Source organism: Rossellomorea sp. NPDC071047, assembly GCF_050270195.1.
In the GTDB taxonomy this organism is placed as follows: Bacteria; Bacillota; Bacilli; order Bacillales; family Bacillaceae_B; genus Rossellomorea.
In genome coordinates this window covers 115,344-173,014 of sequence record NZ_JBNNJT010000004.1, presented here as the reverse complement: position 1 = coordinate 173,014, position 57,671 = coordinate 115,344, and the positions used below count along the sequence as shown (strand labels likewise).

The window sequence follows — 57,671 nt, the reverse complement described above, 5'->3', positions numbered from 1 at the left end:
TCCATTCTCCAACACAGCTGTTCCACCGCTTTCTTTCCATACAACTCCAAGTCGATATCCATCGTGGTAATCTTTGGATTGGCTAATTGAGAGAGTTGACCGTTGTCATAACTGCATACAGAAGCATCTTGGGGGACTTTTAACCCCTGCTGCTGAAGGCATGAGCTCACGAGAAACCCCAGACCGTCGTTTACACAGAACCAAGCTGTCGGCTTATTCTTCAGGTTCTGAATATAATCGTAAATGATGCTTTCTTCTTCTACTGCATCGGTGAACATATATGGTTCAGCGGGTGTCAGCCCATGATCCCTCAATGCATGGATATATCCCTCATATCTCTCCTGGTAACTAGGGGAGTACTCGACATTTCCTACATACGCAATGTCTTTGTGTCCCAGTTTTATCAAATGGTTGACGGCAGTATAAGCACCGAATCGATTATTGGTAATGATCACATCCGACTGATTCATTGGATGGTGGTGATCAATCATCACAGTTGGTATTCCCGTAGCAATGACTTTATTGATGTACTCGTTGCTGATATGTGAAAGAATGATAATGCCGTCCACCGATTGATTCTCTATGAAAGAAGGGAGAATCAGTTGTTTCGTCGATGTTTTGTTGATCGACTGAATCTGCAAGGTCATCCCTCTCTGGACAACTTCTTTTTCAATGCTTAAGAATATCTCACCAAAGAAGCTTTTCAGAGAGAAGGCCAAGTCCGATGCGATGAGCGCTATTCTTCCTTTTTTCTTCCCATTTGATAATTGACGTGCTTTAGGGTAATCGTAACCCAGCTCGCTTGCTACATTCTTTACCAGATCCCTAGTTTCTTCACTGACCCCCGGCTTTCCTGTCAGGGCTTGTGAAACAGAGTTCTTGGATATATTTAAACGATCGGCAATGTCTTGCATCGTTACTTTCTTCTTCATAGTATTCACTCGCAATCTGCTAAACGATTAATTTCTTCTCTAGTTCTAGTGTAATATCCTTCATGATCCACATGATCCCATAACCAAATGGTCCGATGATGAAGAATAATGAAATAATTGGAATGATATATACTAGTATACCAGTTCCGGCTACCATACTAATAAGGATAAGGGTCGTTTTAATATTGAATAATGCGTACCCATAAGCAAGCTTAAACAGTCCTCCAAGTGGAACTTCTAAACGTGACAGGATGGGGTAGAGATATAATGCCGCGATCCCGTTTATAATCAGGATCAAATAACATAGTGGAGTGATGTAAGAGCCGATTTCATGGCCAGCAAGAAACAAGATATCGCCAATGACGATGGACGTTATCACCAATTGGATGGTCCACGGAAGCAGGGCTTGACGAAAGTTCGCTTTCACTGCCGAGAAATAGTCTTTTGTGACGGAAATGGTCTTCTCTCGATGCAGTTTCCCCATTATACTGAACATCGCTGTTAATGCAGGACCGACAGGCAGCAAGCTGATAAGAAGGAGACCCCAGCTGAATAGATTGGCAGGGTCCCAGAAGAGCTGCAAGACCATCCAAAAAGGAACGGTAAAAAGGAAGAAATAGATATTGGTCAATAAGAACCAATAAGTGAAATTAAGAATGCGATAAAAGATATTTTCGTTCAAGTCTTTTGAGAGATTCATACGCGTCATCTCCATTGTAATAGAATAAAAGCAGGGATAAAGAGAGCGATCCTCTTCACCCCCGGGTGGTCACCCTTTGATTCCGGTTACGGTAATCCCTTCGACAAAGTGCTTCTGCATCGAGAAGAAAATCACGATGGTCGGAAGGAGTACGAGTAAGGAAGCGGCCATTAATGGACCCCATTCTACCTTCGTCATCCCGTTAAACATGGCTAAACCAAGCTGCAGGGTAAACTTACTGGAGTCATTTAAGTACATTAATGGACCTAATAGATCGTTCCATGATCCCTGGAAAGAAAATAAACCAATCGTGATCAGAGCGGGTTTGGACAATGGCAGGAAAATTTTATAGAAAATCTGAAGCCTGTTGGCTCCGTCCATGACAGCTGATTCTTCCAGCTCTTTCGGAATGGACATGAAGAATTGACGCAGTAAAAAGATAAACACGGCTTGCCCACCAAAGAAAGAAGGGACGATAAGCGGCTTGAATGTGTTAATCCAGCCGATTTCACTAAACATGATAAAAACGGGAATCATCGTGATTTCTCCAGGTAACATAATGGTAGAAAGCAGGATCACAAACCAAAAGTTCTTTCCCGGAAAGTTAAATCGTGCGAATCCATAAGCGACGAGTGCGGATACGAATACCTCGGCGAACATTCTGAACCCAGTAATGATGACTGTGTTCTTAAAGTAAAGGAAGAAAGGGATGTCCGTTACAGCCCGCTTATAGTTCTCCCATTCAAAGGTTTCCGGAATCCATTTCGGGGGGATTTCAAAGATGATGTCTCCTGACTTCAATGAAGTAGAAATCATCCAGAACAAAGGCAGGATGGTCGCGATGGATGCAAGGATTAAGAATAGATAGACGAATAACGATTCGACTTTTTTACGTTGCTGATTCGTCATTGTTGTAGCTGACAAGTTCTTTCACCTCCTGTATCTACGATCTTTTCTTAAATAATGTGAATTTCCGTTTTTTCTTCTGGGATGGTTCGACTTCTCCTGCATAGAACACCCATAGGGATGAAGATTTAAAGACAAACAGTGTCAGGAGAAGAATAATGAGAAACAGGATCCAGGCCATGGCCGTTGCGTATCCCATTTTATAATAGCTAAAGGCATTTTCGTAAAGGTAGACCATATAGAATTGACCCTGGTTCCCGGCTCCTCCAATGATATAAGCATCGTTGAACTTTCGAAATGAGCCGACGATTCCCATGACAAGGTTGTAGAAGATGACAGGGCTTAGCATCGGAATGGTGATCTTCGTAAATTTCGTCCACCAATTTGCCCCGTCTATTTCCGCCGATTCATAGAGGCTGCGGGGGATGTCCTGAAGCCCGGCAAGGTAAGTAAGCATTCCTCCGCCTGCTCCCCAAATGGCCATCATAATATAGGAAGGGAGAACCCAATTAGGGTCACCGAGCCAGTTCGGACCGTCAATCCCTATGTAAGAGAGTAGTAGATTAATAAGACCGTATTCCGGGTCAAGGATCCAGCGCCATAACAGGGCGATTGAAACACCTGATACGACTGCCGGCATGTAGAGAGCCGTCCGGAAGAAATAGACGCCTTTAACCTTAATATTCACTATGGCCGCAATCGTCAGGGAAGACATGATACCCAAAGGAATGGCGAATAGAGCATAAATACAGGTTACTTTAAGTGAATTTAAGAAGTTGGGATCGTTAAATAAGTCTACATAGTTTTGAAGTCCGATGAACGTTGGATCCGTAAACGAGTTCCAATCGGTAAATCCGATATAGAACGCGAAGGAAATCGGGAATAAGGTGAAAATGAGAAACCCGAAAATATAGGGTGATATAAATAATAGTCCTTCATATTTCTTTAACTTATTCATGTTTATCAACACCTTTTGAAAAAGAATAAGCTGATTTGCACCAGCTTATCCTCTTGAATTATGTTATTGGCCAAGAATTTTTCGTAGAGCTTCCGCTGTTTCTTTCGCAGCATCTTCAGGAGATTTGTCTCCCAGTAAGATTGGTTCGTAAAGGTATTGCCAGATAGCTGTATCGATTTCAGCTTGTTTGCTTTGGTTATGATATCCTCTGGAGTATTCTGACGCTTTTTTCATGACATCGAGTGCGTATTCCTTTTCCGGTCGGATGTCTGCTACATTTTCTAAATCTGATTTAGTAGGAGGGAGGATCTTCCACTCGTGCATGGCATTTGTTAAATCGATTAGTGCTTCTGCCGCAACGTCTTTATTCTTTGTATTGCTCGACATAACGGTATCTGCAATCCAACTAAATGTCGCCTGCTCAGTAGCGTGAGGAACCTCGGTCATGCCAACTTCAAATGTTTCACCAATTTGCTTCTCGAAATCGTCCCCGGCGCCGCCAAAGAACATTCCGATCTTACCAGTTTTGAACATTTCAGGCCCGCCAGTGTTTTGGGACTGGGTCTTGTCTGGAGCGACCTTGTCTTTATTGATCAGCTGGTCAAACTTTTTGATGCCTTCAATGGCTTCGGGTTCATCAATTTTTACGTTTCCGTCTTTATCAATGATTTCTCCGCCATACGTCCATACCCAGGTGGAAATCGGTGGCCATCCATCAATGTTTGTTCCGTATTGATCCGTTTTGCCATCACCATCTGTATCCTTTGTGATGGCTTTCGCTGCTTTCGAGAAGTCTTCCCAAGTCCAGTCTGCTTGAGGAACTTCTACGCCTTCTTTTTCAAAAAGAGATTTATTGTAATACAACATGATCGGTTGATTGATCCAAGGAAGTCCGTACAGCTTCTCGTTCATTTGGCCAATGGCTAATGGTCCATCAAAATAATCGTCCATGTCGACTTCTTTATGATCTTTGACATATTCATCAAGTGAGGAGATCACACCCAGCTCAGCATACATTGGTATGTATTCTTGTGAAAGCCAGAAGAGATCAGGTGCTTGTTTGGCTGACGCCATCGTCTGGATTTTCTTGTAATAGTCAGCAGGAATACTTTGAATCGTTAAATTGTATTCATCTGTTTCTTCGTTCAGTTGGTCCACAATCTCCTGGAACTCTTTCAATTCTGTTGCTCCAGCCCACGTCCCGACTTTTAATTCAACCGGACCGCCTTTTTCACCGGTGCTGCCTTCCTCAGAGTTTGAACAACCTGCAACCAGTAAAGAAGACACTAATAGTCCTGCAGTAAGCTTTGAAAACCATTTTCCCTTCATCTCTTAACCCCCATTGTTAATAGTTTGGTAGCGTTATCATTTTTCTGCATTACAACAAAAGCTGAGTTGTTATAATGTAACGTTACTTCTTGACATGATTATGCCATGTTAAATTCTAGTAGTCAATTGGAATTTTATAATAGAAAAAATTTTCAAATTATATTAGTGCTAAGAAAAGTACTGTTTATATAGGATTAATAATAGTTTTTCTGTTTAAATGGTAGATATCAATCGTAAAAGGTTATTGACTAACCAGATTTTGTAATGTAAAAATGTCCTATAATGTAATTTTGTAATGTATAAATAATTAAAATTCCAAAGCAAATGGACATTAACAAATTTTTGGTGAAGCAATTAGTATTAGTCTTCTAAGAAATGTATACGCCGATCCTTACTGTTCGGCATTTTAGTAAGCGTTATCAAATGATAAAGGGGTATGGGCGGATGAAATTACATAAAGGAAAAGTGAAAACGTGCCAGGAACTAGTGAACGAGTTTCAACATAAAAAAGGGCCGGAACATGCAGAGAAATTGGTCTTTAAAGGAGTTGAGGGTCATGATGTTTATAATATCACCGCCCCATTTCTTGACAGCGGGGAATATGTTATTGCAGGACGCGTTGAAAGAAGGGACACCGAACACTCTGAAGTCGTTTTCTTCGTGGAGAGGGATGGTGTCTGGGTTCCAAGAGAAGATGCACCCGTATTTGAACTTCAAGATCCTTTCTACACGATCATTCGTGAGGAACTCCTGATTGGAGGGGTTCAAATCTTCCCTCACCCGACTATAGAGAATGCATTAGGGTGGAGAACGGTTTTTTACAAAGGAAATTCAATTGCCGAGTTAACGGAATTTACAAAAGGACCGGATGGGATGAAAGATATTCGGTTGGTTGAGCTGAAGGATGGCTCGATCGGTGTATTGACAAGACCTCAAGGAGATAAGGGAGGACGGGGCAAAATTGGGTTTATGAAGATTGCTTCCTTAGAAGAATTAACGACTGAGGTAATAGAAAGCGCTCCACTATTAGAAGGTCAATTTATCGAAGAAGAATGGGGAGGCGCAAATGAGGCCCATCTTCTTTTGAATGGACTGGTCGGCGTTCTCGGTCATATTGCTTCTTTTGATGGAGAAGGAAACCGTCATTATTATCCGATGGTCTTTATCTTGAACCCTGATACTGGTGAATATTCAGATATTCAATTGATCGGAACCCGTTCGGATTTCCTTGAAGGAGAAGCGAAACGTCCGGATTTAGTGGACGTCGTATTTAGTGGTGGGTTAGTCAGAAAGAGTGATGGAACCGCTCATTTCTATGCAGGAATCAGCGATGCAGAAGCCCAAAAGATCGTGATGGAAGATCCATTTTTACAATTTGAGAAGTGAGGAGCAAAGCAGATGAATGTATACAGATATGAAGAAAATCCATTAATTACCCCCATGGATGTTAAACCTTTTCATGAAGGATTTGAAGTGATCGGTGCTTTCAATGCGGGAGTGACTACATTTAATGGTGAAACGATTCTGCTTCTTCGTGTGGCAGAAAGACCTCTATCAGAAAATAATACAATAGTGAAGGCTCCCATTTTAAATGATCAGACAGGGGAGTTGGACATTCTTGAATTGGATGTCAACGACCCGGCCTATGATTTTTCTGATCCAAGAGTCATTCGATATAGTGGAAGTAGCAAATTTGCTTATTTAACCTCCTTATCCTATTTTCGAATTGCGAGAAGCAAAGATGGAAGGTCCTTTTCCATCGATGATAAACCATTTATCTATCCATCTACCAAACTGGAAACGTTCGGAATCGAGGACCCTCGTATTACGAAAATAGAAGACACCTATTATATTTATTATAGCGCTGTATCCCCGGTGGGAGTCGGTGAATCCATGGTTTCAACAAAGGATTTCCAAGAGGTTACGTATCATGGGATGATCTTTGCTCCGGAGAACAAAGACGTCCTGATCTTTCCTGAGAAGATCAATGGCAAGTATTATGCTCTTCATCGCCCTGTTCCCAACAGTAACGGCCATCCTGAAATCTGGATTGCTGAATCAGATAACTTATTGTACTGGGGGAACCACAAACATCTAATCGGTTTGAGAGAGGGCATGTGGGATAACGGACGAATCGGTGGAGGTGCAGTACCAATTAAGACAGATAAAGGCTGGCTTGAGCTGTATCACGGGGCATCTGATGATCATCGTTATTGTATGGGCGGGGTATTACTTGATTTGAAAGATCCTTCAAAGGTGATTGCTCGCTCAGAAACCCCTTTAGTAGAGCCTGAAGCTGACTATGAGGTGAACGGCTTCTTTGGAAATGTTGTCTTTTCGTGCGGTGTCATTGTCGAGGGAGATGTCGTGAAAATGTATTATGGGGTAGCGGATACTTCCATGGCATGTGCTGAGTTAAGCTTGAAGGAGATTCTTGAATCCCTTACGTATGTTGAATAATCTACTGCCAAAATCGTTTGTCGATTTTGGCCTTTTTTATTAGGTCAGATACATTCTATTGAAATTGAATGATAGTATAATATGAGAAATCTTTCTGGGTTATTGAAGGGATGGGTAGATATGAACATTGGAGCAATTGAAGCAGGTGGAACAAAGTTTGTATGTGGAATCGGTAATGAAAAGGGAGCAATCCTGGAGCGAATGACGATTCCTACGACCACTCCAAGTGAGACATTAAAACGGGTAGTGGAGTTTTTCGAGGGCAAGAATATAGAAAGAATGGGAGTGGGTTCTTTTGGTCCCATAGACCTTGATCCCCAAAGCATGACATATGGATCGATCACAAGGACTCCAAAACCTTATTGGAGTCATTTCAATCTTATCGGTGAGTTGAAGAAACATTTTTCAATTCCAGTTGCATTTGATACAGATGTCAACGCTGCGGCCTTAGGTGAAAGCGTTTGGGGAGCGGCTAAGGGATTGGACAGCTGTCTCTATATCACGGTCGGAACAGGGATTGGTGTAGGATCTCTAACGGAAGGGAAACTCGTTCATGGTCTGACTCACCCTGAAATGGGTCACATCATGGTTCGCCGACACCCTGAAGACACATACACTGGTCATTGTCCTTACCATGGTGATTGTTTAGAAGGATTGGCATCCGGCCCTGCGATTGAGGCAAGGTGGGGAAAGAAAGCCGTTGAATTGGTAGACAAGGCTCAGGTATGGGAAATGGAAGCCTACTATCTCGCTCAGGCGATTGCTAATTACATTCTTATTTTATCACCGAAGAAAGTCATTCTTGGTGGCGGGGTGATGAACCAAAAACAATTATTTCCGCTCATAAGAGAACAGGTCGTTAACCTATTGGGTGGTTATGTCCATCATAAGCAAATCCTTGAAGAAATCGACTCTTACATTGTGCCGCCTGGATTAGGAGATAATGCGGGACTGGTGGGGGCACTTGGGTTAGCTTTAAAAGAATGAATGAAGGGAGGAGAGAGATTGCTTAGAATCGCTTATTACATCTCTGATTATGGGTTTGGGCATGCGACGAGAAGTTCCGCTATCATTCAAGGTCTCATAGAAACATTACCCAGGGTTGAAATTGTAGTTTGTAACTCTTTTGCTATGCCTTTTCTGGAACAATACTTTCTTGATGAGCGGGTCAAGTTCCGTCACGTTTCCACAGATTTAGGTTATTTTCTTAAAGAGGATTCTTTAGAGCCGGATGTTGATCGCTTAAATAGAGAATTTGATAGTTATATTGAAAAATGGGACAAGAAGGTAGGGGAAGAGGTCCGATTTATTCAAAATGAGAAAGTTGATATGATCATATCGGATATCGTTCCAACTGCCTTTGAAGCTGGAAAACTGGCAGGTGTTCATTCAATCGGGATTTCGAACTTTACATGGTATACGGCTTATGAAGGACTGATAAGTGAAGAAAAGCTTGCACCATTAAAGAAAGCATATGACGAGATGGATACCTTCTTAGCTTTAGCTGGTGAGAATGAACCACTTTGGGGTGGTGAAAAATATTGTTTTGATTTCTTTTCTCGTGAAATAAACGATCAGGAAGTCAAAAGAATTCGTGAGATGCTTAATCCTGATGGTGAGAAAACACTCATTTACTTTGGGTTGGGGATGAAAATTACTCACGATGATCTTGATCAGTTTGCGTTTTGGGATGATCGGGAGGTACTCTTTATTGTATCTTCAAATACACATATCGAAAAAGAGAATGTGTATCGAATCCCACCTGACTACCTTGACACCCATCACTTCATCGCCGCAGCTGATCTAGCCATTTCAAAGGCTGGATGGGGTTCAGTAAGTGAGGCGGTAATCGGAAATACCCCTTTGTTGATTATAGACCGTCAATCAATGAAAGAAGACCGAAATACCATTTCCTTCTTGAAAGAACGTAACTTATGTAAGACAATCAGTTGGGAAGAGTTAAAGGGCTTAAGGGTTGAAGAAATGTTTATCAATGAGATAAAACATCAATTATGTGGAGTTCAAAAGAATCAACTGAATGAAATCATTGATAAGATAAATGAACTCGTACAACTACATACTATAGCGAACATTAGGAGGCAACCATGAACCAACCACTATTTCTACAACCCGTATTCCAGGAAAGAATCTGGGGAGGTACGGCGTTAAAAGAGCAATTCAATTACGACATTCCATCCGACATCACAGGAGAATGCTGGGCAATCTCGGGCCATCCGAATGGACAGAGCAAAGTAGTCAACGGTGAATTTGCCGGAAAGACGATTGGCGGACTTTGGAATGATCATCGTGAGCTATTCGGTCAGCATACTTCTCCTGTGTTTCCGTTACTGACGAAAATATTAGACGCAAATGCGGACCTTTCTGTACAGGTGCACCCGAATGATGCCTATGCTAAAGAACATGAAAACGGTGAACTGGGTAAAACCGAATGCTGGTACATCATTGACTGTGACAAAGATGCCGAAATGATTTTTGGACATACGGCTCAAACGAAAGAAGAGTTCGTCTCCATGATTGAAAAAGGGGAGTGGAATGAACTGCTACGCCGCATCCCGGTTAAGCCTGGTGACTTCTTCTATGTCCCAAGTGGCACGATCCATGCTCTTTGTAAAGGAACATTGGTGTTAGAAACGCAGCAAAGTTCGGATACGACGTATCGTGTGTATGATTATGACCGTAAGGACGCAGAAGGGAATACCCGTGAGCTGCATATCGACAAGTCGATCGAGGTGACGACGATTCCACACAAGGCTGAGTCAGTTGAACCGGTTGTGGAAAAGCGTGATGGAGTAGAGTCCACGAAGTTTGTGGAAGCAGAGTATTTCACGGTATACAAATGGAAAGTTGATGGACATGCCGCTTTTGTGCAAGACCAGCCATTCCAGCTGGCAAGTGTATTAGACGGAAGTGGGGTATTGAAGGTTCAAGGAGAAGAGTACACTCTTACAAAAGGAGATCATTTCATACTACCAGCGGATGTTGAGACATTTGAGATTGAGGGACAGGTTGAGTTGATTGTTTCTCATGTATAAAAAGGTTTAATAAAAGCGCTAAGCTCCCTAATGAAAGGTAGCTTAGCGCTTTTTATTTCGTGGCATTTAAACAAACGTTTAATTAGTCATTCTAAACCCCGCAGGCAAAGGGAGTATCGAGTTAAACACTTGTTTAATCATCACTTCATCACTTTCTTCAAATAAAACTCAAAAATCAAATCAATCAAGATCACCATCGTAGAACGTGGAGTCAAATCATACCCCGCAAACTGTACTTTTTGTACATCGGCGCTGATGGCGTTCCGAGTGAGTTTGGCCAGCGTGCTGTCTGCTGAATTGGTGATCGCCAGAGAGTCAGCGTTCTTATAACGAATCTTCTCAGCTGCCCCTACAATGGTTTTCGTCTCTCCACTGGATGAGATGAATACGATGAGGTCGTCCTGTTGCACCATATTTGGGAGCAGGTCGATGATATGTGATTCATACACGTATGACGTTGGCTTGTTCACCTGCATAAACAGTTTGCTGAAGTACTCTCCCGCCATCTTCGTTAACCCCACAGCTACAATCATCACTCGATTAGCCTGCAAAAGCTGTTGGCTGATTCTTTCTAACTCTTCCACTCGTAAAGACTCCAGTGTTCGATTCGTATCCTGGCGATAGCGATCGAGCATGTTTTCAGCGGGCCCCACGTTTTCATCGATGCTCTTTAGGTTAAACTTAAATTCAGAGAAGCCACCGAGTCCGAGCTTATGGCACATACGAACGATGGTAGTGGTGCTGACGCTATTGCTTTCAGCCATGGCGGTTAGCGACTGATTCTTCGCTGTCTCCAAATTCTCCTCCACATAATAAAGGACATGTTTTTCTGAGTATGTAAGCTCCCCGATATGGGAAGAAAATCGATCCAATACTTTCCCCATAGAATACTCCTTTGTAAACCGTTTCATTGTTTATCATTCATTATATCACTAATTGTTATACTCTTTTACCTCCTCTCACGAATGATAAGGCTTTCATTCTGTACAATTGTACGCTGGATGTACAAAAGACCTGATGGTTTCTGTGTTATAACTACATTGTAAGGGATTTCACAGGAAATGATATTTACTAATAGAGAGGTGAACCTCATGGAATTAAGAAAAATGACAGATGAACAATTGGTCATATTTGATATTGAATCAAACTCTAAACAAGAGATTCTTGAGACGCTTGTAGATGCGTTATATAAACAGGATGTTTTAACGTCTAAAGAAGATTTTTTACAAGCTGTACTGGAGAGGGAGAAGATCTCTCCCACAGGGTTAGAAGCGGGGCTTGCGATCCCCCACGGGAAAAGCTCAGCTGTAAAGAAAGCGAAATTTGCCGTCGCCAGACTTCGAAACGGCATCGATACATGGGAAAGCATTGATCCGACGAACAAAGTCAAGCTTGTATTCCTACTTGCCATACCGGATGCGGAAGCCGGATCAACCCACTTAAGTGTCCTTTCTGAACTGAGTACACGACTGATGGACAAGGGCTATATCAATAACTTGATGAACGCTTCTTCACCTTCAGAGTTTCTATCATTATTAGATCAGAAGGAAGAGGTAGTCGAGGCTCCTCAAGAATATACCAAAACGGTACTGGCCATCACTGCCTGTGCAGCGGGTATCGCCCACACGTATATGTCTGCAGAGGCATTGGAGAAAGCAGGACGTGAGATGGGTGTCCGTGTTCTTACAGAGAAACAGGGTGCGAACGGGATTGAAGATGAGCACCGGGGGGCGATTTTGAAAGAAGCGGATGCCGTTGTTTTTGCTACCGATATTGCTCCTAAGAATAAGGAACGTTTCGCTGGGAAGCCATACGTTCAAACACGTGTAGCAGAACCGTTGAAGCATGCCAAGGAGATCATTAACCGGGCGTTGACGAACCCGGATGGAACCGTTTCAGGGGACAGTGGTGAAGAAGAGGTTTCCACTGGAGGTAATAAGCAGGGCCTTCTGTCTGAGATCACCCAGGCGGTCATGACCGGGATTTCTTATATGATTCCTGTCCTTGTCGCAGCCGGTCTGATGATGGGGATTGCGAAGCTCTCTGCCATGCCGATGGGTCTCGTAGATCAAATTCATGATATTAAGTATGCGACTCACTCAAATGAACTATTGGTGATCCTTCATCACCTTGATAAATTCGGCGGCATGATCTTTAAGTTCATGTATCCAATCTTCGGGGCTTTCGTGGCTTATTCAATTGCCGACAGAGTTGGACTCGTTTCCGGGTTTATTGGAGGGGTATTTGCAGCAGGACTTCACTATACGTTCTGGGGAATCGAAGGTGGAATTCCATCAGGTTTCCTAGGGGCACTGATCCTTGGATTAACGGCTGGATATGTCTCTAAATTCTTAAATGAAAGAATTAAGCTAAATAAAAATTTAATCGCAATGAAACCGATGTTAATCATTCCTGCGATTTCTGTATTAACGATTTTCTTCCTTAATTTCTACATTGTTGATCCCGTTTTCGGTGGACTTAATGCACTTCTAAGTGAGTGGATCACAGCGGCTCAAGGGGCAGGGAATGTAGTGCTCGCAAGTATCATCGCTGCTGCCACTGCCTTTGACTTAGGTGGACCGATCAACAAAGCAGCCGGAGCTATTGCCATCGGACTTGCAGCTGATCAGATCTATCCGTTGACAGCACGTGTATTGGCAATCGTTATCCCGCCGATCGGTTTGGGACTTGCGACGGTTATCGATAAGTATGTAGTAGGTCGCCGTGTGTTCGATGCGAACCTGCGAGTGGCAGGGAATACGTCTTTATTACTTGGATTTATCGCCATCAGTGAGGGAGCGATTCCATTCATGCTCCGTAACCCGCTGATCACGATACCGATCAATATCATCGGGGCTATTTTAGGATCCGTAACGGCAGTCGTACTTGGGGCCGTTCAGTGGTATCCACTTCCGGCTGTCTGGGGATGGCCGCTCGTTGAAAATATTTGGGCTTACCTCATTGGACTTCTGGTAGGGGTATTGTTCATCGCTTTCGCAAACATTTTCATCCGCTTTGCAATCTTGAAAAAGAACGAAAAATAATCACAAAAAGGGGGCTGGGTCTTTATGGACCCGGAACCCTTTACCTATTATTTGGAGGGAACATCCATGAAAAAGCGCGTTTATGTCGTACCTCATTCCCACTGGGATCGTGAATGGTATTTTACAATAGAAGATTCGAATGTATTACTTGCAGAAAACCTGGACCATCTCTTAGATGTTCTTGAAACAAATCAAGACTATACGGGCTATGTATTCGATGCCCAGGCAAGCATTGTGGAGGAGTATTTGAAGGTCCGTCCTGAAAACAGGGACCGATTGAAGCAGCTTGTGGAAATGAAGCAGCTGTTTATCGGACCTTGGTATACGCAGACCGATTCCCTGCTTGTGAATAAAGAATCCATCATCCGTAACCTGTTATACGGAACCAAGATATCGAAGAGTTTCGGTCACAGTATGAATTGTGGTTACCTGCCTGATATTTTTGGACAGAATCAGTATCTTCCTTCAATCTTCAAAGGATTCGGTATCGATAACAGCGTCCTTCAGCGGGGAATTTACACCGATCAATTGAAAGGTGATTTGAATTTCAAGTGGAAATCTCCTGACGGTGAAACCGTGCATGCCAACAACATTTATTTCGGATATGGACCGGGGAAATTCCTTGAAGCTACAGAGGAGTATAAGGAAGAACGACTGTTTCCGATTCTGGAGAAACTGGCTGATATGAATCAGAATAGTGACCATCTCCTTCTCCCGGCAGGCGGGGATCAGGTGCTTGTGCGTGAGCATTTCCCTGAGACCATTAAGCAGCTGAATGAAAGCTCAGGGGACTATGAGTTTGTCCTTTCCGACTATGAGACCTTTATGAAGGATGCATGGGAGAACGAGGCGGATTTTACAAATGTGATTGAAGGCGAATTGACGGCGACCCAGAAGTCCCGTATTCATAACACAATCCGTTCCCAGCGCTATGATATTAAGAAAGCAAATTATGAAGTCGAACATAAGATTTTGAATGTATTGGAGCCATTGGCGGTCATCGGTCAATCCTTGGGCCTTCGTTATCCCCAGGCATGGCTGGACGGAATGTGGAAGGAACTCTTCGATGTCCATGCCCACGACAGTATCGGCGGGTGTAACTCCGATGATACCAATCGTGATATCGTGCAGCGCCTGGAAAAGGTGAACCGTATTGCAGAAGGGCTCCTGAATATCTTGAAGAAACAAATGACTGAAGCGATCAGCAAGAAGCTCGGTGATGACTCTATTTTTGTATTCTTCAATACGAATGCGTCTGTATTTTCCGGAACGGTTGAGGCTGTCCTGTTTACAAAGTCTGATCAATTCAACGTAAAGGACCTTAATGGAGAACTTGTTGATATGGAAGCCATTGACCAGGAATATATAAGCGGCGGTAAGAAAATCGTCGTGACAGCTGAAGGCGAAAAGCAGGTAGAGGTTCCGGGTTATTATCGCACCGTCGTAATGGTAGATTTGAAAGATGTTGCCGGGTTAGGGTACGAGACATATATGGTTGAAGAACTCAGCGAAGGAATGAAAAAGCTTGAAGACAGCGAAATTCAGGCGATTGAAAATGAACATGTAAAAGTGGAATTCGTGGAAGGTAATCTGACCCTGACTGAGAAAGGTAAGGGAAAAGTGATTACCAACCTGGTTCGATTTGAAAATGTCGGTGATGCAGGAGACTCCTATGATTTCTCACCCATGGAAGATGATCAGCCTCTTTGGTTAGAAAATGGAGAGCTTCTTTCTGTAGAAACAGGTGAGCTTTCACAGAAAATCATGGTGAAACATGAGGCCCTTGTACCAGGGAATCTGGAGGACCGCCAGGCGGAAATCAACAGAGAACCATTGGTGGTCATCTCGACTCTTGAGCTTCGAAAAAATGAAAAGTTCGTCCGGGTTCAGCATACAATCGAGAATGCTGTTGAGGATCACCGTGTACGCGTTCTATTGAATACAGGGACAAACAAACCTCAGACTTCCTTTGCCGATCAAGGCTTTGGGCTGATTGAGCGAAGTGTGGACAATCCGTATATGAAGGATTGGAAAGAGAATGGTTTTGCGGAAGCACCGGTACCGATTTATTCCCTTGAAAACTTTGCAGGGGTATCGACTGATTCCCATACTTTTGCGGCCGTAACAAGAGGGATCAAGGAATATCAAGTGCTTGAAAACTCAGGTGAACTCGCTCTTACTCTATTTAGAAGCGTCGGGTTGTTAGGGAAAGATGATCTCATGTGGCGTCCGGGAAGAGCATCGGGCATTAACAATAAAGTCGTTTATACCCCTGATGCGCAGATGAAGCAGAAGATGGTGTTTGAGTACGGGATTTATGTAGGGGATGCAGAGCTTGTGGAGATGTTCGGGCTGACGAATCATTATGTTGCTCGACATGCTTCTTATCAGAAACAAAGCTTGAATACGTTTGAAGAGCGGTTGGAGCGTTTTGAGATTCCTTATCCGGTTAAGGAGATGGATGACAAGGTTTCATTGTTGGAAATGGACAATCCTTCTGTTGTGATGAGCAGCTGCAAGCGTGCCTATGATGACAAGTCGATTGTTGTTCGCTTGTTCAACCCGACTGAATCCGTTCAGACCGTGAAAGTAGACCATGAATTCAGCAACGTTTCCATCACAAATCTGGCGGAGGAATTCCAGGAAGAGGCTGGTACGGCGATCACAGTCAATCCGAAGAGCCACCTCACATTAAAACTATCTTAAGAAGGTGAAATCATGACAAAGCAAGAACTAGTACGGAATGTGGAAGAGAGATTAAAGACGATTTACGGGGAAGATTTCAAAGAGGAGTTCCTGACTTCTTTTACAGGGCTAGTGGATAAATGGAGTCGTCATTCCTGGGAAAGCGCAGCACCTGTGTCTGAAGAAAACGTTTATCTGATCACGTATGGTGACAGCATTTACGAAGAGGGCAAGCCCACACTTGCTTCTCTTCGCACCTTCTTAAATGAAAAGGTGAAGGGTTCGATTACGGACGTTCACTTGCTCCCGATGTTTCCTTATACATCCGATGATGGTTTCTCAGTCGTGGACTACCGTCAAGTGGACCCGAAACTCGGGGATTGGACGAACATTGAAGAACTGGCTCAGGATTATCGCTTGATGTTTGATTTTGTTGCCAATCATATTTCGAAATCCAGTGCGTGGTTTCAAGGTTATATCAATGGTGAAGAGAGATACAAGGAATATTTCGTTCCGAAGGATCCTTCTTTTGATCCAAGTGTCGTCGTTCGTCCCCGCACATCGCCTTTGTATCATGAATACGAAGGACGTGACGGCGTGAAAACGGCTTGGACGACCTTTAGTGAAGACCAGGTTGATTTGAACTTCCGCCATTTTCCGGTATTAAAGGAAACGACGGATATTTTACTTGAGTATGCAAGCAAGGGCGGAACAAGCATCCGATTGGATGCCATCGGGTTCATTTGGAAGGAATCAGGCACAACCTCCATCCATCTGCCCCAGGCACATGAAATCATCAAGCTGTGGAGAGAGGTCATGGACTTCTTTAAGCCGAATACCCAGATCATTACGGAAACGAATGTACCGCATAAAGAAAACATCAGCTATTTCGGTGATGGGACCGATGAAGCCAATATGGTCTATCAATTCTCCCTGCCTCCATTGGTGCTGTTTTCACTGACGACTCACAATGGTGAAAAGCTGACGGAATGGGCGAAAACGATTGATACCGTTTCGGATACTGCGACCTATTTCAACTTCCTTGCGAGTCATGACGGAATTGGGATGCGTCCGACTGAAGGGATCTTGACCGAGGACGAGAAACAACTGCTTGTGAATAAAGTGAAAGAAAACGGCGGTCGTGTTTCATATAAAGCAAATAGTGACGGCAGTCAGTCTGTTTATGAGTTGAACATCAACTATTCAGCAGCGTTGGTCAACCAAGGTGAGGATACGACAGAAGAACTGGAAGTGAAAAAGATGTTGGCCGCACATTCCATCCTGTTATCGTTTGTGGGAGTTCCGGCCATTTATTATCATTCCTTACTGGGCTCTCATAACGATGAAGCGGGTGTAGAGTCTTCAGGCATCAACCGCAGGATCAATCGTGAGAAGCTGGAGCTTTCAAGTATCCTTGGAGAATTAGAGACAAGCTCCCGTCGCAAAGGGATTTTCGAAGGCTTACAGGAAATGATTTCGATCCGACAAAAGGAATCTGCTTTTTCTCCGTATGCAGGGCAGGAAGTGCTGGAACTGGGTGCCAATCTATTCGGACTGAAGCGTTTCAACCAGGAAACAGGAGAGAGCATCACGTTTGTCGTCAACCTGGATGCTGCTCCAGCAGCTGTAACGCTTCCTCATTCAGGCTTCGATTTACAGAGTGGAAAAGAAGTAAGTGGAGAAGTTAAATTAAACTCGTATGAATTCATGTGGGTAAAACAATAGATCAATATAGGTGCCAGTGGCTTTTACAGGCTTCTGGCACCTTTTCATAGGAGCGTGTGTGATATGAATTTTTTAATAGCTTCTGATTCCTATAAGGATTCATTATCAGCTTTTGAAGTGGGAGAAGCGGCTCGTAAAGGGATCCTTTCTGTTATTCCATCAGCTCATGTTGAGAACTCTCCCATGGCGGATGGTGGAGAGGGGACCCTGGATGCCCTGCTCACGTGCCTGGATGGAGAAGAGAAGGAAATACGGGTCAATGATCCGTTAATGAACCCTGTTCTTGCGAGTTATGTTGTTTTTAATGGAGATACTGCCTTTATTGAGAGTGCACGCAGCAGCGGACTTCCCCTTGTACCGTTTGAGAAGCGGGATCCGATGAAGGCGAATACGTATGGCTTGGGTGAACAGATAAAGGATGCCGTCCTGAATGGATTTCGCAACATCGTCATTTCCCTTGGCGGGAGTGCTACGAACGACGGGGGAGTCGGGATGCTGCAGGCGTTGGGATGGACGTTTTATGATGAGGACGGAGTAGAGGTTGAAGTGAAAGGGAATCCATTGCTTAAGGCAGCTTCGTTTTCTGATCATGAGCGGATACCCCAACTGGAGCAATGCTCGTTCACGATTGCGAGCGATGTCACGAACCCTTTTTATGGAGAGAAAGGTGCTGCCCATATTTTTGGCAGACAGAAGGGTGCCACTTCTGCAGGGATCCTGGAACTTGATGCCGGTTTGGTGAAGCTCTCTTCCCTATTTAGTGAAGTGTATGAGATCGACGTCCAAGATGTCCCTGGATCAGGTGCTGCCGGAGGGCTTGGTGGAAGTATCGTTGCCGCTTTGAACGGGGTTCTTCAATCGGGGGTGGATACGATTATTGAACTTACCAAGTTAGAAGAGAAAGTGATGAAAGCAGACATTATCTTCACCGGAGAAGGAAGCTTGGATAAGCAATCACTGATGGGGAAAGTGCCGGTTGGGGTTGCAAAGCTTGCGAAGAAGCACGGTAAGAAAGTCATTGGGATCGCGGGTCGGATTGATACGGATTTGGCAGAGGTGAATCAGTACCTTGATGCTGTGTTTTCGATACAGACGGAGTGCCGGTCGCTGGAGGAAGCATTGAGGAGTGAGGTGACTGAACAGCAGATCCGGGTGACGGTGGATCAGGTTGTTCGATTGTTACAGGTATAAGCGGATGGGGGCAGTCGCCTTTTGTCCTTTCACCTATCTGTTGGGAAAGAGAATAAAGATGTCCAGCCCGAAGTTCCGGGTCAAATTAAAAGGTCCGTCCCTCATCGCTTTAAAGCGATGAGGGACGGACCTTTATCTAAAGTGAGTTATTACTCTTCAGTTGATAGATGGTATAGGTACAGGTTAGTTCTTTATCCGTAAACAGTTTGATTCCGGTTGATTTGTTCATTGGGAAGACCCTAGTTGTAAAGACTACCTCCCCGTCATTTATAAAAATCTCGGCGATGCTCCGATCAACGAAGGCGTGTACTTTAACGGTGTCCCCTATGCTGAGTTCAGCACTTCGTACAAATCCATGTTCATCTCCAAATAAGGCAGGGAAATTCTCGCGATTCAACGTAACGGTTTGGGTGGAACGATCAAATTCTAAGACAAGACCCTCTGTTTCCGATGAGAAGAGTTCCAGCCCGAAAGAGTCTGATTCACGGGATTCAATGGACGTTTCCAGCTCAAATGAATGGTAACCTGAATGGAGATCGGTGGAGCCTTTATCCAGCGTCAGGACCCCTGATTGGGACTTGCTTCGAAGCTGCTTCAATTCAATAGCCGGCTTTTGAACAAGAAGGCCGTTCACGATATCAAGCTCCCTGGGAAGTGTCAGACAGTGTGCCCAATCCTCCTGGTCGGTGGGGTATTCAACTTCAGCCATACCGGCCCAGCCAAACATTAACCGTTCTTTGTTTCTTCCTTCGAATGTTTGGGGAGCATAGAAGTCAAAGCCCTTGTCCAATTCCTGATAATCCGTCACGTCAAATGTCAGGTTCTCCATGTCCAGTTTACCCAGTGCATATATCACATTGTAAAGATTTTGATAGTGGTGTTGTTTCGCTTCCAGCCCTTGAGGGGAGATCACAAGAACCTCTTGTCCCTTGATTTCAAAATAATCAGGGCACTCAAGCATATAGCAGGATTCCGGTAAATCCAGGTTCAATCTCAATTCTCCCTTAAAAGACCAGTCCAGGGCATCCTTCGATTCATATACAATGATCTCCCCGGTTTTATCTTCGCGTTGAGCACCGAGAAGCATGTAATACATGCTTCCTTTTCTAAACACTTTGGGATCACGGACATGACCGGTATATCCAGTCGGGACACCCTCGATGATCGGATTCTTATCATACTTCAGGACTTCGCCATCCTTTCCCATAATGGCAAGACATTGGTTGGCGGACCGTTCTTCTGCGCTGAATTTTATATTACCGGTATAGTAAAGGTACAACTTCCCGTCCACTTCCATAGAAGCTCCGGAATAGGCACCGTGTGACTCATAATCCTCAGTCGGTACCAGGGCAGTGGGCAGCCGTTCCCAATCCACCAGGTTATTGGACTTCACATGGGCCCAGTGTTTCATCCCGTGAAATGCTCCGAACGGAAACCATTGGTAGAAGACGTGAAACTCACCATTGAAGTAGGCAAGGCCATTGGGATCATTTAAGAGACCGTGCTCGGGATGGACATGGAAAGCTGGCTTCCACATGGATGCTGCAACTTTTTCTTTAAGGACTTCCAACTCGTTTCCTTCTGCTTCGTGGATAGATCTATATTTCGGTTCGGTATATTTTGTCATAATGGAATAAATCCTTTCGTATAAGATTCTAGACGTATTGAAGAAAAGCAGGTAACCTCCACCTGCTTTTCTTCCTGTCGGATTATTTTCCGGAGTCAAGATTTTTCTTATCCGAATAACCGAACATCCAGGTAAGGGTGAAGGCTACTCCGATTGCAACAACGTTGATGAAAAGGTATTGAAGAATTTGTCCATTTAAATATAGCAACATACCAGGGATAACGGTAATGGCCATCCCTGTTGCTTTCAACCCCATGAGGGAAGCAAGGAATCCTCCGGCAGCACCGCCTACGAGCCCCATGATGAACGGTTTTCCATATCGGAGGTTCACCCCGAAAATAGCTGGCTCCGTGATCCCTAAGAATGCAGAGAGGGAAGAAGGAAGAGCCAATGCCTTCAGTTTTTTGGACTTGGTCTTTAATCCAACCGCCAAGGCGGCACCGCCCTGTGCTGCAATCGAGCAGGTGATGATCGCGTTATACGGGTTGTTTCCATATTTGGACAAGAGCTGGATTTCCAGGAGATTAAAGATGTGATGGATTCCCGTTACAACGATAATTTGGTTGATACCACCGATAATAAGTCCGCTTATGCCAAAAGGCCATTCCAGAACAGTAACTGTTCCATCCAGAATAACTTTCTCAAGACTATGGAATATAGGTCCGATCACGAATAATGCTAGAGTGATCATAATCAACAAGGTAAGAAACGGGGTAATAATCAAATCCAGTGCTTCCGGGGTCCGCTTCCGTATCTGCCTCTCAAGCTTTGCTCCAAGAATACCGGCAATGAAAGCTGGCAGTACGGAACCCTGATATCCTACTACAGGAATGAACCCGAGAAACTCTAGTGGCTGTACATCCCCACCGGCAACACCCCAGGCATTTGGAAGCGCTGGACTCACAAGCATCAGGCCAAGGACCATCCCGACAATCGGTGTCCCGCCAAAAACTCTGAAGGTCGACCACGCGACCAGGGCAGGCAAGAAGATAAATGCTGTGTCCGTAAGGATCTGGGTGAATAAAATGAAATTCTGTGATATATCATCTGGTGTCATGCCAAAGAATGCTAAAATCTGTTCTTGTAGTACGAGTCCCCGTAATCCCATGAACAGACCGGTTGCGACAAGGACGGGAATAATCGGTACAAACACATCTCCGAATGTACGAATGGCACGTTGGAAACCGTTTCCGCTTTTTACGGCTTCTTTCGATTGTTCAGCCTTTGTGGATCCTGTTACTCCTAATTGCCTCACTTCTTCATAAATGCGATTAACGGTTCCGGTTCCTAATATAATCTGATATTGACCGGAGTTGAAAAATGCCCCCTTTACTTTTTCCGTATTTTCAATGGCAGCTTGGTCGATTTTCTCTTTATCTTTTACCATGATTCGTAAACGGGTGGCGCAATGGGCAACGGAAAGGATGTTTTCTTCACCGCCGACACCTGATAGAATGTCTTCTGCTATCTTTCTGTTATCAGACATTATTTCTCCTCCTTTTTAATGTGTAATCGATTACATATTTCAGAAAAATAGTAGTATCAGCTGATTTTATGCCGATACCACGAAAATGAATGAACATGTTGTGTAATCGATTACACACGCGAAAAAACGTTGTGTAATCGATTACATAAAATTATACACTATCCTTTTTTACTAGTCTATAGTCTAGTACCATTTTATCGTTCGGTATGTCCTCCTGATTGATCTGAGCCAGAATCATATTTGCTGCTTCCTGTCCGGCTTTATGGTAGTGGAAATCAACGGTGGTGAGAGAGGGAGTAACATATTGAGAGAGCTCGGAAGCTCCTACTCCAGCCAATGCAATGTCCTCAGGTATCCGCAAACCCGCCTGTTTTATGTAGTTCATGGCGCCGATGGCAAGACGGTCCGTCACGGCAAATACCGCTGTTGGAGGGTGTACGGAATTTTCCATAATGTTCTTCATCGCCTGATAACCGGACTCCACATCGAAAACAGCCGTTTGAATCCAATGATCCTCAATCCGCAGTCCATGCTCTGCCATTGCTGACAGATAGCCTTGTTTTCTTAACAATCCTACAGCCCTGTCCGATTCGCTAACTCCGATAAAAGCAATTTTCTCATGATTCTTTTCGATGAAGTAATCAATCATGTCCTTCGAAGCCATCATCTCATTAAATGCAACGGAAGGCGTATCGGGAAGGTCCTGACCAACGACCACTACGGGAATATTCAACCTTTGAACTTCATCCATCAATGGTCCACTCGTATTCGTAGCCGAAAGGATGATGCCTTCAACATCCCTGCTTTTTAGCAGTCTGATAAACTCAATCTCCTTTGTAGCATTTAGATTTGTGTTGGCGAGTAAAATCTGGTAACCCTTCTCGGCAAGGATCTGGTCCAGTCCATTCACCATCCGGCTCGTCGTTTCTGAACCGAGCTTCGGCAGGATGACACCAATCACCTTCGTTTTTTTCGTCCGAAGCGATTTCGCATTCTCACTTGGAACATATCCTGTTTCTTCTATAACTTTCAGAATTCGATCTCGTGCCTCTTCACTTACATACCCGGAATTGTTCAACATTCTGGATACTGTTGCACTGGATACTTGAGCTCTCCTGGCCACTTCCTTGATTGTGATCAATCAAAATCCTCCTTGTTCGTTCTTGATCATGTCATTATTTTACCTTATGGAAGGTGATTTTAGAAGGTTCTTGGTGAGGTCCGTCCCTGGTTTACATTTCAATATGCAAAAAGTATCATAAAATAGACAAATGGCCAGTTGTTTCTAACATAAAGAAGGTGAAATCATGAATGAGAGACAAAACGAAATCTTGCGGATGCTTATAGGTCAATCCAATCATTACATACTAGTGAGGAACATTACCGATCAAGTACAGTGCTCTGAAAAGACGGTACGAAACGATTTGAAAGCGATCCAACATTATTTAGAAGGTATTTCTTCTGCTGAACTCATTCGAAAACCTGGGCTGGGTGTCTGTTTGGAAGTGAATGAAGAGGATGAAAAAAAGCTGTTTGGTCTCCTTCACTCCACTGATGCGACATCGAGTGACCAGGAGGATGAAAGAAGGGTTATTCAAATAGCCTATCATCTACTGATGGATACTACCCCGGTCACATCCCAGGACTTTATGAGCCGATTTTACGTGAGTAAGGCTATTATAAAAAGAGATATAGAAAAAATTGAAACATGGTTAAAGCGCTTTGATATTACATTAGGTACCAGGCAAAAGGTAGGCTTAACATTAGAGGGCACAGAAAAGAATAAGCGCTCAGCACTTTCCCGTTTATCGGAAATGGTCAATCATCCAGCGCTTATTCATGATTTCATGAAGGATCAATTTTCATCTGCAGAATTCAATGTTGTAAATACGGAGCTAAAAGAAGTGCAACGGAAATATGCACTGCGTTTTACCGACGAAAGCTTTGAACGGATTGTCCTTCATACTCTTCTGATGATCAAGAGGACCAAACTGGGACAAATCATTTCTATATCAGAGGAAGAGCGTCTTTTTCTACTAAAGAAAACCGAGTATCGTTGGGCTGTTGATTTCTCAGAGAAGCTTGAACCTTTCTTCTCCATTCGTTTTCCAGATAAAGAAAAGGCATACCTGACCCTTCATTTCCTTGGAGGGAAATATCGATCTCAGAAGGACACCTTAAACCAAAGCTTTCAAGATGACAATCCTATTCTTTTGAAGGTGATGAGTATGCTAGTGGATCGGGTATCCCAATCTACGAACATCGATTTTAAGAAAGACCTGGAATTATGGGAAGGACTAAACGTTCATTTGCATTCTACACTTAATCGTTTGGAACATGGACTGCCTGTCTCGAATGTCATGTTACACGAAATCAAGAAAATGTATCCTTATATGTTCGATCAAATGATGCTTTCGTTAGGGGATATTAATCAATCATTAGCCCTGGATATTCCTGAAGAAGAAGCAGCTTATTTAACCTTACACTTTCAATCTTCACTGGAAAGAATCAAAAATCAACATATAGCCACAACAAAAGTTGTACTCGTATGTCATATGGGTATCGGTATGTCTCAATTATTACGTACGAAAATGGAACGGAAATTCTATTCTGTGCACATTTTAGGAAGTATTGCTAAGTCTGAATTACATGATTTCCTTTGTATGCAAGAAGTGGACTTGGTGGTCAGCACCATTTCGTTGCCGGAAATCAAAGTCCCTCACATCGTCGTTTCGCCTTTATTGGAAAATAGTGATGAAGAACGTCTGGAGCAGTGGCTAAAGCAGGATAAACGCTCCCTAAAACGATCACCTGAGGAATCTATCTTATTGAAATATACCAATCCATTTGTGGTGCTTCTTCAACAAGGTGAAACGAACAAATATGAGGTCATAAAGAAGCTCGCTGCCTCTCTCTACTCTAAAGGGTATGTGGAGAAGGGATATATCGAGAGCACTATGATAAGGGAGAGAATGTCAGCTACCGCCATTGGTGCAGGGATTGCGATACCCCACGGACACCCGGACTTGATTAAGCAATCGGCGATTGGGATTGCGACCTTAAAGGAACCTATTGAATGGGGAGTGGAAAAAGTATCATTAGTCTTTCTATTGGCAGTGAAAAATGAAGAGCAGAAAGAAGTGAAACAGCTATTTAGCGAAATTTCATCTTTGAGTGAAGATCCCAAGATGATTCAAACGCTGATTGCACAGCAGGATATCATGAATTTTCTATCTGTGTTCAAGAATGAATGAAGTAAAGCGAATCGGCTTTACTTCTTATTTTTATGCTTTTTACCGGAGCTCCGGTAAAAGACTGGCCATTTCGTCCGGGCTTTTCATTGTATAGTGATTGTAAGCGATTACGAAAAAGGAGAATGAGAGATGAAACTACTAGCCATTACATCTTGTCCTAATGGTATTGCCCATACTTATATGGCTGCTGAAAATCTGGAAAAAGCAGCGAAACAGTTAGGGGTCCAGTTAAAAGTAGAGACACAGGGTTCTATCGGGGTAGAAAATGAGTTCACTGAAAAAGATATACAAGAAGCGGACGGTATTATCATTGCTGCTGATAAAACCGTCAACAAAGAGCGGTTCAATGGAAAGAAGGTATTAGTAGCAGGAGTACAGGATGGCATTCGTAAACCGGAGCAATTGCTTAAGAAAGTAATAAGTGGCGATGTTTCTGTCTATCACTCTACTTCCGGAGAAAAGAAACAGGCGGAAAAGAAAGAAAACCCGATCTACCGCCACTTAATGAATGGCGTATCGTATATGATCCCGTTCATTGTGATTGGTGGATTATTGATTGCCGTTGCCTTGACGATGGGTGGTGTGAAAACGCCGGGTGGTCTTGTCGTACCGGAAGATTCATTCTGGAAAAGCATCGAAGCGATCGGCGGAGCATCATTCACGTTCATGGTCCCTATCCTGGCAGGGTTCATCGCGTATAGTATTGCAGACAGGCCAGGACTTGCACCAGGTATCGTCGGTGGATACATTGCAGCGAATGGGAGTTTCTATGGAAGTGAAGCCGGTGCAGGGTTCATCGGTGGTATCATAGCTGGTTTCCTGGCGGGGTACGTTGCCCTTTATATTAAAAAGATTAAAGTTCCTAAAGCCATTCAACCAATCATGCCGATTATCATTATACCGGTGTTGGCATCCTTAATTGTCGGATTGGCATTTGTATTTATAATTGGTGCACCAGTTGCTCAAACATTTGAAGTACTAACAGGCTGGCTGGCAGGTATGCAAGGGACAAGTTCTATCTTACTTGCCCTCATACTGGGTGCCATGATCTCCTTCGATATGGGAGGTCCGGTGAACAAAGTTGCCTTCCTCTTCGGTTCTGCCATGATTGCAGAAGGAAACTATGAAATTATGGGACCGATAGCCGTTGCCATCTGTATTCCGCCAATCGGAATGGGACTGGCCACTTTCATCGGCAAAGAGAAATTCCAGGCATCTGAAAGAGAAACAGGAAAAGCAGCCTTTACAATGGGCTTGTTCGGTATTACAGAAGGGGCAATCCCATTTGCGGCACAAGATCCACTCCGAGTCATTCCTAGTATCATGGTGGGTTCCATGACAGGATCCGTCATCGCGATGCTTGGTCATGTAGGAGACCGGGTGGCTCATGGAGGTCCGATTGTTGCCGTTCTTGGTGCTGTGGATAACGTATTGATGTTCTTTGTTGCTGTTATTGCTGGTGCAGTTGTCACTGCGTTAGTGGTCAACCTTTTAAAGAGGGATGTTGTGACGTATGAAGAGGCATTAGCAGAGGGTGAAATGACGAACTCAGCAGAAATTGCTGAAGAGCAACCTCAAATGGAGTCAATTGAAATCAACAAGCTAACGGATATAACCAATTTAGAGATGATTGATGTTGACTTGCAAGGTTCTACACGTGACGATGTCATTGATGAAATGATTCAAAAATTAGATAGAGCGGGAACGATCACTTCACCCACCGATTTCAAACAAGCTATCATAGACCGGGAAGAAGAAAGTACCACGGGTATCGGTATGAATATTGCCATTCCTCATGGGAAGTCCACTTCCGTTATAAAACCAAGTGTTGTGTTTGGAATCAAGAAAGACGGTGTGGATTGGAACAGTTTGGACGGATCAGATGCTAAGTTGATATTTATGATTGCCGTTCCTAAAGAAAGTGAAGGGAATGAGCATTTGAAGATATTACAACTGTTATCCCGTCAGCTGATGGATGAGGAGTATCGGAATCAGTTGTTGAATGCAAAGACTAGGGAAGAAGCTTATGAGTTATTAGAGGAGATAGAGTAATTTTTAGGACGAGGAGGTTTAATAGGCCAACTCGTCCTTATTTTTTGTGGTTAAAATTTGTGCGTTTTTGATTGATTGTAAGAATTGTAAGAAATGAATCTTTCATTCTTTGATTTGGAGCAATACTCCACCAAAAAAATAAAAAATGGAGAACATATTCACAAAAGCGCTTTCATATGCTAGGATAGAAACTAATAGGGGAACCTATTCACGGAAAGGGGGAGACTACGCTCGTTGAATTCCAGATTGAAAGAATGCGTGATGACGAGTCATTATTTACGGAGAGATCAACTTTACTACACCTATGAATACAAGAGGGGTCAAAGCAATGTAGTAGATTTATTGTTTGTTCAGGATGGGATGGACTATGTAGAAATTGGACATATCGAGCTAGCTCTGGGATCAATTCTAGAAAACTCGGAACCCATTCATCTATTCATGGTTCTTGTGCCGCCGCCAAGCTCTGAAGAACGCTATCATCTTTATCATCCACAGGGAGAGCGGCTCGAGTCGTACATTCGATTTTTCCAGGATGAGCTTCTGATGACTGTTCGACGCCGTTTTGAAAATGAATATAAGGAGATTCGTAAAGTTGGTTTGTTAGGAGATTCTCTTGGAGCTGCCGTTAGTGTGAGTATTGCTTCTGAATTTCCGGAATCATGGTCTCACTTACTTTTGCAATCCGGTGCTTTTACGGCTAATCACGTCGTTAAAATTCAAAATCTTCAAAAAGTTGATTGGCAAGTGTACCAGGTTGTCGGTCTGCAAGAAGAAGCGGTTACCTATCCACTAACAGGAGAAAACCTTCAAATCCTATCTTACAACCGAAGTCTTCACAAACAACTTCAATCCATCACAGATATCATTACATACTACGAAGAAGACGAGCACCATCTCTGGGATTTTTGGCGCAGGGACTTACCACGTGCGATCAGCTTTTTTGTTGAAACAAATATAAAAGGGGAAAGGGATGAACGCAATGTTTAAAAATGGAAAGTTTTTATTAACGCTTATGTTGATGTTTGCTATGCTATTTACAGCTGCTTGTAACAGCAGCAGCTCAAGCTCTTCTAAAGGACAGAAAGAGGGAACGGAAGAGGAACCAGTGGAAATTGAATTCTGGACCATGCAGTTATCTCCAACATTTGATGATTATTTAAATGGGGTCATCGCCGATTTTGAAAAGGAAAACCCAAATGTGAAAGTGAAATGGGTCGACATTCCTTGGGGGGATATGGAAACAAAGATTCTTTCAGCGGTCGCTTCCAAGACGGCTCCTGATGTAGCGAACCTGAATCCTCAATTCGCTGCGAAATTAGCAGAGCTTGATGCGTTAGTGAACATGGATGAAATGGTTCCAGAAGATGTGAAGAATGAATACTTCGAGAACATCTGGGCTTCCAACACGTTTGACGGAAAAACATTCGGTATCCCTTGGTACCTTTCTTCTCAAGTAACGATGTACAACTCAGAGATCTTCAAGGAAGCAGGATTGGATCCCGAGAAAGCTCCAGCCACTTTTGAAGAGCTGAAAGAAGTATCTAAAACAATCAAAGACAAAACGGGTAAATACGCATTCTTCCCGGCCCTTGATGGAAGTCATCTTCTAGAAACAATGGTCATGATGGGTGTAGACTTAACAAATGAAGATATGACGAAAGCAACGTTCAACACAGCTGAAGGAAAAGAGTCTTTCAATTTCTTTGTGGACCTTTATAAGGATGGTTTAATTCCTCGTGAAGTCTTGACAGAAGGTCACTCAAAAGCCGTTGACTTATACCAAGCGGGTGAAATCGCGATCTTGGCATCCGGTCCGCAATTCCTGACGATTGTAGAAGAAAATGCCCCTGATATTTTAAAAGCAACGAAAACAGCCCCGATCATCACTGGTGAAACGAATAAGAAAAACGTGGCAGCGATGAACGTGGTTGTCCCGAAACAATCCGAGCATCAAAAAGCAGCAGTAGACTTCTCGATTTTCTTAACAAATGCTGAAAACCAAGTGGAGTTCGATAAACAAACGGCGATTCTTCCATCCATTGAAACAGCTTTAGATGATCCTTACTTTAGTGAAGAGCCGGCAGATGCTACTCCAATTGATAAAGCACGTATCGTATCAGCTGGTCAATTGAAGGACAGTGAAGTGTTAATTCCGCCAATGAGCAATTTCGAAGAGCTACGCACAGCTATGAACGAAGCCCTGCATGCTGCGATGCTTGGAGATATGACAGTGGATGAAGCTTTAGAGCAAGCAGAGATGAAATGGAACGAAACACTATCTAAATAAGGGAAATGAAGGAAAGGGAGTTTATCTCCCTTTCTCTCATTTCAATGAAAGCACGGTGATGAAAAAAATGATCAGTAAGGAAATCGTATTCAATCAACTGAAAGGGAAGCTCGTGGTTTCCTGCCAGGCACTACAGGATGAACCATTGCACGGCTCGGATGTAATGGGGAAAATGGCAAAAGCAGCTTACGTTGGAGGCGCGTCCGGGATAAGAGCAAACAGTGCAGTCGACATTGAAGCCATCAAGGGCTATGTGGACCTACCCATTATTGGCTTGGTGAAGAGAGACTACCCACAAAGTGATGTCTACATAACAGCCACCAGAAAAGAAGTTGATGAACTGATTGGAGCAGGGGTGGATATCATTGCCATTGATGCAACTGACAGACCTCGTCCAAACGGTGAGTCCTTGGAAAGTTTGATCGCTTATTTAAAGGCCAAAGGACAAACCATTATGGCGGACGTTTCTACATTTGATGAGGCGTTGAAGGCTGTGAAGCTTGGTGTGGATTGTGTCAGCACGACGATGTCGGGATACACCCCATACTCTCCTCAACAATGCTGTCCGGATTTTATTTTATTAAAGAGATTGGTTGATACCCTGCAAATTCCTGTATTTGCTGAAGGAAGAATCTCTACGCCGGAGGATGTGAAGCGGGCGATGGATATAGGAGCTCACGCAGTTGTAGTGGGATCAGCAATTACAAGACCTCAGGAAATCACGAAGAAGTTTGTTCAATCAATTCAGAGTAGAGGAGAGAAACAAGATGAACACACAAACGGCGTCCAAGAGCAAGTTAGGCGGATTAATTAATAGTTACTTTCCTTCGTTAACGAAATCAGAGCAAAAAGTGGCTGCAGTCGTGCTGGAACAGATGGAAAAGGCCCTTTATTATTCCGTCACCGACCTTGCCGATGTGGCGGAAGTGGGAGAGACGACGGTTTTACGGTTTTGCCGGAAGATCGGAATGAAAGGGTATCAGGAATTCAAGTTGGCGATTGCCAAGGATTTATCCTCCCTTTCACAAGAAGAGGAAGCGGATCCCAGCAAGCCTTCAGGTTTCATTCAATCGATTGCTTCCTACACAAAGAATGCCATTGATGAAACCGTTAATAAACTGGATGATGAAACATTAGATCGAGCGATTCAGCTATTATCAGGCGCAAAGTCCATCCACTTCTTTGGAGTTGGAACATCTGGACTGACGGCACTAGATGCGAAGAATCGTTTTTTACGGATCGGCTACCGGTCCGATGCAGTGATCGACCCTCACATTCAGTCGATGACGGCTGCCACAGTTGGGGCGGGGGATGTTGTCATTGGATTGAGTATTTCAGGGAGTACAAAGGACACCATTGATTCTCTGACGTTAGCGAAAGAAAATGGAGCAAATGTGATTGCAATTACGTATTACGCCAGGTCCCCGATTACCAAGCTTGCCGATGCTGTCCTCTTAAGCGGAGGGAAAGAATCACCTCTTGAAGGCGGATCCATGATTGCGAAGATCTCACAGCTGTTTGTCATTGATATGCTATGTACAGGCCTTGCCCTTCATAATAAAGAGTACTCTCTTGGAATGAAAGAAAAAACAGCAAGAGCCGTAGTGGAGAAAATCTACTAATCTCTTAATAGAGAAAGCGGGTGATGGGATGAAGGTCATCGGAATAGATGTTGGGGGAACGGGAGTCAAAGGCTCCGTTGTGAATGAAGATGGGGACATTTTATTTGAAGAAAAGATTCCAACCGATATTTCAAAAGGAAGAGATGGAATACTGGAATCAATTCACACTGTGATTGATTCTTTAATGAGGAAAGACAGTGCCATCTTGGGAATCGGCATTGGCACGGCAGGTCGGGTGAATGTTCATAGTGGTGAAATCGTCTTCGCTACAGCGAATTTACCATCCTGGCAGGGAACCAATGTGAAAGAAGAAATCGAATCGAGGTACAGCTTACTTTGCGTTGTTGAAAATGATGCCAACACTGCTCTCATAGGAGAGCTATGGAAGTCACAGAGAAAACCTCAATCGGCGGTCATGATCACACTCGGTACCGGGGTTGGAGGAGCAAATGCTATAAATGGCGAGGTCTTAAATGGCTATCATCATCAAAGTGGAGAATGGGGACATATGGTTCTCGTTCCAAATGGAAAGCTATGCAATTGCGGGAAGAAAGGGTGCATCGAGCAATACCTTTCGGGTACTGCGTTAGTGCAAGCCGTTTTCACCGAAACGGAGCTCTCTTTCAGGCATGGCTCAGAGATTTTCGAGGAATATTCAAAGGGAAATCAACAGGTCAAACAGGTGATTGACCGATACTTAGATTATTTAGCGATTACGATGTATAACATTTCGGTGTCCATCGACCCGGAAATGATTTTCATAGGAGGCGGGGTCATTGATTCCAAGCGTCATTGGTGGACCTCCTTTCAAGAGAAATTGAAAGAATATTGCGTTAATACAAGTGTTTATCCTGCTTCTTTGGGTAATCAAGCAGGCATGCTCGGAGCAGCGAAGCTCATATTTCAAGTGATAGAGAAAAGAGGGGAGCCCATTGAAAAGTAATCCTTTAACACCGTTTCTGTTTCTGATACCGGGAGTCATCATTCTTGGTGCCTTCATCTTCTACCCCATGCTTAACGCGATTTGGCTGAGCTTTACAGACTACAATATCGTTGCTGACGCAGAGTTTATTGGTTTGGAGAATTATAAAGAACTATTTGCCGATGCATTGTTCTGGAAAGTGCTGGGTCAGACCTTATTATACTTAATCATTGTTGTACCGGCACTCGTCATACTGCCGATCTTCCTTGCGATTCTTGTGAACCAACAGGTGAAGGGAATTGGATTCTTCCGTTCTGCTTATTATGTACCTGTAGTCACATCGATGGTTGTTGTGGGGATTGCCTGGAAATGGGTGTATGCAGACCGCGGTATATTAAATTACATACTGGAATCGTTCGGGTTGATAGATGACCCGATCAATTGGTTGACTTCAACATCAACGTCGATCTTTGCCGTCATGGTTGTCACCATTTGGAAAGGGTTGGGGTATTACATGGTCATTTACCTCGCGGGCTTACAATCCATACCGGATGATTTATATGAAGCAGCCGATATTGATGGTGCGACCAAATGGAAACAAATCTGGCATATTACTGTTCCTTTATTAATGCCTTCGATCATGATTGTGACGATCATGTCTTCGATTTCAGCCATGAAAGTGTTTGAAGAAATCTACGTCATGACGGGTGGAGGACCACTCAACAGTTCGAAGACATTGGTATTCTATATTTATGAAGAAGCCTTTGACAAGCTGCAGATGGGCTATGCCAGTGCAGCGGGAGTTGTCTTGTTCGTTATTACACTGATCTTCTCCGTCATAAACATCAAATTTATGAGCAAAAAAGAATCTGATATAAAGGGGTGATTCTCCATGAGTTCTCCTTCTCTTGGAACCAGCAAAGAAAATCCAACCGTACTACCTTCAAAAAGACCTATTAATGTGAAAAAAATAGCCAAACGCGCTCTTCAATACGGAACGCTCTTATTTGTCACATTCATCATGGTCGGACCATTCTTATGGCTCTTGGCGACGTCATTGAAATCAGGGAGCGAGAATATCTTCGCGTACCCGCCTCAATTTATTCCAGAAAAAATAACCTTCGGAAACTATGTAGAAGTCATGGAATTCTTTCCATTTTGGCGTTACTTATTCAACAGTGTCGTGGTATCTGTCGTGACCGTTCTATTGAATATCGTTTTCTGTTCATTGGCGGCTTATCCTTTAGCCCGGATGAACTTCCGTGGTAAGAACATTGTATTCGTTCTTATCCTTAGTACGATGATGGTTCCGTTTCAGCTGTTGATGATTCCCATCTATTTATTAGCGCTGGATTTAGGGCTTCAAAACACGTATGCAGGATTGATACTTCCTCATGCAACGACAGCCTTTGGAATCTTCCTGATGCGTCAGGCATTCTTGACGATTCCATATGAACTGGATGAATCAGCCCGCATGGACGGAGCGAACGCCTTTCAGATCTGGTGGAGGGTACTTATGCCTTTAGTGAAGCCTTCACTCGTCACACTTGCGATTTTCACGTTCATGATGGCGTGGGGGGATTTCCTCTGGCCGCTGATTATCCTGAATGACACAAGCATGTACACGTTACCTCTCGGCGTCAATACTCTTGCCGGTTCGTTCTCGGCCAACTGGCGCTATATCGCTGCCGGATCAATCATTTCGATCCTTCCGATCATCATCATCTTCGCCATCCTGCAACGACACTTCATCGCAGGTGCCATGAAAGGGGCTGTGAAAGGATGACGGGCAAAAAAGTCACATGTCATATCGTCTTTCAAACCCACTGGGACCGGGAATGGTATTTGCCTTTTGAAGTATTCAGGCACCGATTGGCACAGGTGATGGATCGGATCGTTTCCGGTCTTGAAACCGGGGAGCTGAAGCAATTCGTCCTGGATGGTCAAATGGCCGCACTGGAGGATTACTTTGACGTTTGTGAAGACGAGATGAAAGAAAAAGTGCTCCATCTAATAGAAGAAAAGAAAATCATCATTGGCCCATGGTATGTTCTCGCGGATGAGTTCCTGGTAAGCGGAGAGTCCCTGATCAGGAATCTTGAAGTGGGGATGAAGCTAGCCGGTCAGTATGGGGAATCCCAGAAGGTCGGTTACTTACCGGATACATTTGGTCATGTGAGCCAGATGCCTCAGCTATTAAAAGGCTTCGGGATTGATAACTCGATTTTATGGCGTGGTATTAAATCCGAGACGTCTGAATTTACCTGGGAGGCACCAAATGGCTCCCGGGTCTTTACGGCCTTTTTGCCGGAAGGGTACTATCAGCCATTATTGAATGAAAAAAATGTAGAAGAGCAATTGAAGACATATGTGGAGAAGGTCAGGCCTTATGCGACGACTTCTCATGTTCTGTTAACCAACGGCGGCGACCACTTGATGCCGAAGCATGGAAATCTGATGGGACAAATCAATGATCTTCAAGGTGAAGTGGAGTATGTATCGAGTACGTATGAAGAATTCTTAACCAATGTTCAGGCCGAGTCTTCAACTGACCTCCCCGTGTATGTAGGAGAAATGAGAAGTAATGAACATATCTATGTTCTTCCGAATGTACTTTCTACGAGAAGCTATCTAAAGCAGCAAAATCAGGAGATGGAAGACGAGCTTGCAGGATACACCGAACCGCTTGCCTCTCTTTGCAGCAAAGAGAAATATCCGGAACGATATTTAGAGGAATCTTGGAAACTGTTACTGCAGAATCATCCCCATGACAGTATATGCGGCTGCAGTATAGATGAGGTCCATAGGGAAATGGAGACGAGGACGATGATGCTGAAGCAGAGACTGGAGTCCATCCAATTGGGGTCCCTTTCTCATGCCGCAGTCCAGGATCCGATGTTTTCAGGAAACGGATTGAGAAAACCATTTGAAGATAATAGCGTTTTTACAGTCTTCAATCCTCATCCAAGATCGTTCACCGGTTGGGTTTCGGGAGAAATCTGGCTTAAAGAAGATAGGTTGTTCCGATTGAAAGATCGCAATGGAAAGCTGTATATCCCGGTCATCAGGAAGAAACGGAGCGGAAGACATTTTGCTTCGCCTCTTGATGCGTTTCCCGATTTTAAAGAAGGTACCTTTTACGACATTGAGTTTTATGTTGAGAATCTTCCCGGGACCTCCCTTTCGAGCTTCAGCGTAGCAGAGGGGGATTACGGGGAATTTGTGGAAACAAATCTCGAGACCGTTGAAAATGAGTTTTACTCTATTGAATTGAGTGGGGAAGGAACCATTGTGGTAGTAGATAAAGAGACAGGCAGGAAGCATGCTGGATTACAACGCTTCTATAGTTCGCTGGACGCAGGGGATGAGTACAACTACTCCCCACCGGTTCACGATGTGAAGACGTGCGCTGAGCTATTTTCTTTACCAACCGTGAGGAAGTCCTTCGGCGTTCAAGAAATGACCTATGTGCTGAAGCTTGAAACACCTGAGGGACTGGATCAGGAAAGAACTGGTCCATCTGAAAAAAACGTTCTAACCACGATACATATCACTATTACCTTACACGCTGGTGATCGAAAGATGTATGTGGACTACACCATCGATAATCACTCGAAGGATCAACGTCTTCGCGTTCAATATCCTCTAGGAGATTCCGCCCGGTACACGTATAGCGATACAGCATTTGATGTGGTGAAGCGAAAAGCGAAGACAGAGGAAGAATTGGATGCTCCAAAGCAAAAAGAAGTTCCAGTGGTAGTCGAACCTTCTCTTTCTTTCATTCGGGCTGAAAATGGGTTCACTTTCTATCATCGTGGGTTACAGGAATACCAGGTTACAAGTCTAGGAGAAGAAGATGCGTTGGACGTTACGTTGATCAGGAGTGTCGGCTGGCTGTCCCGGGATGATCTCAGAACCCGCGGCGGAGGGGCTGGTCCGAATATGGAAACGCCAGAAGCTCAATGTATCGGACAATATACGTTTCATGCTACATTTGAATTTACCCCTGATAAAAGTCTGGGCCAGGTAGTAACGGATGCTCACATCTATCGTGTCCCGCCCAGGATTTATCCCGGGGAAACAAGAGAAAATGAGTTAACGGGTTTGATCGAATTCGATAATGGAGAAGTGCAGTGGAGCTCACTTAGACGAGTGCCTGATGGAGTGGAGCTGCGTTTATGGAATCCGACAGATCGAGTGCAGGCTGTAACGTTCAAATCTGGAGCTGAGAGAATAGAACGGGTGGATTTTCTTCATGCACGAGTGAAAACAGTGGAAAACCTTACGGACCACCTGAACCCGAAAGAAATTAGTACTTACCTATTAAAAGGAGGAAGGTATGCATGAATAGAAAGATTGCCCTCCTGCCTGTTGATGGTAGACCTGTGACAAGAGAGCTTCCAAAGCAGATTGCATCGATCGGAAATTGGGAGGTGCTTATCCCTCATAAAGACTTACTAGGTTTTTTGAAAGAGCCGGGGGATATGGCTGCACTGGAAAAGTGGATGTGGAAAGTGGCGCCTGAAGTAGATGGATTTGTCCTTTCAATTGATATGCTCGGCTACGGCGGCCTTGTTCCGTCCCGTGTGTGCATGGATGGGAAAGAAACGATCATACAACGAATCAGCATCCTCCGTGCATTAAAAGAGAAATATCCTGATAAAGCATTCATGGCATTTAGCTCGACTATGAGAATTTCCAATAACTATGTAAACGAAGAAGAGAAGGAATACTGGTGTGACTATGGAGTCGAGCTTTGGGAGTATTCCTATCACTTTCATCGCTTTGAAAAAACGGGGCATGATGACTCCAATCTAAGGGTTCGGGATTTACAGAATAAAATACCTTCAGACATCCTGGAAGACTATTTATCAACCAGACTGAAAAATTATCAGGTGAATGAATCCCTGCTAGATATGGTAGAAGACAAAACCATTGATGTCCTTGTCTTTCCGCAAGATGATACCTCTGAATATGGGCTGAATATTGGTGAGCAGGAAGAGCTCTCAGATAAGGTGGCACACCGGGAATTATTCCAGAACGTATTCATCTATCCCGGAGCCGATGAGGTCGCCAATACGCTTGTGGCAAAGATGATTTATCAACTGGAACAAGTGGAGTTTCCAACCTTTTATCCTATTTATAGTGGAGAAACCGGGGCATTGTCGACTGCAATGTATGAAGACCGTCCGATCTGTGAGTCCGTGAAGGGTCAGATTCATGCTTTTGGCGGCTATACAGTTGACCAAGCGGGAGAAGCTGATATCGTGTTTGCTGTCAATGTTCCAGGAAAACGCCAAGGAGATCTTGCTCTGCAAAAATTCCTTGGGGAAGTGGATACGCCTCATCGGAATATCGGTGAGTGGATCAAGCGCATCGCTCATTATCTTCGCCGGTATAAACTGGTAGCGGTAGCCGATACGGCCTATGCCAACGGAGTGGACCCGAGAATGCTCCCTAGACTGCTGGGAGAGATAGAGGTTTCCCAATTGGCGGGATTTGGTGGCTGGAATACAGCGGGGAACACATTGGGCACGGTCGTTGCACAGGTAGCCATGGTCCATTTGCAGGGAAAGAAGCCCTCTCTTCCTCAAGAAGAGGTAAAAGCAAGAGTACTTGAAGAAATGACATTGCGATTATTAGATGACTACGTCTATCAGTCGATTGTCCGACAGCAAGTGCGTGCCGGGACAGATGAGTCAGCAGTGAGTCATGAAGAGCTTCTGAATCGAGTGAAAGAATTGTTCTTAAAAGAGTCCGTGACGTTTCTTACGAAGTATGGTCTTGATTTCCCCCTTAAAGAAATCTATCTGCCCTGGAAGCGAACCTTTGAGATTGGCTTAGGCAGGAGGGATGAATCATGACGTTAAGGATCGGTGTCGATTTAGGCGGGACCAATATTAGAGCAGCTCTTCTCGACGATAAGGGAACGATTCTCAGAGAAGTTAGTGAGAAAACAGAGGCACATTTGGGACCAGGCAGGATCATTTCGAAATTGATTTCATTAGTGGAGCGTGTCAAAAGAGAGGAGAAGGTGAGGGGGATCGGGATAGGGTGTCCGGGCCCTCTGGATGCGAAAACGGGCATCATCCTTTCTCCTCCGAATCTCCCGGGGTGGGACATGATTCCATTGGCATCGATGGTAGAAAAGCATTTTCAATTACCCGTGAAGGTGGATAATGATGCGAATGTGGCAGCAGTGGCAGAATCGGTACTTGGAGCAGGTGCCGGTTGTGAAAGTGTGTATTATTTGACCGTGAGCACAGGAGTCGGCGGAGGATTTGTCATCAATGGAAAGGTATTTCAGGGGGCAAATGGATACGCCGGAGAGATCGGGAATATGATTGTCGTTCCAAACGGAGTCAAGCATCCGGCTTTAAATGCAGGGGCACTCGAAACCCTTGCAAGCGGCACTGCTATTGGAGTGACTGGGAAAGCTAAGGGAATTCACGGGGGAGCGGAGGCAGTATTCCGGGAAGCCAGAGCTTTAAATAAGGTTGCTCAGAAAATTGTTGATGAGGCCATTGAATATCTGGCTATAGCCATTGCCAACCTGACCCATGCGATTAATCCTGAAGTATTCGTAGTGGGTGGTGGAGTGATGAATTCCGAAGAGCAGGTCTTGCTTCCTTTACGAGAGAAGGTAAAAGAATATGTATATCCAGGTTTGAAGGAGTCCGTCAACATCATCCCGGCGAAGCTTGGATCGAATTCAGGTGTGATTGGAGCAGGATTTATCATATAATCAAACGTTTGCTTAATGTTTTTACCAAAGGAAGTAGCTTACTTTTTCAAAAAGAGGTGAAAAGATGTCAGAGATTTTAAAAACAGATATTGTCATCATTGGTGGAGGAATCGGCGGTTGTACCGCCGCTTTAGCTGCCTCAAAACGCGGGCATAGAGTCATTATGACAGAGGAAACGGATTGGATTGGCGGACAGTTGACCAGCCAAGCGGTCCCGCCGGATGAACATCAGTGGATTGAACAATTCGGCTGTACCAAAACGTATCGTCAATTTCGAAATCGGGTCAGAGACTATTACCGGTCGCACTACCCTTTAAAAGAAGAAGCTCGTCAACATGACCGGCTGAATCCCGGGAATGGCTGGGTCAGCAGGCTATGTCATGAGCCGAAAGTGGCCCTTACCGTTCTTCAGGAGATGCTCGTTCCATATACGAGTAGTGGGAGGTTACAGATCTACACCAACTACAAAGCCATTCAGGCATCCGTTGAAGGAGATGATGTTTTCTCTGTAACCGTTCAACATATCGAAAACGAGAAGAGAGTGAAACTGGAGGGAAAATATTATCTGGATGCAACAGAAGTAGGAGATTTACTTCCTTTAGCTGGTGTTGAATATGTGACAGGTGCCGAATCCAAACGGGATACAGGTGAGCTCCACGCACCAGAAGAGGCAAGACCACAGGATATACAGTCGTTTACCTATGTGTTTGCCGTGGATTATGTAGAGGGTGGGAATTTCGTAATCGAAAAACCGGAGAAGTATGATTTCTGGAAAGATTACCAGGCACCATTCCTGCAACACAAGCAGCTAAGCTGGTTCGCACCAGATGCCCATACGGGAGGTTCGAAGGAATTCGCCATGTTTCATCATGAAGACATTTGGGGACTGTGGGATTACCGTCGTATCATAGACCCGTCTTTATTTCAGGAGGGAACGTATGATGGTGATATTTCGTTAATCAACTGGCCACAGAACGATTATTGGTCAGGCTCGATCATTGACGTCAATGAAGAAGAGTATGAAACACATATTCATGAATCTAAACAATTAAGTCTATCACTTCTTTATTGGCTACAAACCGAAGCGCCTAGACCGGATGGCGGAAAAGGGTATCCGGGCGTGCGTCTGAGAGGGGATATCTTAGGAACAGAGGATGGTCTGGCCAAGTACCCTTATATTCGTGAATCAAGGAGGATCAAGGCCGTCACGACTGTTGTGGAAGAGCATATCAATGCCAATGTCAGAGGCGATCGAGGCATCGAGCACTTTGAAGACTCCGTGGGGATCGGCTGCTACCGGATCGACCTTCATCCGACGACAGAATCCAATACTTTTTTCTATGCAGAAAGCTATCCGTTTGAAATCCCATTAGGTGCCCTGCTGCCGGTAAGAGTGAACAATGTATTACCTGCGTGTAAGAATATCGGTTCTACTCATATTACGAACGGCTGCTTCCGAGTTCATCCTGTGGAATGGAATATCGGTGAATCAGCGGGGTATCTGGCCGCTTTTGCCATTGAAAAAGGGGTTCTCCCTCGCAAGGTGAGAGAGGATAAAGTGTTGTTGGAAGAATTTCAAGAGATGCTTGTAGTGGGAGGTATTGAATTGCGCTGGCCAGAGCTAGGGCCAATTTGATTCGAACTTATGAAGTTGATGACATCCGGTAGGATCATTTCTAGAATGGTTTCTACCAGAGGGGTGTTCCCTGGAACATATAATGTGTAGATGGATCTATATTCTCTTATATCTTTTTGACTATTTATGAAGAATTAATCCAACTAAACTATCTTTTATGAAGAATTATTCCTTTTATTCTGAAAATTATGATAGTATTTAATTGCCACATCATGATAGCGCATACATACAAAAAACGACTATTTGGAGGTATTGTATGAAAAAGTGGTTGGTAGGAAAGAAAATGGCTGTACCTGCTATGGCCATGGCATTGGTCGTACCTGCATTTCAAGCCCCGGCACTACAAGTGGAAGCAGATGAAAGTGAAGCAACGAAGGTAGTCGATGAGGATGGCATCAGCATCACTGTGGATGCAGAAAACAATCGCAATAACACGAACAAGCTGGTGTTATTTGATCCTACGTTCAGTTATTTCACGGAAACCAATGGATCATCTTATGAGGTGATCTTGGAGCATGAAGAAGGCTCAAGCTATCACGTGGTGGAGTCAGGTAAAGGAGACAGTGCGATTCCGGAAGATGGTGTCGTCCTATCCACGGGTCCAGAGACGACAGATGAAATTATGACGTTTTTAAAGAGCCTTGATGAAGGAGAAACGGTTTGGATTAATGAGCCAGTTGAAAGGACCTACTCGGCTGTCCTAGATGACGTTGATCCAACAGATGAATCCAATCCAGATGGTGCGCCGTTCCCGGGTAACCGTGGAGCGAATCAACTTCTTGTCTATACACCGGCATTCGGGGCCAGTACCGGTACCAATCCTTACGGGTATGAAATCACGGTAACCGGTGGAGTGGTCACGAAAGTCGGTGGAGGAGACAGTGCGATTCCGGCTGATGGGTTTGTCGTGAGTGGTCACGGAACAGAAGCCGAATACTTGAAAAAAGCTGAAATCGGTATGAAGGTTGAGTATGATGCTGAAGGGAATATCGAGTTGATCCGCGATGCGTCCACTTATATATTCAAGAGCGAACAGAATTTACAGGAAGCGAAGCAAAGTATCTCTCATGCGGAAGAGAACTTCATCGATGCAGCCTTTGAAGAGGCGAATGCTTCTGTCGAGCTGGCAGAAGAGCTCCTTCAAAAAGCGAATGACATTCAAAATGATGATCCGCAAAAGGCCTTGGAATATACAGAGCAAGCCACTCAATCTGCTTACGACGCATATTATTATTCCCTGCCATCTGAAGTAGGCGAACAAAGAGCCATCTGGTATCGCCCTGAAGAGAAGGATCTGGACGATGTCATCACGACATTGGACCGCATGGAGGAAGCGGGATTCAATTCCCTTTATCTTGAAACAACATTCTGGGGATATACAATCTTCCCGAGTGATAAAATGGAAGACTACGGTTTGCCAAAGCAACATCCGAATTTCGCTGACCAAGACTATGGAAAGTACGGATCAGATATCCTGAAAGCCTTTATTGAAGAAGGAAAAGAACGGGGCATTACGGTTCAATCATGGACAGATGGTTTCATGATCGGTCACAGCAGCCTTGGACTTCCATCTCAGTTCAAAAAGTATCCTGAGTGGAGCGCGGTTCAACGGAATGATGAGCCGGGAAAACCCGGAAGCGATTCAGGCAGTAATTATTATTGGTTAGATATTGCCAATCCAGAGGTACAAGAATTCATGCTGGAAATCTATAAAGAACAGCAGGAGGACTACAAAATCACTGGTGTCAATATAGACTATATGCGCTATCCGCACCATTCTTTTGATAAGAGTTATGGATTTAGTGCATCGAACCGCGAACGTTTTGAAGAAGAATTCGGTGTAGACCCTATGAATCTAGAAGAATCTGATGAACTATGGGAAGAATGGGAGCTTTGGTTACGTGAACAAGAGAATGCTTTCGTGGAGAAGCTTCATGATCAGAGTAAAGGAATCGACCCTGCATTTATGATGACGGCTACCCCTGAGCCAGGACCTGAAGCCGTATTGATCAGCGACTGGGTTGAGGATATCGATGGTGTTATCCCGCAAGCCTATGGCCATGACTTTAATAGTATTCAGTCTACCGTTGTAGCAAGTAAAAAGCTGACACCACCTTCTATGATGTATTACACAGGAATCTATTCCTTCTATCACCATCTGGGGGAAAAAGCAGCCGTGAACGATGTACTGGCTGCCGCCTACGGTACATCAGGAGTAAACATGTTTGCCTTTGGTCAAGCAAGTGCACCTTCTGTGGATGCCTTGGGGAAAGGACCATGGAGAAACACCGCCGTCAATCCTGGAGAAACGCCGAAAGAAGCTGTACTGGCTACAGTAAAACAATTGAAGGAACAGACAGCATCCATCTATATTCCTAAAGGCGCAGTGGACAAGAGAGAAGGTAAAAAGCTTGAGAACAACCTTCGTAAGTGGGAGAAGATGATGGAGCGTCCTGATCATTCGTTAAAGAAAGACAAAGTAGAAAAAGAGTTTGAGAAGACGGTTGAACTGATCCAATCAATGGATAGCTTGAATGAAGTAGTAAAAGAACGTATGTTAGAAAAGATGAACAAAGTGCATAAGTGGTTAAATTATTATTATGAGAAACAGCAATAAGCAGATAAATATTTAACTAAAAAGGTTTTGGGAGATTAATTTTCCCAAAACCTTTTACTTATTTACCAATTAGGCAGATTATTTTCTCTCTAGGGCTCACCAAATGAGAGATTCTATTTCATCATCGTACTCCTTTATTTATAAATCATGGGAAAAGCATACATCCCTGGGAACAAAACCGTCCTTTACTCACCTTCATTATCCATGAGAGAATTAATTTCTATAATTACATAGACCGCTTAGTTAATAAGAGAAATAGTTTATATCGTTGGCTAAACGGGAAATTAGTTTTAACTGGAGTATTAATTTCGATTAATTCTGATAAAAGATCTCATTAAACTTATTTCTATTCCGACAATCTTTTTAACTACCATTACTTATAATGAGTTTACATAGTTCAGTTCAATAGCTCCAATTGATTAAAAACTGTTAGGGGTGCTTGAATGATGAAGAAGGAAGGCAACTTTATAGTAGGTATGTATTGGGGAACGCTGCTAAGTATTCCACTCTGGGTTTCATTTTTTGGATGGGTGAAGTTAGTGAAAGGTTTTTTCTATTAATATATTTTTTGAATATATATTGAATATAAAGACCTCCATTATACAATTAATTTTGTATAGTGGAGGTCTTTAATTATTTGTTCATAAGGGTTTATTTGAAAGTTTACCTGGATACCTTAGAAACTGTTAAAATCAATCTATATGACCCAAGACATCATCCAATTTCTTCATAACTTTACCCGAACATCACCCGGTATTCCCTATACTTTATAGTGCTTAAATCGAGTTATAAAAACTTAGTAGGAACCTGAATTGATTTGGAGTAACCAACAGTATAGGTGTATTATTTATTGCTGCCGGTAGAGTAGTGCTAGATAGAACCTCCGGGAATTTAGTTCCTGTAGCTACAAATCGCTCTCTTATCCTATTGCAGGTTTTCGCTAATTTTTCCCTGTTTCAACCGCCATTTCGAACAGGACTTGGAAGCTGCTTTTTCACCCAGTCGGAAACCACAAATGCTCATAATGATTGAACATATCACCCTTGTTAGTGCTGCCTTTATTGCAGAAGGGAGAGTGTCCTTTGGTGATAGCTGGATATGGGAATTGGGTTCTTGATAGGGGATCCCTTGCTATTTTTGTTACAGTACCATAGAGGCCTTTCCTGCCAATTTCTGAATAGGAAACCCTCCGGATTTTCGCAACTTATCTTCAACTGCCTTTGAAGTCGCCCTTTCACTATCAAGAAAGATGACTTTTTTAGCTTTTAATCTGGTAATCTCTTTTTTCTTGGACTTCATTCAGACGGAGAACCTATATTGGAAAGATGTTTAATAAGTCTAAGGTTTCTTATTCCCATTCAAAACCTAATTTATCACCTATGCCAACGACTCTCCCCATACTTCCCAGCCTCCACAAAATAAGACTCCACCGAAGTATATCCAATACGATAAAAACCTTCATCAGGCTCCCAGATCCGATAAGCATCCAAACTCTTAGTATATTCATCAGAGAAATCGTCAGGTACGGGATACGTGTCGTCGTACTCCAAATGCTCAAACTCTTGAACTGGGAGGTAATAGAGTGCCGATTGAATGGTCCCGTCTTCAACCAGCTTTTTCAAGGCTTTCCCCGAAGTGGCATGGTCTTTGTGTGGATCGTTGTAGGTTAATGCATGGTGTCTGGCTTCAGGAAATCGTTCATTCATTTCTTTCATGATATCGATGACATCATCTTCCTTGATTTCGCCATCGGGTAGGTCATATACGAACACATTCTCTGACTTGACTCCCAATTCTTCAACGGATTTCTTAAATTCCATCACCCGTGAGTCACCGAACTCTTCTTTGGAAATAGGTGGAAAATTTTTTTCTCGTAAGTTTTCGTTGACTTTATTAATAGATTGGCTGGCTTCACCATGTGATAGCAGCACCACGGCTACTTCATTTTCCTTGTCGATTTGACGAAGGATGGAAGGCCCTAAACTGAGAGTTTCGTCGTCTGCATGTGGAGCGTAGAAGACAGAGGTATCAGGTTCTTTTTCAAAAAGAGTGCAACCGCTAAGGAAAGCGGATAATAATAAAATGAGAGATAGATAGACAACTCGCATGTGGACCTCCAGGTGAGAAAAATAGTTAAATCTTTACTAATTGATTCTATCAAAGTTTTGGGGGCTGGTGTATACTTTCATAGTAGGAAAGTATAGAACGTGAAGTGAAAGGAACGGAGTATGGAACAAGTTCAACCAACAGAGAAACAGGTACAAGTAAAAAAGAAAAAAAGAGTCTATTCCCTTGATATGCTGAGAGGGATTATTGTAGCATTATCCGTATTTTTAAGTACGATTCCTTATGGTAAAGTGGACTATCCTTATTTCCGTCATGCGGATTGGTATGGGGTCACTTTGATTGATATCATTTTACCGACGTTCATTACCATTTTTGGTGTGAGTATGGCGATTGCGTATCAGCGAGGGGTGAAATGGGAGAAGATTTTAAAGCGGACCGTTCGATTGATCGTGTACGGTATCATTTTTACAATCATTGTGGAATGGACGTTGGATTTCCCGACTATTCGCCTGACCGGTGTATTACAGATGTTCGCCCTTCTGGGAATTGTTACGGTAGCGATCACCAAGTTTGTACAGTCTCCTTTGAAGTTGATGATGATTGCGTTGTTGGTTTCATCTGTATATGGGGGGCTCATTCTCTATACAGGTCAATCCTGTGAAGGCGGATTGCCTCAGCCCGAATGTAATCCTTCACACGTGATTGATAGTGCTGTGTTTGGGGAAAGTCATTTATACCATCATGGCGAGCGGGGGTATGACCCTGAAGGCCTGGTCACCAGTTTGTCGGCTTTATCGAATGTCCTTTTCGGATATGCGTTTGGACGATTAATATTGACCCGTAAAGAGACGGGGGCATGGCGGGAGTTATTAGGGATAGGTGTCCTTTTGATTACCCTGTCTCTTGCTTGGGATCATTTCCTTCCATATAACAAACGCTTATGGACGCCTGCGTTTGCTTTATTGGCAGCTGGATTTGCAGCTAGTATGCTGTCGATTCTGTATCTAATATTCGATAAGCGAAAAGGAGACGCCAAAGAGACGGCGCTGAAGCCGGTTGTTTGGTTTCTGGAAGCGTATGGACGGAATAGCTTCTTGATCTATTTCGGTAAATTTATGCTCGGTTCCGTATTGATCCATCTATCAGTCACGGATGACGGTATAGAAAAATCGCTCTCCAGAGTGATCAATGAATGGGTGGCAACGTTTGCCCCTCATCCCCAGCTGGCTTATGGCTTATTGAACCTGATTTTCTGGACAGTCGTTGCCTTTGTCTGTCATAAGAAGAAATGGTATTTGAAAGTATAGAAGAAAGAGGCTGTGACAAAAGTGTTTTAGGCTAAGTAAAACCCGAACAAATCTGCTTTTTAGTAGACAGATTTGTTCGGGTTTATTATTTATTTCGGTACATTTGATTTTAGCAATTTCCAGCGGTTGATTGGAGTGCAAGACGAAGACTCCTGCGGGAAAAGTAGCTTATGTGAGACCCCGCAGGCTTGCCGAGGAGGCTCACGGGCTACCCGCGGAAAGCGTAGTCTTGTACGGAAATCATTAGCGGTATTAAGAACCTACACTTCTATTGTTCGTCTTTATATCGTGGCATTTTAGTTTTGTCCCAGCCTCTTCTATTTCTGATTTAAAGTCTTTTCAAATATAAGGCTGGCATAGGTTCTTGTGTATTTCAGAATGGTCTCTCCAACCTCTTCAGCTGGAAAATGAAATAAAGGTTGGAACAGCTCTTTATTGCTCTCTGTACCGAATGCGTCGACAAAACGGTACGTTAATCGAAGTTCTGTGAAGGTCGTCGTAAAGTATATTTCCAATTGTGTAACGAGATCATTATTGGATTCTTCACTCTCGATCTGCTCTTGATAAAGGGGGATTAGTTCATCCATTCCATTTTCAATGCGTACTTGTGCTCGATTCATAAGCTGTGAAACACCGTCTAGGTTAGGATATTTTTCATTTAACAGAAGTGGCTGCAGAATTCCATGAAGAGCTTTGGTTGATTCAACATGAAATACAATTGCCTTCACTAAATTTTTTGTGTATTCTTCCTCTGCTGATGAGCTTTTCATCGTTAGAAGTAATTGATTATTTACCTCTTCACGAAGCTCGTCCTTATCAAGGTGGATGACTAGTTTTTTATAGATGGTAGCAACTGATTGTGTGAGGGACTCCATGGGTAATGTGCCTTCTTTCTTATGTATGGTTTGAAATATGATACTATTTTACCATTAAAATACAGAAAATTCTATACATTATTCCGGGTAAAAAAACGCGCTCTAAATAGACCGCGCTTCGTACAGCTTATTGGTTGCCTTCCAGGACTGCCCAAATGTCCTTCTCTACATTAGGTTGAATGGCTTTGATTCCGCCAAGGATCTTAACATCATAAGTGTAATCAATCATCAGGTCTTTGATTGCTGGATGTAATCTGTCCGGGGGAGTCAATAATAAAGGCTCACCGATATGCGCTGCAAGGGAGGAACCTGTTAACGCATCAGCAAATTGAGTACCGGTTGCAAAGAACACAGAACCAGTATGGATGTTGAAATTTTGAATGATGCTGGCGTTCGTTTCATAGCGATTCATACCGAAAATTCTTGTTGGATGGTTTAATTTAGTCATGACGGACTGACTGATGACACCTGTTCCCCCAATGACGTAGTTTTTCTTATACGTGTTCGCTTGAGCAAGGGTGGAAGCAGGGATTATGTCCTTCTCAGATAACAGAATCGGATAGCCCTCTTGTGCAGCGATGGAAGCGATGGAAAGGGCATCAGGGTAGTTCTTTCCACTTACGACAAACGCTGCATCATGATTGGGAAGAGACTTAGAAATGGCAACGGCTGTCTCATAACGATTGTTTCCGCTGATACGGGTAACAGAAACCCCCAAATCTTTAATCTCCTCCACTACGTTATCAGATATCACGCCTGCGCCCCCAAGGATAGTTACCTTTTGTACACCCAATTCTTCAATTCCTTTTTTGGCTGAAGAATGCAGAGTTTGCTTGGAGGTTAATAGAATGGGAGCACCCTTATGGTAAGCAAGCGGTGCTCCGGCCAGGGCATCAGGATAATTGGACCCGGTAGCTAAAATCATTTCATCACTACCGGAATCCCAACCCTTTAATGCAACTTGTAGAGCCGTTTCATATCGATCCGTCCCGTAGATCCGTTCTACATTAGGCTCGAGATAGAATTGGAAGACCAACAAGACATATTCTTTATCCACTCCTAAATCACTTTTATTCTTAACAGAAACATAATAAGTTCCTGAAGAGGATGGGTAAAGGGCAGCATACCCTTTTTCATCATTAACAAAGAATTCATGTGGTTCAACGGCAACTTTGTTTTCATCATATAAAATGATGTCCAATGGGATATTTGCCGTCTCCTGCAAAAACGAACCGTATAAATACAATGGAATGTCGGAATCTAACTCTACTTTATACATATCGACATCATCTACTGGAAGTGTTCCTTTTACATAGGTCGGTTCGACAATATCACCAGCCATGATGTTGTTTGCCGCGTCGAACGTATTATTTGGTTCTTCTTCTGATAATAATTCTTCCTCTTCATCACCTAAAAGCTCCACTTTTTGTTGTAGTGTAGCTGCCGGATTCTCTGCAAATGCAGACGCACTAAATAAGCTGGATGCCAGCAAGGCGGATCCAACCGAAATAATAAACCTTTTCTTCATCTTTTTCCCCCATTTTGTTATTCTATCTATTTTTGTGAAATCTTGTATAATACCATTTTATCACAATGATATTTACTATTTTAGGAGGACATAAAAAACGCGCTCCTCTAGTGAGCGCGTTCGATATTATTCTATCCCTTCGATAATGGACCAAATCTCGTCTTCAACATTAGGCTGAATTGCTTTCTCTCCACCAAGGATCGTCGCCCCGAATGTATAATCCACCATCAAGTCCCTGATGTCAGGATGTAACTCATATGGTGTGGTTAGTAACAATGGCTCTCCCCAATTAGCTGCAAGAACAGAACCTGTTAACGCATCCGCGAATTGAGTACCGGTAGCAACGAAGACGAAGGTGGTAGGAACGTAGAAATCGCGAATGATATTTGCATTCGTTTCATAGCGATTCTCACCTGCAATCCTCGTCGGATCGTTCAGCTTTCTGGAAACTGTATTACTGATGACACCTGTCCCTCCAATAACATAGTTCATTTCATATGTCTTCGCCTGTGTCAGCGTTGCGGCAGGAATGCTATCTTTATCAGATAAAAGTATAGGATATCCGTTTTGTGCTGCGATGGACGCAATGGATAGTGCATCCGGATAATTCTTTCCGCTGACGACTACGGCTGCGTCATTATTTGGCAGCTTTTTAGAGATGGCTACGGCCGTCTCATAACGATCTTTCCCATTGATGCGTGTAACAGAGACATCCAAAGCTCTTAATTCCTTCACTACTTGATCCGAAATGACGCCCGCCCCACCAAGGATCGTCACCTTATTGACGCCTAATTCAAAAATGGCTTCCTTCACTGATGGGTGAAGAGAACCCTTCGTTGTTAATAGAATAGGAGCATCTTTATGGTAAGCAAGCGGTGCGCCGGCCAATGCATCAGGGAAATTGCTTCCTGTAGCTAAAATGATTTCATCTGTTCCGTATCCCCAGCCCTGTAAAGCAATTTCGAGGGCGGTCTCATACCGGTCTTTACCAAATATCCGGTCTACGTAAGACTCAAATAAGAATTGTGACGCAACGACTACATACTCTTCCCCAGTCGCCGAATTCGTCTTATCCTTTACAGACATATAATAAGTACCAGGAGTAACAGTGTAATCGGCTATTAATCCATCTGTCAGATTTGTGCTCATTTCATTTGGTTCAATCACATTATTGTTCTCATCATAAAGAGTGACATCTAATAGAATCCCAGGGTTTTCATCCCATGATCCCCCGTATATAATCAACGGATCTTCAGTGTCGACTTGAAACTTATACATATCTACATCATCTAGAGGGAAGGTCCCTTTTATGGCATCCTCAAGAAGAATTTCATTGGAACTGGCAAACGAATTGTTTGGCTCTTCCTCAACGAAGAAACCTTCACGATCGTACCCTAAAAGCTCCATCTTTTGTTGGGAAGGGCTTTCCGCTAGGACAGATGTGCTGAATAAACTTGAAGCAAGTAACGCTGAACCCACTGAAGCAATGAACCATTTTTTCATCTTTCTTTCCCCCGATAATAATCTTGTTTTTAAGCTGATGTCTATGGCAATCCCGTACCAATATTTCATAACATCTAGAATAGTATAATTCCGTTTAGAACGTTTGACTAGATAGTTCCAGATAAATAATTTTCGCCTTTTTTTGACATTAATGAAAGGGGTATTAGAATGGAGGAATAGGGAGAAAATTAAGGGTGTTTTACATTTTCATGACCGAATAGAATTCGTTTAGGATTTTTGCTATACTTACATGAGTGAAAAAGTAAAGAATAACTCTCCATTCTGAAAGGGGAACAACATACATGAGCAAGATCCTTGTCACAGGCGGGGCCGGATTTATCGGCTCTCATATTGTAGAAGAATTGTTAAACAAAAATGAACAAGTGGTAGTGATAGATAATTTCTCAATGGGTTCAATGGATAACCTACCAAAGGACGATAGGTTAACAGTGGTAGAGGGAGATATCTCTTCAAAAGAGACTATTGAAAAGCTATTTCAAGAACATCAATTTAAGAAAATCTTTCATTTAGGTGCGATTGCCAGTGTGGCGGCTTCAGTAGAAGATCCACTTCATACCCATCAAACCAATTTGGAAGCGACTTTATACTTATTGGAGGAAACACGCAAACAAGGCGGATTGGAGCGGTTTGTATTTGCTTCTTCTGCAGCGGTGTACGGAGATGAGCCAACGCTTCCTAAGAAAGAAACATCGACGATCAGACCATTGACGCCATATGCCATCGATAAATTTGCCTCTGAGCAATACGTACTGGCATTCAGCCGCTTGTATGATATTCCAACAACGGCGGTTCGATTCTTCAACGTCTTTGGAAACAGACAAAATCCATCTTCACCATACTCTGGTGTCGTATCGATCTTAACAGACAAATTCAAGCAGTTAGTAAACAATGAAGAAACCAACTTCACTTTATATGGAGATGGAGAACAAACGAGAGACTTCATTTATGTAAAAGATGTTGTTCAAGCAAACCTTCTCGTTTCAGAATCAAGAGAGGCAATCGGCAAGGTATTCAACGTTGGCACAGGGGAATCGATAAGCTTAAACAACTTGATTGGGATGTATGAAGAGATTACGAATACAAAACTCCCTATCGAACAACTGGAAGAGCGTTCAGGAGATATTAAAGAATCCTACTCTGATATTTCTGAGCTTAAATCTTTAGGATTCTATCCAAAGTTCACTATGGGAGAAGGACTTTTGGAGTATTGGAACAAAGAAAACGATTAACGAAAAATGCCCGTTTCTACATCAGAAACGGGCATTTTTGTGTCGTTTGAAGGAAGGGATATTACAGAAAAGGGGTAAATATGACGAATTTTGTTACATAACTGTAAAATTATTTTGAAAATTTTAATGATAAGATAGTTTTTGTAGATTTATAGAGAAGGGGAATTGAGAAATGTCTAATTATCGCAAACCTGTATCTATTACTTTCGTCACGGTAGTAAGCTTCATGTTCCTATTATTTTTCCAGAACCCTGCCTCAGCTGCAGGTACACAGATAGATCGAGTGAGCGGTGTTGACCGGTATGAAACGGCAGTGAAAGTTTCCAGGCAAGGGTGGAGCAGTGGTGCAAAAACCGTCGTCATTGCAGTGGGAAATAACTTTCCAGATGCGTTAGCAGGTGCACCGTTAGCGGACAAATATAATGCGCCTATCTTATTAGTAACAAAAGATAGCGTTCCTTATAGTGTGAAACAAGAATTAAAACGATTAAAGCCAAGTAAAGCATACATATTAGGTGGAAGTTCTGTCATTTCATCCTCAGTCGAATCTCAGCTTAAGAGTTTAGGGATTACCAGTACAAGAGTGGCAGGGGAAAACAGATACGAGACAGCGGCAAAAATCGCTGCACTAGTTGGTGGCTCCCAAGCCATTGTTACATATGGAAGGGATTTCCCGGACAGTCTGGCCATTGCACCTGTTGCTGCCAGTAAATCTATGCCGATTCTTTTAACGGAAAAGAACCATGTCCCTGAAGAGACAAAGAAAGCGTTAAATAAATATAGTTCTTCTATTCTTATAGGAGGTAAAGGCGTGGTAAGTGACGGAGTTAAGAATCAATTACCAAGAGCCACACGTATTTCCGGGAAAGACCGATATGATACGGCAACAAAAGTCGCCGAGAAATATTACTCAGCTTCAAATAGTACAGTCATTGCAACAGGCGAAAGCTATGCAGATGCGTTGACGGGATCTGTCCTTGCAGCAAAAAAAGGCTCTCCTGTTATGCTGATTCAATCAAATAATGTCCCGACTTCTGTGAAGTCGACAGTCAATAAATTAGGTATTAATCAGTTTACGATTATTGGTGGAACGTCCGTGATTTCTGAGAAAGCCCAAAGTCTTTTTGGTTTCGATACAGATGGTTTAATCAAGACGGCGAAACAGTATATAGGAACACCTTATAAATGGGGTGGAACGACTCCAAGTGGTTTTGATTGCAGTGGCTATTTAAATTATGTTTATGATAAATATGATATTGATTTGCCTAGAACGACATCAGACATCTGGAATTTTGGAAGCCGGTCAAGCTCTCCTGCAGTTGGGGATATTGTCATGTTTGAAACGTACAAGCCGGGCCCTTCACATGGTGGAATCTATATAGGGAATAATCAGTTCATTCATGCCGGTGATCGTGGAGTAGAGGTAACGAGTATGAGCAATGTATATTGGAAGCCCCGTTATTTAGGCGCAGTGAAGGTTGTAAATTAATAGATTGATAGAGAAACTGTTTGCCCTTGGCAAGCGGTTTTTTTTGTTTACCCGATAATATTGTGATTAAACATTTAGAGTTTTGTTTTCAAGAAAGACTGTTAATTTAACTAGTAAAAGTGAATGACGATCATGATGTTGATTGGTGCGGAAGTCAACCACGCTCACTTACCATCAGTGTTTATGAAAACATTTCTAAATAAATTAACGAGGGTGAAAATACAATAGTAAAAATATATTATTTTTTCTGAAAATAACGTCTCCTTTTATTGACTAAAGAACTAACTGAGATTAAAATGGAAAATAGAGTTCGAATTTTTCCATAATTATATTTTTTTGGAAGATACGGAGTATTTCGGACCACTACTATTAATCTATCAAGGGGGAAAAGGGATTGACGTTTAAGAAAAAGGTATTTTCGGTTATGGCAAGTGCTGCTTTGGTAACTTCCTCATTCGCTGGAATCACAGCTTTCAATCCTGATAAAGCAGAAGCTGCTTTACAGGAAACGAAAAAGTTCAAAGTTTCGAATTTCTCAGAGGTTGTGGCACTTTCTATGAGTGAGCAGGCTGTTCAAGAGCTTGTCATCGTAGGTAACGGTAAAGTAGATGCGACTAGTCAATTAGAGAAGCTTGGCGTTAAGGTAAAACAGAATTATAAGAACTATGTTTACTTAGCGGATGTACCTACACGCAAAGTGATGGAAGTCCTTGACCTTAAGAGTGTTCGTACAGTGGGTAAAAATGCTGAAATCGAATTAGGTGAGGTCAAGGATCCTGAATTAGCAGTGAAGGATCAAAATAAGGTCGATGAAGATGCGGTTGTAAAACCAAATCAGGCAGAAACTCATGCTCCGACCGGAGTAGATGATTTCCACGATAAGTTTGATGGCAGTGGTACACGTATCGGAATCATTGACTCAGGTCCCGATCCGGGTCATGAATCCTTCACAGAGGGTCTTGAAGAAGGAACACGTAAATATGGTGATTCTAAGATTGTCGCTGTAAGAGACTACACCATTTCGAATCGTCAACTTGCTTATGGCATTGAAGAGCGCTATAAAAAATACTTAGGTGACGGTGTCAATTATCTTTCCGAGGGAGACGTGCTATTCGATAAAGGACATGCTGAAGGTGACTCCATAACAGTAGGGGAAACTACATATAATACAGCAGGGATTGACGCTTCCGATGATAAATTACACTACGGAAAAACGGCATTTGAAACAAATCCTTATCCTCAGGGGAATGCTAACTGGACGAATCAGGATTTAAATGCCGATGGGACAAATGGAAATTCTGATAACTTCTCTGTTTTATTGGCAGGGGACAAAGTCTATATCGATACAGATATGGATAATGACTTCACTGACGAAACAGCCTATGCGAATAACGAAACAGGTACATTCGATGTGAATGTAGAAGATGAGAAGCTTGGAGCGAACTTCCGTGTCAATGATATGGAATTGAACTGGTTCGGTGCAGGTCTGAAGAAAATCAATCTATTCACTGACTTCAACGGGCACGGTTCACACGTTTCAGGTATTTCTGCCGCAAACGGTCCGGCAAAAGCGAATGCCTTCGGTGCCGTTGCTGGTGAAGGGGTTGCCCCTGGAGCCGAGCTTGTCGGTATGCGTGTGTTCAAAGCAGCTGGCGGAGCCCCTACATTCAGTATCCAAAAGGCTATGGTCGATGCTGCGCTTCCTGAATCCGAAGGCGGATTTGGCGTCGATGTTGCTAACTTAAGCTTAGGTTCTTCACCGGATTTAAATGATGGTCTGGGATCCTATGGAGAATTAATGACAGTCCTAAGTGAAGATACAGATATCGTATTTGTTACATCTGCTGGAAATGCCGGGCCTGGTGCAGACACAGTTGGATCACCTGGTGACGTAGCTCCTATCATTTCTGTTGGTGCACATATCACGGCTGACATGTGGGCAAAAGAATACAATTCTTATCCATATGGGAAAAACGAAGACGGCACTCCGAAAGAAGGACAGGGATTATGGTACTTCTCTTCTGTAGGACCGAACGAAGCAGGGAATCAAAAGCCTGATATCGTAGGACCTGGATCTGCTTTTGCCGCTCATCCGGTACAAAATGGACCGTACGTTGTAATGCAGGGCACAAGTATGTCTTCACCATATGTGGCTGGTGCTGTAGCATTGCTTAAATCTGCAGCTGAGAAAGATCGTATTCCATTTAATTATGAAATTGCCCGTGAAGCATTGATTGAAACGGCTAATCATTTAGATGGATACAACCGTGCTCAAGAAGGTGGCGGACTGATTGATGTTCCGGCAGCTTACGAGTATCTGCGCAAGAACTTCATCACAGATATTAAAGATGTAGACGTAACGGTCTATCACGGAGAGAAAGTGTCCGGCGGTCCCGGTCTATATGTAAGAAATAAAGAAATTCCTGAAACCGTTGAAGTATTAGTAGAGAACAAGACGGATGAAGATAAGAGCCTGGATGTATCTCCTACTGGCGATTGGATCAAGCCATCTGTATCGAAAGTAGATCTTAAAGCTGGAGAAAGCAAAACGATTACAGTTGACTACGATGCGTCGAAATTAGAGACAGGCGTAAATGCTGAGACATTAGTCTTTGATGATGCGTCTACTCCTTATGTAGAAGCTAGATCAGCTCAAACAATTGTTACCGGTCATGAGTTTAACCAGGAAAATCGTTTCCGCTTCCGCGAAGAAGGTGAAGTACAATCTTCTCAAACAAAAGGTTATACATTTGACGTAAAACCAGGTGTAAGTGAAGTTCGTTTCTCACTGAATGCAATCAGTGAAAATGATGATTATAAAGGCCGCGTACGCGCGATCGTCTTCAATCCTGACGGAGTGGAAGTAAGTGAGTTCCAAGGGTATGCTGGATACGGTGCCGGTGGATTGGGTGTTGAAGATCATGTATTCAAGTCTCCTAAACCAGGGGTATGGGAAGTACATGTATATGGGACTTCCGGACCAGAAGCAGGTAAAGAAGTAAATAAATATCAATTAGAGGCTGTTGTTCAAGATGTGGTTGCTGAACCAGGTGAAATCGATTTAGGTAATGTTTCTTCTGACACTGAAATGACGAAATCTGTAACATTCTCAAACTACTTATCTGAAGCGAGAGAAGTGAAGGTTGTCGGTGCACCATTCAGCACGCCTAAGCTTTCTTCAGAGAAGGTAGAAGTACCAGGTAACAATGCATTTTACTACAAAGATGTCAAAGTGAAGAACAACGTATCTTTAGAAGTTCAAACTTCAAACCCATCACATTCTACTGATGACGTAGATCTATATATCTTTGATTCTAAAGGTAACCAGGTAGCTTACTCTGCAGGTGCGACATCTGATGAAAAAGTTTCATTGACTTCTTTACCGGATGATACGTACACAATTGCCATTGAAGGCTATGCAACAATGGATCCGACGACGACTCTTGATCTATCAGTCAATGAGTTTGGCGTACTGTCCCCTGGTGAAAAAGGGAAAGGGAAAGTAGAAGCCAATGCTTCACAAAACCTTAAAGTTGGAAAATCTTTAACGACAGATGTAAAGATTACAACTCCATCTGAGTCAGTTGGATCAATCGGAGCAGTATATTTACTTGATGCAAAAACGGATGAAGTATTATCACTGCTTCCAATCAAGGTAGACGGTGACATCATCAATGAAGTATCAGGTCAAGACCGTGTCGGAACTGCGATCGAAGTTTCCAAAAAGCTTCACATGGATGGCTTTGCCGATGACCATGAATACAAAACAGTTATCCTTTCAACTGGATACAACTTCCCTGATTCATTATCTGCAGGTCCATTGGCATCCGCAATCGATGCGCCAATCTTACCTGTAGGCAGCGATGGGAAACTTTCTAAGGAAGTATTAGATGAAATTGAACGTCTTGGTGCTGAAAATGTGTATATCCTTGGTGGAGAAGGTGTCGTATCCAAAGATGTATTCACACAATTGAACAGCATCTCAATCGACTCTTCTGATATCGAACGCTTAGAAACAGATGGAATGCCAAACCGTTACGGTACAAACCTTGCCATCGTTTCGAAGCTTCAAGAGCTTGGATTCAAAGGAAACGGTGTATTCGTTGCAACTGGTAAGAACTTTGCAGATGCACTAAGTGCTGCGGCAATTGCCGGTGCGAATGATATGCCAATCGTATTAACGGATGGAAAAGATTTATCTGCTGAAGCGAAAGCCATTCTTGAAGACGAGAAAGTCTATGTGCTCGGTGGTAAGTCTGCTGTCCCAGAAAATGTAGTAGCTCAAGCTAAAAAAGTAGCTGTCGATGTTAAAGTACTTTCTGGTGTGAACCGTTATGGTACACTGGCTGCAATCCTAGGAGAGTTCGCCAATAGCACAGATAAGTTATATGTTGCCAGCGGTAAGAACTTCCCGGATGCAT

General features: G+C 43.3%; 40 protein-coding genes (2 of these 40 cut by a window edge). 27 read left to right on the top strand and 13 right to left on the bottom strand.

Features of this window, described 5'->3' with window-relative positions:
- The 5 genes from ACQKFO_RS15100 to ACQKFO_RS15080 form a co-directional block, all read right to left on the bottom strand.
- A protein-coding gene (locus ACQKFO_RS15100; protein ID WP_427599744.1) for a LacI family DNA-binding transcriptional regulator crosses the window boundary here: on the bottom strand, positions 1-932 show its 5' portion. Its footprint begins 91 nt before the window's first position; only the first 932 of its 1,023 coding nucleotides appear in the window; its start codon is at positions 930-932; its stop codon lies beyond the left edge, outside the window.
- Between the two features lie 19 nt (positions 933-951).
- Complete coding sequence (locus ACQKFO_RS15095) at positions 952-1,632, bottom strand: YesL family protein (protein WP_427599742.1); 681 nt, start codon at positions 1,630-1,632, stop codon at positions 952-954.
- Positions 1,633-1,701: 69 nt separating this feature from the next.
- Positions 1,702-2,556, bottom strand: a complete 855-nt coding sequence (locus tag ACQKFO_RS15090) for a carbohydrate ABC transporter permease (RefSeq protein ID WP_427599740.1) — start codon at positions 2,554-2,556, stop codon at positions 1,702-1,704.
- A gap of 19 nt (positions 2,557-2,575) precedes the next feature.
- Positions 2,576-3,496 (bottom strand): carbohydrate ABC transporter permease, encoded by a 921-nt coding sequence (locus tag ACQKFO_RS15085; protein WP_427599738.1) that lies wholly within the window; start codon positions 3,494-3,496, stop codon positions 2,576-2,578.
- 63 nt (positions 3,497-3,559) lie between these two features.
- On the bottom strand, positions 3,560-4,825 hold the full coding sequence (locus tag ACQKFO_RS15080; RefSeq protein ID WP_427599736.1) for an ABC transporter substrate-binding protein: 1,266 nt from the start codon (positions 4,823-4,825) through the stop codon (positions 3,560-3,562).
- Positions 4,826-5,269: 444 nt separating this feature from the next.
- Here ACQKFO_RS15080 and ACQKFO_RS15075 point away from each other — a divergent pair, with 444 nt between their 5' ends.
- The 5 genes from ACQKFO_RS15075 (at position 5,270) to manA (ending at position 10,338) form a co-directional block, all read left to right on the top strand.
- A complete protein-coding gene (locus ACQKFO_RS15075) occupies positions 5,270-6,211 on the top strand; it encodes an MTP-1 family protein (protein ID WP_427599734.1) in 942 nt (313 codons plus the stop codon).
- A gap of 12 nt (positions 6,212-6,223) precedes the next feature.
- Entirely contained in the window at positions 6,224-7,285 is a 1,062-nt protein-coding gene (locus ACQKFO_RS15070) for a BtaManbiosPhlase (protein ID WP_427599732.1), read from the top strand.
- A 120-nt stretch (positions 7,286-7,405) separates the two neighbouring features.
- Entirely contained in the window at positions 7,406-8,272 is an 867-nt protein-coding gene (locus ACQKFO_RS15065) for an ROK family protein (protein ID WP_427599731.1), read from the top strand.
- Between the two features lie 18 nt (positions 8,273-8,290).
- Positions 8,291-9,394: a hypothetical protein gene (locus tag ACQKFO_RS15060; protein ID WP_427599730.1), complete on the top strand. Its 1,104-nt coding sequence runs from the start codon at positions 8,291-8,293 to the stop codon at positions 9,392-9,394.
- On the top strand, positions 9,391-10,338 hold the full coding sequence (gene manA, locus ACQKFO_RS15055; protein ID WP_427599729.1) for a mannose-6-phosphate isomerase, class I: 948 nt from the start codon (positions 9,391-9,393) through the stop codon (positions 10,336-10,338). The genes ACQKFO_RS15060 and manA overlap by 4 nt, the downstream gene beginning before the upstream one ends.
- A gap of 140 nt (positions 10,339-10,478) precedes the next feature.
- Here the strand turns inward: manA and ACQKFO_RS15050 are convergent, their stop codons facing one another.
- On the bottom strand, positions 10,479-11,222 hold the full coding sequence (locus tag ACQKFO_RS15050) for a MurR/RpiR family transcriptional regulator (RefSeq protein ID WP_427599727.1): 744 nt from the start codon (positions 11,220-11,222) through the stop codon (positions 10,479-10,481).
- Between the two features lie 207 nt (positions 11,223-11,429).
- Between ACQKFO_RS15050 and ACQKFO_RS15045 the strand changes: the two genes are divergently transcribed.
- The 4 genes from ACQKFO_RS15045 (at position 11,430) to ACQKFO_RS15030 (ending at position 18,983) form a co-directional block, all read left to right on the top strand.
- Positions 11,430-13,382 (top strand): fructose-specific PTS transporter subunit EIIC, encoded by a 1,953-nt coding sequence (locus ACQKFO_RS15045; protein ID WP_148970464.1) that lies wholly within the window; start codon positions 11,430-11,432, stop codon positions 13,380-13,382.
- A 66-nt stretch (positions 13,383-13,448) separates the two neighbouring features.
- Positions 13,449-16,088 (top strand): glycoside hydrolase family 38 C-terminal domain-containing protein, encoded by a 2,640-nt coding sequence (locus tag ACQKFO_RS15040; RefSeq protein WP_427599725.1) that lies wholly within the window; start codon positions 13,449-13,451, stop codon positions 16,086-16,088.
- A 12-nt stretch (positions 16,089-16,100) separates the two neighbouring features.
- Complete coding sequence (locus ACQKFO_RS15035; RefSeq protein WP_427599723.1) at positions 16,101-17,792, top strand: sugar phosphorylase; 1,692 nt, start codon at positions 16,101-16,103, stop codon at positions 17,790-17,792.
- A 63-nt stretch (positions 17,793-17,855) separates the two neighbouring features.
- The gene (locus ACQKFO_RS15030) at positions 17,856-18,983 is read left to right on the top strand and encodes a glycerate kinase (protein WP_427599721.1); all 1,128 of its coding nucleotides are present in this window, start codon (positions 17,856-17,858) and stop codon (positions 18,981-18,983) included.
- Positions 18,984-19,119: 136 nt separating this feature from the next.
- Here the strand turns inward: ACQKFO_RS15030 and ACQKFO_RS15025 are convergent, their stop codons facing one another.
- The 3 genes from ACQKFO_RS15025 to ACQKFO_RS15015 form a co-directional block, all read right to left on the bottom strand.
- Positions 19,120-20,610 (bottom strand): glycoside hydrolase family 32 protein, encoded by a 1,491-nt coding sequence (locus ACQKFO_RS15025; RefSeq protein ID WP_427599719.1) that lies wholly within the window; start codon positions 20,608-20,610, stop codon positions 19,120-19,122.
- Positions 20,611-20,692: 82 nt separating this feature from the next.
- Positions 20,693-22,096 (bottom strand): sucrose-specific PTS transporter subunit IIBC, encoded by a 1,404-nt coding sequence (locus tag ACQKFO_RS15020; protein ID WP_427599717.1) that lies wholly within the window; start codon positions 22,094-22,096, stop codon positions 20,693-20,695.
- Positions 22,097-22,247: 151 nt separating this feature from the next.
- On the bottom strand, positions 22,248-23,237 hold the full coding sequence (locus ACQKFO_RS15015; RefSeq protein WP_427599715.1) for a LacI family DNA-binding transcriptional regulator: 990 nt from the start codon (positions 23,235-23,237) through the stop codon (positions 22,248-22,250).
- Positions 23,238-23,403: 166 nt separating this feature from the next.
- Here ACQKFO_RS15015 and ACQKFO_RS15010 point away from each other — a divergent pair, with 166 nt between their 5' ends.
- The 14 genes from ACQKFO_RS15010 (at position 23,404) to ACQKFO_RS14945 (ending at position 43,231) form a co-directional block, all read left to right on the top strand.
- Positions 23,404-25,350 carry a BglG family transcription antiterminator gene (locus ACQKFO_RS15010; RefSeq protein ID WP_427599713.1) on the top strand — a complete coding sequence of 649 codons (1,947 nt, stop codon included), beginning with the start codon at positions 23,404-23,406 and terminating at the stop codon, positions 25,348-25,350.
- Between the two features lie 129 nt (positions 25,351-25,479).
- Positions 25,480-27,402 (top strand): fructose-specific PTS transporter subunit EIIC, encoded by a 1,923-nt coding sequence (locus tag ACQKFO_RS15005; protein WP_427599711.1) that lies wholly within the window; start codon positions 25,480-25,482, stop codon positions 27,400-27,402.
- Positions 27,403-27,636: 234 nt separating this feature from the next.
- A complete protein-coding gene (locus ACQKFO_RS15000) occupies positions 27,637-28,389 on the top strand; it encodes an alpha/beta hydrolase-fold protein (protein WP_427599709.1) in 753 nt (250 codons plus the stop codon).
- Entirely contained in the window at positions 28,373-29,689 is a 1,317-nt protein-coding gene (locus ACQKFO_RS14995) for an ABC transporter substrate-binding protein (RefSeq protein ID WP_427599707.1), read from the top strand. Before ACQKFO_RS15000 ends, ACQKFO_RS14995 begins: the two co-directional genes overlap by 17 nt.
- 67 nt (positions 29,690-29,756) lie before the next feature.
- Positions 29,757-30,503 carry an N-acetylmannosamine-6-phosphate 2-epimerase gene (locus ACQKFO_RS14990; protein WP_427599705.1) on the top strand — a complete coding sequence of 249 codons (747 nt, stop codon included), beginning with the start codon at positions 29,757-29,759 and terminating at the stop codon, positions 30,501-30,503.
- The gene (locus ACQKFO_RS14985; RefSeq protein ID WP_427599703.1) at positions 30,457-31,311 is read left to right on the top strand and encodes a MurR/RpiR family transcriptional regulator; all 855 of its coding nucleotides are present in this window, start codon (positions 30,457-30,459) and stop codon (positions 31,309-31,311) included. The genes ACQKFO_RS14990 and ACQKFO_RS14985 overlap by 47 nt, the downstream gene beginning before the upstream one ends.
- A 28-nt stretch (positions 31,312-31,339) precedes the next feature.
- Positions 31,340-32,254: an ROK family protein gene (locus ACQKFO_RS14980; RefSeq protein WP_427599701.1), complete on the top strand. Its 915-nt coding sequence runs from the start codon at positions 31,340-31,342 to the stop codon at positions 32,252-32,254.
- A complete protein-coding gene (locus ACQKFO_RS14975; RefSeq protein WP_427599699.1) occupies positions 32,244-33,119 on the top strand; it encodes a carbohydrate ABC transporter permease in 876 nt (291 codons plus the stop codon). The genes ACQKFO_RS14980 and ACQKFO_RS14975 overlap by 11 nt, the downstream gene beginning before the upstream one ends.
- Positions 33,120-33,125: 6 nt before the next feature.
- The gene (locus tag ACQKFO_RS14970; protein ID WP_427599698.1) at positions 33,126-34,019 is read left to right on the top strand and encodes a carbohydrate ABC transporter permease; all 894 of its coding nucleotides are present in this window, start codon (positions 33,126-33,128) and stop codon (positions 34,017-34,019) included.
- Positions 34,016-36,580, top strand: coding sequence for an alpha-mannosidase (locus ACQKFO_RS14965; protein WP_427599696.1), 2,565 nt, complete (start codon positions 34,016-34,018; stop codon positions 36,578-36,580). Before ACQKFO_RS14970 ends, ACQKFO_RS14965 begins: the two co-directional genes overlap by 4 nt.
- Positions 36,577-38,097: a DUF4127 family protein gene (locus ACQKFO_RS14960; protein ID WP_427599694.1), complete on the top strand. Its 1,521-nt coding sequence runs from the start codon at positions 36,577-36,579 to the stop codon at positions 38,095-38,097. The genes ACQKFO_RS14965 and ACQKFO_RS14960 overlap by 4 nt, the downstream gene beginning before the upstream one ends.
- Entirely contained in the window at positions 38,094-38,978 is an 885-nt protein-coding gene (locus tag ACQKFO_RS14955) for an ROK family protein (RefSeq protein WP_427599692.1), read from the top strand. Before ACQKFO_RS14960 ends, ACQKFO_RS14955 begins: the two co-directional genes overlap by 4 nt.
- Positions 38,979-39,042: 64 nt before the next feature.
- Positions 39,043-40,614: an FAD-dependent oxidoreductase gene (locus ACQKFO_RS14950; RefSeq protein WP_427599690.1), complete on the top strand. Its 1,572-nt coding sequence runs from the start codon at positions 39,043-39,045 to the stop codon at positions 40,612-40,614.
- A 256-nt stretch (positions 40,615-40,870) separates the two neighbouring features.
- Positions 40,871-43,231, top strand: a complete 2,361-nt coding sequence (locus tag ACQKFO_RS14945; RefSeq protein WP_427599688.1) for a family 10 glycosylhydrolase — start codon at positions 40,871-40,873, stop codon at positions 43,229-43,231.
- 1,373 nt (positions 43,232-44,604) lie between these two features.
- Here ACQKFO_RS14945 and ACQKFO_RS14940 read toward each other — a convergent pair.
- Complete coding sequence (locus ACQKFO_RS14940; protein ID WP_427599687.1) at positions 44,605-45,339, bottom strand: PIG-L family deacetylase; 735 nt, start codon at positions 45,337-45,339, stop codon at positions 44,605-44,607.
- Positions 45,340-45,459: 120 nt separating this feature from the next.
- Here ACQKFO_RS14940 and ACQKFO_RS14935 point away from each other — a divergent pair, with 120 nt between their 5' ends.
- The gene (locus ACQKFO_RS14935; protein WP_427599685.1) at positions 45,460-46,605 is read left to right on the top strand and encodes a heparan-alpha-glucosaminide N-acetyltransferase domain-containing protein; all 1,146 of its coding nucleotides are present in this window, start codon (positions 45,460-45,462) and stop codon (positions 46,603-46,605) included.
- Positions 46,606-46,922: 317 nt separating this feature from the next.
- Here ACQKFO_RS14935 and ACQKFO_RS14930 read toward each other — a convergent pair whose 3' ends face one another.
- The 3 genes from ACQKFO_RS14930 to ACQKFO_RS14920 all read right to left on the bottom strand — a co-directional run bounded on the left by ACQKFO_RS14930 (position 46,923) and on the right by ACQKFO_RS14920 (position 50,511).
- Positions 46,923-47,480: a hypothetical protein gene (locus ACQKFO_RS14930; RefSeq protein WP_427599683.1), complete on the bottom strand. Its 558-nt coding sequence runs from the start codon at positions 47,478-47,480 to the stop codon at positions 46,923-46,925.
- A 127-nt stretch (positions 47,481-47,607) separates the two neighbouring features.
- Positions 47,608-49,008, bottom strand: coding sequence for a cell wall-binding repeat-containing protein (locus ACQKFO_RS14925; RefSeq protein ID WP_427599682.1), 1,401 nt, complete (start codon positions 49,006-49,008; stop codon positions 47,608-47,610).
- Positions 49,009-49,134: 126 nt separating this feature from the next.
- Positions 49,135-50,511 (bottom strand): cell wall-binding repeat-containing protein, encoded by a 1,377-nt coding sequence (locus tag ACQKFO_RS14920; RefSeq protein ID WP_427599681.1) that lies wholly within the window; start codon positions 50,509-50,511, stop codon positions 49,135-49,137.
- A gap of 302 nt (positions 50,512-50,813) precedes the next feature.
- Between ACQKFO_RS14920 and ACQKFO_RS14915 the strand changes: the two genes are divergently transcribed.
- The 3 genes from ACQKFO_RS14915 to ACQKFO_RS14905 all read left to right on the top strand — a co-directional run.
- A complete protein-coding gene (locus tag ACQKFO_RS14915; RefSeq protein WP_427599679.1) occupies positions 50,814-51,761 on the top strand; it encodes an NAD-dependent epimerase/dehydratase family protein in 948 nt (315 codons plus the stop codon).
- 172 nt (positions 51,762-51,933) lie between these two features.
- Positions 51,934-53,250: a cell wall-binding repeat-containing protein gene (locus ACQKFO_RS14910; protein ID WP_427599677.1), complete on the top strand. Its 1,317-nt coding sequence runs from the start codon at positions 51,934-51,936 to the stop codon at positions 53,248-53,250.
- Positions 53,251-53,644: 394 nt separating this feature from the next.
- On the top strand, positions 53,645-57,671 hold the 5' portion of the coding sequence (locus ACQKFO_RS14905; RefSeq protein ID WP_427599675.1) for a cell wall-binding repeat-containing protein. 197 nt of this gene lie beyond the right edge of the window; 4,027 of the gene's 4,224 nt are visible here — the first part of the coding sequence; its start codon is at positions 53,645-53,647; its stop codon lies beyond the right edge, outside the window.

Bases quoted from the DNA above. Each gene is read 5' to 3' on its own strand.
- ACQKFO_RS15095 (WP_427599742.1), bottom strand. From the start codon at position 1,632: ATGAATCTCTCAAAAGACTTGAACGAAAATATCTTTTATCGCATTCTT.
- ACQKFO_RS15085 (WP_427599738.1), bottom strand. From the start codon at position 3,496: ATGAATAAGTTAAAGAAATATGAAGGACTATTATTTATATCACCCTAT.
- ACQKFO_RS15080 (WP_427599736.1), bottom strand. From the start codon at position 4,825: ATGAAGGGAAAATGGTTTTCAAAGCTTACTGCAGGACTATTAGTGTCT.
- ACQKFO_RS15075 (WP_427599734.1), top strand. From the start codon at position 5,270: ATGAAATTACATAAAGGAAAAGTGAAAACGTGCCAGGAACTAGTGAAC.
- ACQKFO_RS15070 (WP_427599732.1), top strand. From the start codon at position 6,224: ATGAATGTATACAGATATGAAGAAAATCCATTAATTACCCCCATGGAT.
- ACQKFO_RS15065 (WP_427599731.1), top strand. From the start codon at position 7,406: ATGAACATTGGAGCAATTGAAGCAGGTGGAACAAAGTTTGTATGTGGA.
- manA (WP_427599729.1), top strand. From the start codon at position 9,391: ATGAACCAACCACTATTTCTACAACCCGTATTCCAGGAAAGAATCTGG.
- ACQKFO_RS15050 (WP_427599727.1), bottom strand. From the start codon at position 11,222: ATGGGGAAAGTATTGGATCGATTTTCTTCCCATATCGGGGAGCTTACA.
- ACQKFO_RS15045 (WP_148970464.1), top strand. From the start codon at position 11,430: ATGGAATTAAGAAAAATGACAGATGAACAATTGGTCATATTTGATATT.
- ACQKFO_RS15040 (WP_427599725.1), top strand. From the start codon at position 13,449: ATGAAAAAGCGCGTTTATGTCGTACCTCATTCCCACTGGGATCGTGAA.
- ACQKFO_RS15035 (WP_427599723.1), top strand. From the start codon at position 16,101: ATGACAAAGCAAGAACTAGTACGGAATGTGGAAGAGAGATTAAAGACG.
- ACQKFO_RS15030 (WP_427599721.1), top strand. From the start codon at position 17,856: ATGAATTTTTTAATAGCTTCTGATTCCTATAAGGATTCATTATCAGCT.
- ACQKFO_RS15025 (WP_427599719.1), bottom strand. From the start codon at position 20,610: ATGACAAAATATACCGAACCGAAATATAGATCTATCCACGAAGCAGAA.
- ACQKFO_RS15020 (WP_427599717.1), bottom strand. From the start codon at position 22,096: ATGTCTGATAACAGAAAGATAGCAGAAGACATTCTATCAGGTGTCGGC.
- ACQKFO_RS15010 (WP_427599713.1), top strand. From the start codon at position 23,404: ATGAATGAGAGACAAAACGAAATCTTGCGGATGCTTATAGGTCAATCC.
- ACQKFO_RS15005 (WP_427599711.1), top strand. From the start codon at position 25,480: ATGAAACTACTAGCCATTACATCTTGTCCTAATGGTATTGCCCATACT.
- ACQKFO_RS14995 (WP_427599707.1), top strand. From the start codon at position 28,373: ATGAACGCAATGTTTAAAAATGGAAAGTTTTTATTAACGCTTATGTTG.
- ACQKFO_RS14990 (WP_427599705.1), top strand. From the start codon at position 29,757: ATGATCAGTAAGGAAATCGTATTCAATCAACTGAAAGGGAAGCTCGTG.
- ACQKFO_RS14985 (WP_427599703.1), top strand. From the start codon at position 30,457: ATGAACACACAAACGGCGTCCAAGAGCAAGTTAGGCGGATTAATTAAT.
- ACQKFO_RS14980 (WP_427599701.1), top strand. From the start codon at position 31,340: ATGAAGGTCATCGGAATAGATGTTGGGGGAACGGGAGTCAAAGGCTCC.
- ACQKFO_RS14970 (WP_427599698.1), top strand. From the start codon at position 33,126: ATGAGTTCTCCTTCTCTTGGAACCAGCAAAGAAAATCCAACCGTACTA.
- ACQKFO_RS14965 (WP_427599696.1), top strand. From the start codon at position 34,016: ATGACGGGCAAAAAAGTCACATGTCATATCGTCTTTCAAACCCACTGG.
- ACQKFO_RS14960 (WP_427599694.1), top strand. From the start codon at position 36,577: ATGAATAGAAAGATTGCCCTCCTGCCTGTTGATGGTAGACCTGTGACA.
- ACQKFO_RS14955 (WP_427599692.1), top strand. From the start codon at position 38,094: ATGACGTTAAGGATCGGTGTCGATTTAGGCGGGACCAATATTAGAGCA.
- ACQKFO_RS14950 (WP_427599690.1), top strand. From the start codon at position 39,043: ATGTCAGAGATTTTAAAAACAGATATTGTCATCATTGGTGGAGGAATC.
- ACQKFO_RS14945 (WP_427599688.1), top strand. From the start codon at position 40,871: ATGAAAAAGTGGTTGGTAGGAAAGAAAATGGCTGTACCTGCTATGGCC.
- ACQKFO_RS14940 (WP_427599687.1), bottom strand. From the start codon at position 45,339: ATGCGAGTTGTCTATCTATCTCTCATTTTATTATTATCCGCTTTCCTT.
- ACQKFO_RS14935 (WP_427599685.1), top strand. From the start codon at position 45,460: ATGGAACAAGTTCAACCAACAGAGAAACAGGTACAAGTAAAAAAGAAA.
- ACQKFO_RS14930 (WP_427599683.1), bottom strand. From the start codon at position 47,480: ATGGAGTCCCTCACACAATCAGTTGCTACCATCTATAAAAAACTAGTC.
- ACQKFO_RS14925 (WP_427599682.1), bottom strand. From the start codon at position 49,008: ATGAAGAAAAGGTTTATTATTTCGGTTGGATCCGCCTTGCTGGCATCC.
- ACQKFO_RS14920 (WP_427599681.1), bottom strand. From the start codon at position 50,511: ATGAAAAAATGGTTCATTGCTTCAGTGGGTTCAGCGTTACTTGCTTCA.
- ACQKFO_RS14915 (WP_427599679.1), top strand. From the start codon at position 50,814: ATGAGCAAGATCCTTGTCACAGGCGGGGCCGGATTTATCGGCTCTCAT.
- ACQKFO_RS14910 (WP_427599677.1), top strand. From the start codon at position 51,934: ATGTCTAATTATCGCAAACCTGTATCTATTACTTTCGTCACGGTAGTA.